Origin of the sequence: Pseudomonas kitaguniensis (assembly GCF_049199985.1) — a bacterium.
GTDB classification, from domain to species: Bacteria; Pseudomonadota; Gammaproteobacteria; order Pseudomonadales; family Pseudomonadaceae; genus Aquipseudomonas; species Aquipseudomonas kitaguniensis.
The window spans coordinates 57116-112447 of record NZ_JBLZPT010000012.1 but is presented as its reverse complement, the minus strand read 5'-3'; the positions used below and the strand labels follow the sequence as shown (position 1 = coordinate 112447).

The 55332-nt window shown below is 60.1% G+C and carries 55 protein-coding genes and 2 pseudogenes (2 of these 57 only partly in view); 27 read left to right on the top strand and 30 right to left on the bottom strand.

The features are described 5' to 3' along the window. From tilS to ispD, 6 genes are all read left to right on the top strand, one after another. A protein-coding gene (gene tilS / locus ACOZK9_RS16500) for a tRNA lysidine(34) synthetase TilS (RefSeq protein ID WP_152749494.1) crosses the window boundary here: on the top strand, positions 1-641 show its final stretch. It extends 670 nt beyond the left edge of the window; the window shows 641 of its 1311 coding nt (coding positions 671-1311); its start codon lies beyond the left edge, outside the window; the stop codon is at positions 639-641. Positions 642-914: 273 nt separating this feature from the next. Further along, on the top strand, positions 915-2546 hold the full coding sequence (locus ACOZK9_RS16495) for a CTP synthase (RefSeq protein WP_058412409.1): 1632 nt from the start codon (positions 915-917) through the stop codon (positions 2544-2546). A gap of 5 nt (positions 2547-2551) precedes the next feature. Continuing rightward, positions 2552-3397: a 3-deoxy-8-phosphooctulonate synthase gene (kdsA, locus tag ACOZK9_RS16490; RefSeq protein ID WP_058412408.1), complete on the top strand. Its 846-nt coding sequence runs from the start codon at positions 2552-2554 to the stop codon at positions 3395-3397. A 157-nt stretch (positions 3398-3554) separates the two neighbouring features. Further along, a complete protein-coding gene (gene eno, locus ACOZK9_RS16485) occupies positions 3555-4844 on the top strand; it encodes a phosphopyruvate hydratase (protein ID WP_058412407.1) in 1290 nt (429 codons plus the stop codon). Positions 4845-5027: 183 nt separating this feature from the next. Then, positions 5028-5306: a cell division protein FtsB gene (gene ftsB / locus ACOZK9_RS16480; RefSeq protein ID WP_058412406.1), complete on the top strand. Its 279-nt coding sequence runs from the start codon at positions 5028-5030 to the stop codon at positions 5304-5306. Beyond that, positions 5303-6010, top strand: coding sequence for a 2-C-methyl-D-erythritol 4-phosphate cytidylyltransferase (gene ispD, locus ACOZK9_RS16475; protein ID WP_152749493.1), 708 nt, complete (start codon positions 5303-5305; stop codon positions 6008-6010). Before ftsB ends, ispD begins: the two co-directional genes overlap by 4 nt. Before the next feature lie 129 nt (positions 6011-6139). Here the strand turns inward: ispD and ACOZK9_RS16470 are convergent, their stop codons facing one another. Next, positions 6140-7036 carry a LysR substrate-binding domain-containing protein gene (locus tag ACOZK9_RS16470; RefSeq protein WP_172979744.1) on the bottom strand — a complete coding sequence of 299 codons (897 nt, stop codon included), beginning with the start codon at positions 7034-7036 and terminating at the stop codon, positions 6140-6142. A 109-nt stretch (positions 7037-7145) separates the two neighbouring features. On the opposite strand from ACOZK9_RS16470, the gene ACOZK9_RS16465 reads away from it, so the two are divergent. The 8 genes from ACOZK9_RS16465 (at position 7146) to rpoS (ending at position 14352) form a co-directional block, all read left to right on the top strand. Then, on the top strand, positions 7146-8258 hold the full coding sequence (locus ACOZK9_RS16465) for an S-(hydroxymethyl)glutathione dehydrogenase/class III alcohol dehydrogenase (RefSeq protein WP_058412403.1): 1113 nt from the start codon (positions 7146-7148) through the stop codon (positions 8256-8258). A gap of 88 nt (positions 8259-8346) precedes the next feature. Next, positions 8347-9192: an S-formylglutathione hydrolase gene (fghA, locus tag ACOZK9_RS16460; RefSeq protein ID WP_058412402.1), complete on the top strand. Its 846-nt coding sequence runs from the start codon at positions 8347-8349 to the stop codon at positions 9190-9192. Between the two features lie 54 nt (positions 9193-9246). After that, complete coding sequence (gene ispF / locus ACOZK9_RS16455) at positions 9247-9720, top strand: 2-C-methyl-D-erythritol 2,4-cyclodiphosphate synthase (protein ID WP_152749492.1); 474 nt, start codon at positions 9247-9249, stop codon at positions 9718-9720. Next, complete coding sequence (truD, locus tag ACOZK9_RS16450; RefSeq protein WP_099238393.1) at positions 9717-10775, top strand: tRNA pseudouridine(13) synthase TruD; 1059 nt, start codon at positions 9717-9719, stop codon at positions 10773-10775. Before ispF ends, truD begins: the two co-directional genes overlap by 4 nt. Continuing rightward, positions 10763-11512: a 5'/3'-nucleotidase SurE gene (gene surE / locus ACOZK9_RS16445; RefSeq protein WP_058412399.1), complete on the top strand. Its 750-nt coding sequence runs from the start codon at positions 10763-10765 to the stop codon at positions 11510-11512. Before truD ends, surE begins: the two co-directional genes overlap by 13 nt. A 41-nt stretch (positions 11513-11553) precedes the next feature. Then, positions 11554-12189 carry a protein-L-isoaspartate(D-aspartate) O-methyltransferase gene (locus ACOZK9_RS16440; RefSeq protein WP_172979446.1) on the top strand — a complete coding sequence of 212 codons (636 nt, stop codon included), beginning with the start codon at positions 11554-11556 and terminating at the stop codon, positions 12187-12189. Positions 12190-12398: 209 nt separating this feature from the next. After that, the gene (locus ACOZK9_RS16435; protein ID WP_058412397.1) at positions 12399-13238 is read left to right on the top strand and encodes a peptidoglycan DD-metalloendopeptidase family protein; all 840 of its coding nucleotides are present in this window, start codon (positions 12399-12401) and stop codon (positions 13236-13238) included. Between the two features lie 106 nt (positions 13239-13344). Beyond that, positions 13345-14352, top strand: a complete 1008-nt coding sequence (rpoS, locus tag ACOZK9_RS16430) for an RNA polymerase sigma factor RpoS (RefSeq protein WP_152749491.1) — start codon at positions 13345-13347, stop codon at positions 14350-14352. 206 nt (positions 14353-14558) lie between these two features. On the opposite strand, the gene ACOZK9_RS16425 is transcribed toward rpoS, so the two are convergent. Further along, a complete protein-coding gene (locus ACOZK9_RS16425) occupies positions 14559-14768 on the bottom strand; it encodes a cold-shock protein (protein WP_002554837.1) in 210 nt (69 codons plus the stop codon). Positions 14769-15157: 389 nt separating this feature from the next. Between ACOZK9_RS16425 and dcd the strand changes: the two genes are divergently transcribed. Next, positions 15158-15724, top strand: a complete 567-nt coding sequence (dcd, locus tag ACOZK9_RS16420) for a dCTP deaminase (protein WP_058412395.1) — start codon at positions 15158-15160, stop codon at positions 15722-15724. Between the two features lie 107 nt (positions 15725-15831). Beyond that, on the top strand, positions 15832-16029 hold the full coding sequence (locus ACOZK9_RS16415) for a hypothetical protein (protein ID WP_058412394.1): 198 nt from the start codon (positions 15832-15834) through the stop codon (positions 16027-16029). Between the two features lie 31 nt (positions 16030-16060). On the opposite strand, the gene pdeM is transcribed toward ACOZK9_RS16415, so the two are convergent. The 15 genes and pseudogenes from pdeM to ACOZK9_RS16340 all read right to left on the bottom strand — a co-directional run bounded on the left by pdeM (position 16061) and on the right by ACOZK9_RS16340 (position 31848). Then, complete coding sequence (gene pdeM / locus ACOZK9_RS16410) at positions 16061-16711, bottom strand: ligase-associated DNA damage response endonuclease PdeM (protein ID WP_152749490.1); 651 nt, start codon at positions 16709-16711, stop codon at positions 16061-16063. After that, positions 16711-19191 carry a ligase-associated DNA damage response DEXH box helicase gene (locus ACOZK9_RS16405; RefSeq protein WP_421556201.1) on the bottom strand — a complete coding sequence of 827 codons (2481 nt, stop codon included), beginning with the start codon at positions 19189-19191 and terminating at the stop codon, positions 16711-16713. Before ACOZK9_RS16405 ends, pdeM begins: the two co-directional genes overlap by 1 nt. Positions 19192-19248: 57 nt before the next feature. Continuing rightward, positions 19249-20013: an ABC transporter ATP-binding protein gene (locus tag ACOZK9_RS16400; RefSeq protein ID WP_058412391.1), complete on the bottom strand. Its 765-nt coding sequence runs from the start codon at positions 20011-20013 to the stop codon at positions 19249-19251. Between the two features lie 13 nt (positions 20014-20026). Continuing rightward, positions 20027-21145 (bottom strand): succinylglutamate desuccinylase/aspartoacylase family protein, encoded by a 1119-nt coding sequence (locus ACOZK9_RS16395; protein WP_152749489.1) that lies wholly within the window; start codon positions 21143-21145, stop codon positions 20027-20029. 9 nt (positions 21146-21154) lie between these two features. Beyond that, positions 21155-21865 carry an ABC transporter permease gene (locus ACOZK9_RS16390; protein ID WP_058412389.1) on the bottom strand — a complete coding sequence of 237 codons (711 nt, stop codon included), beginning with the start codon at positions 21863-21865 and terminating at the stop codon, positions 21155-21157. Next, complete coding sequence (locus ACOZK9_RS16385; RefSeq protein ID WP_421556200.1) at positions 21862-22590, bottom strand: ABC transporter permease; 729 nt, start codon at positions 22588-22590, stop codon at positions 21862-21864. Before ACOZK9_RS16385 ends, ACOZK9_RS16390 begins: the two co-directional genes overlap by 4 nt. A gap of 59 nt (positions 22591-22649) precedes the next feature. Then, positions 22650-23429, bottom strand: coding sequence for a transporter substrate-binding domain-containing protein (locus ACOZK9_RS16380; protein ID WP_058412387.1), 780 nt, complete (start codon positions 23427-23429; stop codon positions 22650-22652). A 317-nt stretch (positions 23430-23746) separates the two neighbouring features. Next, the gene (locus tag ACOZK9_RS16375; RefSeq protein ID WP_152751840.1) at positions 23747-25381 is read right to left on the bottom strand and encodes an ATP-dependent DNA ligase; all 1635 of its coding nucleotides are present in this window, start codon (positions 25379-25381) and stop codon (positions 23747-23749) included. Next, a complete protein-coding gene (locus tag ACOZK9_RS16370) occupies positions 25378-26382 on the bottom strand; it encodes a ligase-associated DNA damage response exonuclease (RefSeq protein WP_421556199.1) in 1005 nt (334 codons plus the stop codon). Before ACOZK9_RS16370 ends, ACOZK9_RS16375 begins: the two co-directional genes overlap by 4 nt. Positions 26383-26733: 351 nt before the next feature. Then, complete coding sequence (locus ACOZK9_RS16365; protein ID WP_421556198.1) at positions 26734-29175, bottom strand: penicillin acylase family protein; 2442 nt, start codon at positions 29173-29175, stop codon at positions 26734-26736. 165 nt (positions 29176-29340) lie between these two features. Continuing rightward, positions 29341-29985 carry a glutathione S-transferase N-terminal domain-containing protein gene (locus ACOZK9_RS16360; protein WP_152750318.1) on the bottom strand — a complete coding sequence of 215 codons (645 nt, stop codon included), beginning with the start codon at positions 29983-29985 and terminating at the stop codon, positions 29341-29343. 181 nt (positions 29986-30166) lie between these two features. Continuing rightward, positions 30167-30376, bottom strand: a complete 210-nt coding sequence (locus ACOZK9_RS16355; RefSeq protein ID WP_065890089.1) for an SEC-C metal-binding domain-containing protein — start codon at positions 30374-30376, stop codon at positions 30167-30169. Then, a complete protein-coding gene (locus ACOZK9_RS16350) occupies positions 30373-30855 on the bottom strand; it encodes an LEA/WHy family protein (protein ID WP_058412382.1) in 483 nt (160 codons plus the stop codon). The genes ACOZK9_RS16355 and ACOZK9_RS16350 overlap by 4 nt, the downstream gene beginning before the upstream one ends. Positions 30856-30876: 21 nt before the next feature. Then, complete coding sequence (locus tag ACOZK9_RS16345) at positions 30877-31347, bottom strand: YchJ family protein (RefSeq protein WP_058412381.1); 471 nt, start codon at positions 31345-31347, stop codon at positions 30877-30879. 4 nt (positions 31348-31351) lie between these two features. Then, a pseudogene (locus ACOZK9_RS16340) lies at positions 31352-31848 on the bottom strand (DUF6231 family protein). Between the two features lie 189 nt (positions 31849-32037). Here ACOZK9_RS16340 and ACOZK9_RS16335 point away from each other — a divergent pair. From ACOZK9_RS16335 to ACOZK9_RS16325, 3 genes are read left to right on the top strand one after another with little or no spacing between them, the layout of a single operon-like run. Then, positions 32038-32190 carry a hypothetical protein gene (locus tag ACOZK9_RS16335; RefSeq protein ID WP_172979841.1) on the top strand — a complete coding sequence of 51 codons (153 nt, stop codon included), beginning with the start codon at positions 32038-32040 and terminating at the stop codon, positions 32188-32190. Positions 32191-32236: 46 nt separating this feature from the next. After that, on the top strand, positions 32237-32530 hold the full coding sequence (locus ACOZK9_RS16330) for a DUF1145 domain-containing protein (RefSeq protein ID WP_058412379.1): 294 nt from the start codon (positions 32237-32239) through the stop codon (positions 32528-32530). Further along, positions 32523-33281 carry a hypothetical protein gene (locus ACOZK9_RS16325; protein ID WP_058412378.1) on the top strand — a complete coding sequence of 253 codons (759 nt, stop codon included), beginning with the start codon at positions 32523-32525 and terminating at the stop codon, positions 33279-33281. The genes ACOZK9_RS16330 and ACOZK9_RS16325 overlap by 8 nt, the downstream gene beginning before the upstream one ends. Positions 33282-33389: 108 nt before the next feature. Here ACOZK9_RS16325 and ACOZK9_RS16320 read toward each other — a convergent pair whose 3' ends face one another. After that, complete coding sequence (locus ACOZK9_RS16320) at positions 33390-33854, bottom strand: CopD family protein (RefSeq protein ID WP_152750322.1); 465 nt, start codon at positions 33852-33854, stop codon at positions 33390-33392. A 99-nt stretch (positions 33855-33953) separates the two neighbouring features. Between ACOZK9_RS16320 and dinG the strand changes: the two genes are divergently transcribed. The 6 genes from dinG (at position 33954) to ACOZK9_RS16290 (ending at position 42445) form a co-directional block, all read left to right on the top strand. Then, on the top strand, positions 33954-36098 hold the full coding sequence (gene dinG / locus ACOZK9_RS16315; RefSeq protein ID WP_058412376.1) for an ATP-dependent DNA helicase DinG: 2145 nt from the start codon (positions 33954-33956) through the stop codon (positions 36096-36098). Between the two features lie 98 nt (positions 36099-36196). Next, positions 36197-38494 carry a beta-galactosidase gene (locus ACOZK9_RS16310; RefSeq protein WP_058412375.1) on the top strand — a complete coding sequence of 766 codons (2298 nt, stop codon included), beginning with the start codon at positions 36197-36199 and terminating at the stop codon, positions 38492-38494. Between the two features lie 83 nt (positions 38495-38577). After that, positions 38578-39723: a serine hydrolase domain-containing protein gene (locus ACOZK9_RS16305; protein ID WP_122250010.1), complete on the top strand. Its 1146-nt coding sequence runs from the start codon at positions 38578-38580 to the stop codon at positions 39721-39723. 144 nt (positions 39724-39867) lie between these two features. After that, positions 39868-41040: an OmpA family protein gene (locus ACOZK9_RS16300; protein WP_122250007.1), complete on the top strand. Its 1173-nt coding sequence runs from the start codon at positions 39868-39870 to the stop codon at positions 41038-41040. Between the two features lie 27 nt (positions 41041-41067). Continuing rightward, positions 41068-41715, top strand: a complete 648-nt coding sequence (gene pdxH, locus ACOZK9_RS16295) for a pyridoxamine 5'-phosphate oxidase (RefSeq protein ID WP_058412373.1) — start codon at positions 41068-41070, stop codon at positions 41713-41715. A gap of 265 nt (positions 41716-41980) precedes the next feature. Further along, positions 41981-42445 (top strand): outer membrane lipoprotein, encoded by a 465-nt coding sequence (locus ACOZK9_RS16290; protein WP_056857494.1) that lies wholly within the window; start codon positions 41981-41983, stop codon positions 42443-42445. 116 nt (positions 42446-42561) lie between these two features. On the opposite strand, the gene ACOZK9_RS16285 is transcribed toward ACOZK9_RS16290, so the two are convergent. The 3 genes and pseudogenes from ACOZK9_RS16285 to nhaA form a co-directional block, all read right to left on the bottom strand. Continuing rightward, positions 42562-43425, bottom strand: a complete 864-nt coding sequence (locus ACOZK9_RS16285) for a methyl-accepting chemotaxis protein (protein ID WP_421556223.1) — start codon at positions 43423-43425, stop codon at positions 42562-42564. Beyond that, a pseudogene (locus ACOZK9_RS16280) lies at positions 43420-44184 on the bottom strand (MCP four helix bundle domain-containing protein); the annotation flags it as partial. The pseudogene ACOZK9_RS16280 and the gene ACOZK9_RS16285, both read right to left, overlap by 6 nt. Before the next feature lie 215 nt (positions 44185-44399). After that, positions 44400-45575 carry a Na+/H+ antiporter NhaA gene (gene nhaA / locus ACOZK9_RS16275; protein ID WP_058412372.1) on the bottom strand — a complete coding sequence of 392 codons (1176 nt, stop codon included), beginning with the start codon at positions 45573-45575 and terminating at the stop codon, positions 44400-44402. Between the two features lie 216 nt (positions 45576-45791). Here nhaA and ACOZK9_RS16270 point away from each other — a divergent pair, with 216 nt between their 5' ends. Next, positions 45792-46886 (top strand): PLP-dependent cysteine synthase family protein, encoded by a 1095-nt coding sequence (locus tag ACOZK9_RS16270; RefSeq protein WP_058412371.1) that lies wholly within the window; start codon positions 45792-45794, stop codon positions 46884-46886. A 127-nt stretch (positions 46887-47013) separates the two neighbouring features. Here ACOZK9_RS16270 and ACOZK9_RS16265 read toward each other — a convergent pair whose 3' ends face one another. From ACOZK9_RS16265 to ACOZK9_RS16255, 3 genes are all read right to left on the bottom strand, one after another. Beyond that, positions 47014-48627, bottom strand: coding sequence for an NAD(P)/FAD-dependent oxidoreductase (locus ACOZK9_RS16265; RefSeq protein ID WP_152750326.1), 1614 nt, complete (start codon positions 48625-48627; stop codon positions 47014-47016). Positions 48628-48733: 106 nt separating this feature from the next. Continuing rightward, complete coding sequence (locus ACOZK9_RS16260) at positions 48734-49405, bottom strand: COG3650 family protein (protein ID WP_058412369.1); 672 nt, start codon at positions 49403-49405, stop codon at positions 48734-48736. Between the two features lie 97 nt (positions 49406-49502). Continuing rightward, positions 49503-50102, bottom strand: coding sequence for a short chain dehydrogenase (locus tag ACOZK9_RS16255; protein WP_152750328.1), 600 nt, complete (start codon positions 50100-50102; stop codon positions 49503-49505). Between the two features lie 105 nt (positions 50103-50207). On the opposite strand from ACOZK9_RS16255, the gene ACOZK9_RS16250 reads away from it, so the two are divergent. After that, complete coding sequence (locus ACOZK9_RS16250; protein WP_152750330.1) at positions 50208-51116, top strand: LysR family transcriptional regulator; 909 nt, start codon at positions 50208-50210, stop codon at positions 51114-51116. Here ACOZK9_RS16250 and ACOZK9_RS16245 read toward each other — a convergent pair. From ACOZK9_RS16245 to livG, 6 genes are all read right to left on the bottom strand, one after another. After that, entirely contained in the window at positions 51113-51598 is a 486-nt protein-coding gene (locus ACOZK9_RS16245; protein ID WP_058412366.1) for a DoxX family protein, read from the bottom strand. The two genes, ACOZK9_RS16250 and ACOZK9_RS16245, sit on opposite strands and share 4 nt — an antisense overlap. Next, on the bottom strand, positions 51595-52371 hold the full coding sequence (locus tag ACOZK9_RS16240; RefSeq protein ID WP_152750334.1) for an HvfC/BufC N-terminal domain-containing protein: 777 nt from the start codon (positions 52369-52371) through the stop codon (positions 51595-51597). The genes ACOZK9_RS16245 and ACOZK9_RS16240 overlap by 4 nt, the downstream gene beginning before the upstream one ends. Next, the gene (gene bufB, locus ACOZK9_RS16235; protein ID WP_058412364.1) at positions 52368-53246 is read right to left on the bottom strand and encodes an MNIO family bufferin maturase; all 879 of its coding nucleotides are present in this window, start codon (positions 53244-53246) and stop codon (positions 52368-52370) included. The genes ACOZK9_RS16240 and bufB overlap by 4 nt, the downstream gene beginning before the upstream one ends. 22 nt (positions 53247-53268) lie before the next feature. Next, positions 53269-53574: a BufA1 family periplasmic bufferin-type metallophore gene (locus tag ACOZK9_RS16230; protein ID WP_058412363.1), complete on the bottom strand. Its 306-nt coding sequence runs from the start codon at positions 53572-53574 to the stop codon at positions 53269-53271. A 315-nt stretch (positions 53575-53889) separates the two neighbouring features. Continuing rightward, entirely contained in the window at positions 53890-54591 is a 702-nt protein-coding gene (locus tag ACOZK9_RS16225; protein ID WP_058413613.1) for an ABC transporter ATP-binding protein, read from the bottom strand. Next, a protein-coding gene (livG, locus tag ACOZK9_RS16220) for a high-affinity branched-chain amino acid ABC transporter ATP-binding protein LivG (RefSeq protein ID WP_058413612.1) crosses the window boundary here: on the bottom strand, positions 54592-55332 show its 3' portion. 27 nt of this gene lie beyond the right edge of the window; the window shows 741 of its 768 coding nt (coding positions 28-768); its start codon lies beyond the right edge, outside the window; the stop codon is at positions 54592-54594.

Sequence of the window (55332 nt, the reverse complement as noted above, 5' to 3'; positions counted from 1 at the left end):
GCCTGCTTGACGAATTGGCGCACATGGACCTGCAAACCGCCGATCACCCTTCGCCGTTTCCCTGGCTGCCCTTGCCATCATTGGCGCTGGCGCCATTGCGCGAGCTTTCCGACGCCCGTCAACGTAACGCCCTGCGACATTGGCTGACGCCGCTGACGCGTTTGCCCGACAGCGACCATTGGGCCGGCTGGTATTCGCTGCGCGATGCCAAGGGCGACGCACAACCGCTGTGGCGCTTGGCCGACGGCCAATTGCACCGTTGCGGCCCACACATCTGGTGGCTGCCTTCAAGCTGGTCGGCGTTTTCCGACGCGTCGGTGAGCTGGCTTGATCCGCACACCCCACTAAAGTTACCCGGCAATGGCCTGCTCAACTGTATCGGCAAGGCCCCCGCAGGCCCATTGACGATCCGTTATCGCCAGGGCGGCGAAGTCGTCGAAGTGCCAGGTCGCGGTCGGCGCGACCTCAAGCGCCTGCTGAATGAATGCGGGCTGCCGGGCGCGGTGCGTGGCAGATTGCCGCTGCTGTATCGGGGCGAGCAATTGCTGGCTGCCCCAAGCCTTGCAGGGCTATGGGCGATGCCGCCGGGCGACTGGCAATTACAGTGGATGCCACAGACCTGCGATCAAGGTTTGAGCTGATAGAGCCTTTCCGGTAGACTACGCTCCCTTCTTGATACAACTTCTGTGGATTCGCCTGAATCGCAGTCGTTGCCGATTACCAAGCAGTCTTTGCTGGGCGATTCCAAAAAATGTGTAGCGATCAACGCACCGGTGTTTCACTGCTGGTCTGTCACCACGCGGCGGTTTTTTTGAAAGGTGCACTGTGATTAATGCAGGTGATCGGGGGCTTCGGCCTTCCTTCGCTTTCCCCGGCGGCTCGGACCGCTTTAACGCAGACTTCTAGGGTTTTTCATGACGCGCTACATATTCGTCACGGGCGGTGTTGTTTCTTCATTGGGGAAAGGCATTGCCTCCGCTTCATTGGCGGCCATCCTGGAGGCGCGGGGACTTAAGGTCACCATGCTCAAGCTGGACCCGTACATCAACGTTGACCCGGGCACCATGAGCCCGTTCCAGCACGGTGAAGTGTTCGTCACACACGACGGCGCCGAGACCGACCTGGACCTGGGCCACTACGAGCGGTTCATCCGCACGACCATGACCCAGAACAACAACTTCACCACAGGCCGTGTTTACGAACACGTGCTGCGCAAAGAGCGCCGTGGTGACTACCTGGGTGCAACCATCCAGGTGATCCCGCACATCACCGACGAAATCAAGCGCCGCATCATCAAGGGTGCAGGCGATGCCGACGTGGCGATGGTCGAGATCGGTGGCACCGTGGGTGACATCGAATCGCAACCGTTCCTCGAAGCCATTCGCCAATTGCGTTTCGAAGTCGGCGCCAAGCGCGCGATGCTGATGCACCTGACGCTGGTGCCGTACATCGCCACCGCCGGCGAAACCAAAACCAAGCCTACCCAGCACTCGGTCAAGGAACTGCGTTCCATCGGCCTGCAGCCGGATGTGCTGGTGTGCCGCTCCGATCACCCGATCGACATTTCTTCGCGTCGCAAGATCGCGCAATTCACCAACGTTGAAGAGCGTGCGGTGATTGCCCTGGAAGACGCCGACACCATCTACAAGATCCCGGGCATCCTGCATTCGCAAGGCCTGGATGATTTTGTGGTCGAGCGTTTTGGCCTGCAATGCAACGGCGCAGATCTTTCCGAGTGGGAAGCGGTGGTCGACGCCAAGCTCAACCCTGAGCACGAAGTCACCATCGCCATGGTCGGCAAGTACATGGAACTGCTCGACGCGTACAAGTCGCTGATCGAAGCGATGAGCCACGCCGGTATCAGCAACCGTACCAAGGTCAACCTGCGCTACATCGATTCCGAAGACATCGAGAACCAGGGCACTGCGCTGCTCGAAGGTGTTGACGCCATTCTGGTGCCAGGCGGTTTCGGCCTGCGTGGCGTGGAAGGCAAGATCACCGCCGTGCAGTACGCCCGTGAGAACAAGGTGCCGTACCTCGGTATCTGCCTGGGTATGCAAGTGGCCGTTATCGAGTTCGCACGTAACGTGCTGGGCTGGAAAGACGCCAACTCCACCGAGTTCGATCACGCCAGCGGCCACCCGGTCGTGGGCCTGATCACCGAGTGGGAAGATGCCACCGGCGCCGTTGAAACGCGTACTGAAACCTCCGACCTCGGCGGCACCATGCGCCTTGGCGCACAAGACTGCCTGCTGGAGCCGGGGTCTTTGGTTCACGATTGCTACGGCAAGGACGTGATCGTCGAGCGTCACCGTCACCGCTACGAAGTGAACAACAACCTGCTGCCGCAGATCAAGGAAGCCGGCCTGAAAGTGTCCGGTCGCTCCGGTGATGGCAAGCTGGTGGAAGTGGTCGAGGCGCCGGATCATCCATGGTTCGTGGCGTGCCAGTTCCACCCGGAGTTCACCTCGACGCCGCGCGACGGTCACCCGTTGTTCACCGGTTTCGTTAAAGCAGCACTGACGCAACATCAGAAGAAGGCGTAAACCTGATGGCCCAGAAGATCATTCGCGTAGGCGACATCGAAATTGCCAACGACAAGCCCATGGTGCTGTTCGGCGGCATGAACGTGCTGGAAAGCCGCGACATGGCGATGCAGGTCTGTGAAGAGTACGTCAAGGTTACCCAGAAACTGGGTATCCCTTACGTGTTCAAGGCCAGCTTCGACAAGGCCAACCGTTCGTCCGTGACCTCCTATCGCGGCCCGGGCCTTGAAGAAGGCATGCGGATCTTCCAGGACATCAAGCAAGCTTTCGGCGTGCCGATCATCACCGACGTCCACGAGCCCGAGCAGGCTGCCGTGGTCGCCGAGGTGTGCGACATCATCCAGTTGCCGGCCTTCCTGTCGCGCCAGACCGATCTGGTGGTTGCGATGGCCAGGACCGGCGCTGTGATCAATATCAAAAAAGCCCAGTTTCTTGCACCACAGGAAATGAAACATATCCTGAGCAAATGCGTGGAAGCGGGTAACGACCAGTTGATCCTCTGCGAGCGTGGTTCGAGCTTCGGCTACAACAACCTCGTGGTCGACATGCTCGGTTTCGGCATCATGAAACAGTTCGAATACCCGGTGTTCTTCGACGTGACCCACGCGCTGCAAATGCCCGGTGGTCGTGCCGATTCCGCCGGTGGGCGGCGCGCCCAGGTATTGGACCTGGCCAAGGCTGGCATCAGCCAGTCGCTGGCCGGGCTGTTCCTGGAAGCCCACCCGGACCCGGACAATGCCAAATGCGACGGCCCGTGCGCCTTGCGCCTGGACAAGCTGGAGCCGTTCTTGGCCCAGCTCAAGCAGTTGGACGAACTGGTCAAGAGTTTTCCGACGGTAGAGACCGCGTAACGGCCGTTTCTCCGGTAGACTTTCCCTCGCTTTACGCTCAGGCCTGCGGGCCTGAGCCTTGTCGCCTGCAAGCCTGCCCCGTTGTTCCACCCTTGCGGTCGGTCAAAAGATTTCCTTCAGCTGCGTCGTTTTCGTCAACTTTGGAGTGTTTACAACAATGGCAAAAATCGTCGACATCAAAGGTCGTGAAGTTCTCGACTCCCGTGGCAACCCCACCGTCGAAGCCGACGTGCTTCTCGATAACGGCATCATCGGCAGCGCCTGCGCGCCGTCCGGTGCGTCTACCGGTTCGCGCGAAGCGCTGGAACTGCGTGATGGCGACAAGAGCCGTTACCTGGGCAAAGGTGTACTCAAGGCCGTCGCCAACATCAACGGCCCGATCCGCGACCTGCTGCTGGGCCAGGACCCTGTTGACCAGAAAGCCCTTGACCACGCGATGATCAAGCTCGACGGCACCGACAACAAAGGTAGCCTGGGCGCCAACGCGATCCTCGCCGTGTCCCTGGCTGCCGCCAAGGCCGCCGCACAGGACCAGGACCTGCCGCTGTACGCGCACATCGCCAACCTGAACGGCACGCCGGGTGTTTACTCGATGCCGGTGCCGATGATGAACATCATCAACGGCGGCGAGCACGCTGATAACAACGTCGACATCCAGGAATTCATGGTGCAGCCGGTGGGTGCCAAGACCTTCTCCGAAGGCCTGCGCATGGGCACCGAGATTTTCCATCACCTCAAAGCAGTGTTGAAGGCGCGTGGCCTGAGCACTGCAGTGGGTGACGAAGGTGGTTTCGCGCCGAACCTGGCGTCCAACGAAGATGCACTCAAAGTGATCTCCGAAGCTGTGGCCAACGCTGGCTACACGCTGGGCACCGACGTGACCCTGGCACTGGACTGCGCCGCCAGCGAATTCTACGAAGACGGCAAGTACAACCTGTCCGGCGAAGGCCACGTGTTCACCTCCGAAGGTTTTGCCGACTACCTGAAAGGCCTGTGCGAGCGTTACCCGATCATCTCGGTTGAAGATGGCCTGGACGAGTCCGACTGGGCCGGCTGGAAAATCCTCACCGACAAAATCGGCGAGAAGATTCAACTGGTGGGCGACGACTTGTTCGTGACCAACACCAAGATCCTGCAAGAAGGCATCGACAAAAAGATCGCCAACTCGATCCTGATCAAGTTCAACCAGATCGGCACCCTGACCGAAACTCTGGAAGCCATCCAGATGGCCAAGGCTGCGGGCTACACCGCCGTGATCTCGCACCGCTCCGGCGAAACCGAAGACTCGACCATTGCCGACCTGGCTGTGGGCACCTCGGCTGGCCAGATCAAAACCGGTTCGCTGTGCCGTTCCGACCGCGTTTCCAAGTACAACCAATTGCTGCGTATCGAAGAGCAATTGGCAGGTAAAGCCAAGTACAACGGTCGCAGCGAGTTCCGCGGCTGATTGTTTCGCGGCGTGTTAAATAGTAAAAAGTTGGCAGGTGGCGTCGGAAAATTCTCGATAGAATAGATTTCGACGCTAATCTGATGGCGATCAAGTACAAGCCTGGTTTTTCCAGGCTTCGTGCTATCAGTTGCTTTAAAAGTTTTACATGGCTGTCTTTTTTTACTGGATACCCGGATTTCGATGCGCAGTCCCAATTGGTTGTTCCTCGTCTTGCTCTTGTTGCTGGCTGGCCTGCAATACCGCCTATGGGTCGGTAATGGCAGCTTTGCGCAAGTGAAAGAGCTGACCCAGCAAATTGCCGACCAGCACGCCGAAAACGAAATCCTGCTGGAGCGTAACCGCGTCCTTGACGCCGAAGTGCTTGAGCTGAAAAAAGGTACCGAGACCGTTGAAGAGCGGGCTCGCCATGAGCTGGGCATGGTCAAGGAGGGCGAAACCCTCTACCAGCTCGCGCAATGACTGACTGTTTACCGGCCTTCTGGGCCGTGATTCCTGCCGCGGGCGTCGGTGCCCGTATGGCTGCGGACCGTCCCAAGCAATATTTGCAACTGGGCGGGCGCACAATTCTCGAACACAGCCTTGGCTGTTTTCTCGACCACCCATCGCTCAAGGGCCTGGTGGTCAGTCTTGCTGTTGATGATCCTTATTGGCCCAACCTGGCGTGTGCCACAGACCCGCGCATTCAGCGCGCGGACGGTGGTTCGGAACGCTCAGGCTCGGTACTCAATGCGTTGCTGCAACTGAATGCCCTGGGCGCCAGCGATGACGATTGGGTGTTGGTGCACGACGCGGCGCGGCCTAACTTGAGTCGCGATGACCTCGACACACTGTTGGCTGAGCTGGCGCATGACCCGGTCGGCGGTTTGCTGGCCGTACCGGCGCGCGACACCCTCAAGCGCGCTGACAAACACGGTCGTGTGGTCGAAACCGTGGATCGCAGCCTGGTCTGGCAAGCCTACACGCCGCAAATGTTTCGCCTGGGTGCCTTGCACCGGGCGTTGGCGGACAGCCTGGTGGCTGATGCGGTGATCACCGACGAAGCCTCAGCCATGGAATGGTCCGGTCAGGCGCCGCGCCTGGTTGAAGGGCGTGCGGACAATATCAAGGTGACTCGGCCGGAAGATCTGGAGTGGCTGCGGCTGCGGTGGGCGAATCGGCGGTAGTTGGTGGCACCGAGTCGACGCCATCGCGAGCAAGCCCGCTCCCACAGTTGACCGGGTTCCTACAGGTCAACCCTGTTCAACTGTGGGAGCGGGCTTGCTCGCGATGAGGCCAAACCAGCCACCTCTTCATCAAAGGCTGTACTCCGGCCGCTCGGCCAACCCCACCTTCAAATAATCCACCAGCTTGCGTACCTTCGGCGACAAGTGCCTTTGCTGCGGGTACAACGCCCACACTGCCGTGTTCGGCGGCTGATGCGCTTCCAGCAACGGCACCAACGTGCCACTGTGCAAATGCTCCAGCACGTAATAGTCCGGCAACTGGCACAACCCGACGCCTTGCAAGGCTGCATCCAGCACGGCTTGCCCACTGTTGCAGCGCCAGTTTCCCTGCACCCGTTGTGAAAATTCGCGACCGTCCTGGGCCAGTTGCCAAATATCCGAACTGCCTATCAGGCAGTTATGCCGACTTAATTCCGACACGCTGTGCGGCCGACCATAGCGTTCCAGGTAGGACGGCGACGCGCACAGGTACATGCGCCGAGGGGCGAGGCGACTGGCGACCATGCGCGAGTCTTGCAGGCGCCCGAGACGGATCGCCAAATCGAGGCCTTCGTGCACCAGGTCCAACTGACGATTGCTCAGTTCAATATCCACTCGCAGCTGTGGGTATAGCCCCATGAACCGCGTGACCAACGGCACGATAAAACGCTCGCCGTAGGCCACGGCGCAGGTCATGCGCAACATGCCCTTGGGTTCGCTGGCCAGGTCGCCCACGGCGCGCAAGGCCTCTTCGCGACCGTCCTGCAAGCGCTGGCAGTGTTGCAGAAAGGTCTGGCCGGCCTCGGTAAGGGTTACCTTGCGCGTACTGCGGTACAACAGCCGCGTTTGCAAACGTTCTTCAAGGCGCGCCACCTGTCGGCTGATGTGCGACGACGACACCCCAAGCCGTTCGGCCGCCGCCGTGAATTGGCTGTGCTCAGCCACGGCGACGAACTCGTCAATGCCTTCCCAGCGATTTTCCAACACGGCGATTATCCCTGTATGGCAATAATGTTTTGCTTTTGCCTGGATTATTAATCAAGAAGCCATGTTTTACACTCACTGTCTTAGTTTTTAACTCCCTGGAGAAACCCGGATGATCAAGTCCCGCGCCGCCGTAGCCTTCGAAGCCAATAAGCCCCTTGAGATCGTTGAAGTGGATGTCGCCATGCCCAAGGCTGGCGAGGTGCTGTTGCGCGTGGTCGCATCCGGCGTGTGCCACACCGACGCCTACACTTTGTCGGGCGCAGACCCGGAAGGCATCTTCCCGTCGATCCTCGGCCATGAAGGCGGTGCGGTGGTTGAAGCGATCGGCGAGGGCGTAACCTCGGTGGCCGTCGGCGACCATGTGATCCCGCTGTACACACCGGAATGCGGCCAGTGCAAATTCTGCCGATCGGGCAAGACCAACCTCTGCCAGGCCATTCGTTCTACGCAAGGCAAAGGCCTGATGCCCGACGGCACCACGCGCTTTTCCTACAAAGGCCAGCCGATTTTCCACTACATGGGTACGTCGACGTTCTCCGAGTACACCGTGCTGCCGGAAATTTCCGTCGCGAAGATTCCTAAAGAAGCCCCGCTGGAAAAAGTCTGCCTGCTGGGTTGCGGTGTGACCACCGGCATCGGTGCGGTGCTCAATACGGCCAAGGTCAAGCCGGGCGACACCGTGGCCATCTTTGGCTTGGGCGGTATTGGCTTGTCGGCCGTGATTGGCGCCGTCAAGGCCAAGGCTGGGCGCATCATCGCCGTCGACATCAACCCGGCCAAGTTTGAAATCGCCAAGCAATTGGGCGCCACCGACTGCATCAATCCGAAAGATTACGACCGCCCGATTCAAGACGTGATCGTCGACTTGACCGATGGCGGCGTGGACTTTTCCTTTGAGTGCATCGGCAACGTGCAACTGATGCGCGCAGCCCTCGAGTGCTGCCATAAAGGCTGGGGCGAGTCGGTCATCATCGGGGTTGCCGGTGCCGGCCAGGAAATTTCCACGCGTCCATTCCAACTGGTGACCGGTCGCGTCTGGCGCGGTTCGGCGTTCGGTGGCGTGCGTGGCCGTACCGAGTTGCCAAGCTACGTAGACATGGCCCAGACCGGCGAAATCCCGCTGGACACCTTCATTACCCACACCATGGGCCTGGAAGACATCAACAAAGCGTTTGACCTGATGCATGAAGGCAAAAGCATTCGTACCGTCATCCACTTTTGAGCAGCTTCAAGCTACGAGCTATAAGCGCCAAGCGGGTGTACGCCTGCTTGGCGCTTTAAGCCTGCAGCTTGCAGTTGGGAGCATTCCCATGACGCTGGAAAATATTTCCTGCCAGAAGAGCTTCGGCGGCTGGCACAAACGCTACAAACATCATTCCCAGGTGCTGGGTTGCGACATGACCTTCGCCGTCTACTTGCCGCCACAGGCGGAGCAGGGCGGCAAGTTGCCGGTGTTGTACTGGCTGTCGGGCCTGACCTGCACCGATGAAAACTTCATGCAGAAGGCCGGTGCCCAGCGCATGGCTGCCGAACTGGGGTTGATTATCGTCGCACCCGACACCAGCCCGCGTGGGCCAGGTGTGCCGGACGACCCAGACAACGCGTGGGATTTTGGCCTCGGCGCAGGCTTTTATCTGAATGCCACGCAGGAGCCTTGGGCCAAGCACTACCGGATGCATGACTACGTTGTGCAGGAATTGCCCGCATTGGTTGAAGCGCATTTCCCGGCGTCGGATAAGCGCGGCATCAGCGGCCACTCAATGGGCGGCCATGGCGCACTGGTCTGTGCGCTGCGCAACCCGGGGCGTTACCTGTCGGTGTCGGCATTTTCGCCGATCAACAACCCGATGGATTGTCCGTGGGGGCAAAAAGCCTTTTCGCGTTACTTGGGCGAAGAACGCTCGAAGTGGCGGGAATGGGATGCCTGCGTGCTGATCAGTGAGGCCACGCAAAAGCTGCCATTGCTGGTGGATCAGGGGGATCGCGACGACTTCCTCACCGTGCAACTCAAGCCTGAGGCGTTGCAGCAAGCGGCCAAGGCGGCTAATCACCCGCTTCAATTGCGTTTGCAGCCTGGCTACGATCACAGCTACTTCTTTATCGCCAGCTTCATCGAAGATCATTTGCGACACCATGGTCGTGCTTTGCTCGGTTAATGTGAGGCAAAAGTAGGTAGAATCACGCCCTGAATTAAATCGGGGCGTTTTTTTATGCGTATTGGCCACGGCTACGATGTGCACCGTTTCGCTGAAGGCGATTTCATCACCTTGGGCGGCGTGCGCATTGCACACCACCATGGGTTGCTCGCTCATTCCGACGGCGACGTTGTGTTGCATGCCTTGAGCGATGCCTTGCTCGGCGCGGCGGCGTTGGGCGATATCGGCAAGCACTTCCCGGACACTGACCCCACCTTCAAGGGCGCGGACAGCCGCGTGCTGTTGCGCCACGTGGTCAGCCTGATCCACGCCAAAGGCTGGAAAGTCGCTAACGTCGACAACACCATCGTGGCCCAAGCGCCAAAAATGGCCCCGCATATTGAATCGATGCGTGCACTGATTGCCGCAGACCTGCAAATTGAATTGGATCAAGTCAACGTGAAAGCCACCACCACCGAAAAGCTCGGGTTTACCGGTCGGGAAGAGGGCATCGCGGTGCACTCCGTCGCCTTGTTGCTGCGCGCATGAATGACCTGCAACTGCTGGGCCCGCGGGCTTACGGCGAGGCCTTGGGCAGCGCGGTCTTGAAGGCCACGGCTGAAGATTTCCAGGTAGACGAAGTGCTCGATATTCCGCTGACCGGCGATGGCGAGCACCTGTGGCTGTGGGTAGAGAAGCGTGGGCTCAACACCGAAGAGGCCGCGCGGCGCATCGCCAAGGCCGCCGGCGTGCCGTTGCGCACCGTCAGCTATGCCGGGCTCAAGGACCGCCAAGCGTTGACCCGCCAGTGGTTCAGTGTGCAACTGCCGGGCAAGGCCGACCCGGACATGAGCGGTGCAGAAAACGACAGCCTCAAGATCCTTAAAACTGCGCGCCACAAGCGCAAGCTGCAGCGCGGCGCACATTCGGCCAACGGCTTCACCCTGCGCCTGACCCAATTGGCGGGCGATACCGCCGCCATCGACGCGCGTTTGCAGCTGATCGCCGAGCACGGTATTCCCAACTATTTCGGCGCCCAGCGCTTTGGTCACAACGGTGGCAACGTGGTGGACGCGCGTGAGTGGGCGGCGCGCAAGGCCTTGCCGGAGCAGCGCAATGTGCGTTCGCGGTTGCTGTCCACCGCGCGCAGTTTTTTGTTCAACAAAGTTTTGGCGGCACGTGTCGCTGACGGTTCCTGGCAGCGCGCCCAGGTCGGCGACCTGCTGGCGTTTACCGACAGCCGTAGTTTTTTCCCGGCGGGCGAGGCTGAATGCAGCGACCCGCGCCTGGCAATTCTGGACCTGCACCCTACCGGGCCGCAGTGGGGCGAAGGCGATTCGCCAGCGGCCGGTGCTACGCATGCGCTGGAACAAGCGATTGCCGCCAGCGAGCCAGAGCTGCGCGATTGGCTGGTGAATGCCGGCATGAGCCAGGAACGTCGCATTCTGCGACTGCCCATTGGCGGGTTGACGTGGCATTATCCTTCGCTGGACATTCTGCAATTGGAATTCGTCCTGCCGGCCGGATGCTTCGCCACTGTCTTGGTGCGCGAGATTGTTGATCTGGTGCCGGTGGGGCAGACGGACAACCCATGCGTATTCTGATATCAAACGATGACGGTGCCACCGCACCCGGCCTTGCCGCGCTCTATGCTGCGCTGCAAGATTACGCCGAGTGCGTGGTGGTGGCCCCTGACCAGGACAAGAGTGGCGCCAGCAGTTCGCTGACGCTCGACCGTCCTTTGCACCCGCAGGTTCTGGCCAACGGCTTTATCAGCGTGAACGGTACCCCCACTGACTGCGTGCACCTGGCGATCAATAGCTTGTTGAGTCAGGAGCCGGATTTGGTGGTGTCGGGCATCAATCTCGGCGCCAACCTGGGCGATGACGTGCTGTATTCCGGTACCGTGGCGGCTGCCCTTGAAGGGCGTTTTCTGGGCCGTACTTCATTCGCCTTCTCTTTTGCCTCGCGGCAACTGGACAACCTCGCGAGCGCAGCGTATTTCGCCCGCAAGCTGGTGGAGGCTCATGGTTCACTCGACCTGCCGCCGCGCACGGTGCTCAACGTAAATATTCCCAACTTGCCGCTCGACCATATTCGCGGCATTCAACTGACGCGCCTGGGCCATCGTTCGCGTGCGGCGGCGCCACTGAAAGTGGTCGATCCGCGTGGCAAGGAAGGTTATTGGATCGCGGCTGCGGGCGATGCCGAGGACGGCGGCCCAGGCACGGACTTTCATGCGGTGATGCAAGGTTATGTTTCGATTACCCCGTTGCAGCTTGATCGCACCTTCAGTGATGCCTTCAGTAGTCTCGATGGCTGGCTCGAGGGGCTGCGTTGATGGCGCGTGAACAAGACGACCTGCTGCGCCGTGGCATCGGGATGACCTCCCAACGTACCCGCGAGCGTTTGATCCAGCGTCTGTACGAAGAAGGGCTGTCAAACGCCCAAGTGCTGGAAGTTATCCGGCGCACGCCGCGACACTTGTTTGTCGACGAGGCCCTGGCGCACCGCGCCTATGAAGACACCGCGTTGCCGATCGGCCACAACCAGACCATCTCGCAGCCCTATATGGTTGCGCGCATGAGCGAATTGCTGCTGGCGGCGGGGCCGTTGGACAAGGTGTTGGAGATCGGCACCGGTTCGGGTTACCAGACCGCCGTGCTGTCGCAACTGGTAGAGCGGGTGTTCTCGGTGGAGCGCATCAAGGTGCTGCAAGACCGCGCCAAGGAGCGCTTGGTCGAACTCAACCTGCGCAACGTGGTGTTCCGCTGGGGTGATGGCTGGGAAGGCTGGCCGGCGCTGGCGCCGTATAACGGCATTATCGTCACCGCCGTGGCCACCGATGTGCCGCAGGCGTTGCTCGATCAACTGGCGCCTGGCGGGCGTCTGGTTATCCCGGTGGGCGCCGGTGAAGTGCAACAATTAATGCTCATTGTGCGTGAAGACGAAGGCTTTTCCCGGCATGTGCTGGGCGCCGTGCGCTTTGTACCGTTGCTCAACGGGCCGCTGGCCTGATCATTTATTCGCACACAGTGAATTCTGTGGGTGAGCATGTGTCTTACAGCCGGGCTTGTTGAGTCAGCGTGATTGGACGCCGGGATTAAACATGACGAATTTTTCGTATGAGTCCTGTGCCGGTAAAAATCCAATGCCCAGTTATACTTGCGTCATATTTCAAGCCTGATACAGGCATTCATGTTCAGCCACCATAAAGGGAGCGGCGGGTGAGTCTCACAGGTCTTGCGCAGCGTATGAGTAAAACGAGCTTTCAGCGACTGGTGCTTGGCCTTGTCTTGAGTTCCTTGTTATTGGCGGGTTGTTCCAGTTCGCCCTCCAAAGGTGCGCGGGTTGTCGACCGAAATAACGCCGTGCCGCAAAAGCCGACAGTGACCACCGGGCAATACGTCGTGCGCAAAGGCGACACCATGTTCTCGATCGCCTTCCGCTACGGCTGGGATTACAAGGCGCTCGCAGCTCGCAACAATATTCCTGTGCCGTATACGATACATCCGGGCCAAACAATTCGTTTCGATGGCCGTACCGGTTCAACGCCTACGACAGTTGTGACAAATTCCGGATCTTCGCCGTCGTCCTCGAGCAAAACCACGATCATCACTCGGCCTGCAGGCACTGCCGCGTCTACGCCTGCGAGTAGGCCGGCAGCCGCGCCGTTGCCGCCTGCAGGGCCTGCGCCGACCGGTTGGGGCTGGCCTTCAAACGGGGTGCTGATTGGGAAGTTCTCTTCAAACGGTAGTTTGAATAAAGGCATTGATATCGCCGGGGATTTGGGACAGCCTGTTTTAGCTGCGTCTGATGGGACAGTTGTGTACGCCGGGAGTGGTTTGCGGGGCTACGGCGAGCTGGTGATCATCAAACACAGCGACACCTACGTCAGTGCCTATGGTCATAACCGCAGGCTGTTGGTTCGGGAGGGGCAGCAGGTCAAAGTCGGACAGACAATTGCCGAAATGGGGTCAACGGGTACAGACCGGGTGAAACTGCACTTTGAGATTCGCCGCCAAGGGAAGCCTGTAGATCCGCTGCAATTCCTACCCCGTCGTTGATAGGTTGCACAGCCTGTTCCGTCACGTATAAGGAACAGGCTCCAGCGTTGCCAAGGATAAAGGCGCCGCTTGAGCTTGAGGTCGAACTCACCAAAGGACTATAACAATGGCTCTCAGTAAAGAAGCGCCGGAGTTTGACATCGACGATGAGGTTCTCCTTAGGGATGAATCCATCGATATGGAATCGATGTCGAATAATGAGGGAGCTGGATCACCCTCAGTTCGTACCAAATCCAAAAACTCCGCCGCGTTAAAGCAGCATAAATACATTGATTACACGCGTGCGCTCGACGCTACGCAGCTGTACCTCAATGAAATCGGTTTTTCCCCGCTGCTGACCCCCGAAGAAGAAGTCCATTTTGCGCGCTTGTCGCAAAAGGGTGATCCGGCTGGGCGCAAACGCATGATTGAAAGCAACCTGCGCCTGGTGGTGAAAATCGCCCGACGCTATGTCAATCGCGGCCTGTCCCTGTTGGACCTGATTGAAGAGGGTAACCTTGGCCTGATCAGGGCGGTTGAGAAGTTCGACCCTGAGCGCGGCTTTCGCTTTTCGACCTACGCCACGTGGTGGATTCGTCAAACCATCGAACGGGCGATCATGAATCAGACCCGCACGATCCGGTTGCCGATTCATGTGGTCAAGGAGCTTAACGTCTACCTGCGGGCGGCGCGTGAGCTCACACAAAAACTCGATCATGAACCCTCGCCTGAAGAAATCGCCAACCTGTTGGAAAAACCGGTAGGCGAGGTCAAGCGCATGCTCGGCTTGAACGAGCGCGTGTCTTCGGTCGATGTTTCGTTGGGGCCGGATTCGGATAAAACCCTCCTGGACACGCTGACGGATGATCGTCCAACGGACCCTTGCGAGCTGCTGCAGGACGATGATCTTTCGCAAAGCATTGACCAGTGGCTTTCTGAGCTTACGGACAAGCAGCGTGAAGTGGTGATTCGCCGCTTTGGCCTGCGTGGCCACGAGAGCAGCACCCTTGAGGATGTGGGCCTGGAGATCGGCTTGACGCGTGAGCGAGTGCGGCAGATCCAGGTGGAAGGTCTCAAGCGCTTGCGTGAGATCCTCGAGAAGAATGGCCTGTCGAGCGAGTCGTTGTTCCAATAAGCTGCGCAGGGCGAAATGTGGGAGCGGGCTTGCTCGCGAAAACGGTAAATCAGTCGCCAGATGTGCTAACTGAAACACCGTATTCGCGAGCAAGCCCGCTCCCACATTTTTTTGTGCCTGGCGTTAAGTACGGGTAAAGTCCCAAAATCCAGGCAAAAAAAAACCCCGCTTTTAAGGGCGGGGTTTTTCGACTAAGTCAGTACAAGTTAGATAACTTGAACTTCTTCAGCTTGCATGCCTTTCTGACCGCGGGTAGCGATGAAAGAAACCTGTTGGCCTTCTTTCAGGCTTTTGAAGCCGTCGGATTGGATAGCTTTGAAGTGAACGAACAGGTCGTCACCGGATTGTGGAGTGATGAAGCCGAAGCCTTTTTCATCGTTGAACCACTTAACGGTACCAGTTTGGCGATTAGACATGGTGTAACTCCTTGAACAAAGTTAACTGCGACTCAGGAAAAGCCCTGGCCGAGACTGAGTGCAAAGAGCAGGAAAAATTCTTGGAGATGGTTGGATCGAAATTCAACATATCGTGTAGAGATTCTCAGTGACACAAGCAACACAGTGACGTCACCTTAACCGTTTTTACCGAACGTGCCAATGGTATTTCCGAAGGTTTCTCTATTTTCGTGCTCGGCGGTGGTATTTACAGTCACCGCAAGCTGCAATACGAGCCCCGGCCCCGTTGGGTTCGGCCTATAGCTAAGGGTGCATTCGGCAAGAAAAGCCCCTCGCCCTTTGAACCCCGGAGCTGGCCCCGGTAAGATGCCCAACAGAATTTTTCCACCTCGCTATTCAGGACACCCGCCATGAGCATCAAATCGGACAAGTGGATTCGCCGCATGGCGCAAGAGCACGGCATGATCGAACCTTTCGTAGAGCGCCAGATTCGTGGTGAAGGCGCTGATCGGGTGATCTCCTACGGTGTGTCCAGCTATGGCTACGATGTGCGTTGCGCCGATGAATTCAAGGTGTTCACCAACATCAATTCGGCAACCGTCGATCCGAAAAACTTCGACGAAAAAAGCTTCGTCGACGTCAAGAGCGACGTGTGCATCATCCCGCCCAACTCCTTCGCCCTGGCGCGCACCGTGGAGTTCTTCCGTATTCCGCGCGACGTGCTGACCATCTGCCTGGGTAAAAGCACTTACGCGCGCTGCGGCATCATCGTCAACGTGACACCGCTCGAGCCTGAGTGGGAAGGGCACGTCACCCTGGAGTTCTCCAACACCACCACGCTGCCGGCCAAGATCTATGCGAATGAGGGCGTGGCGCAGATGCTGTTCCTGCAATCCGACGAGGCCTGTGAAGTGTCCTATAAGGACCGCGGCGGCAAGTATCAGGGCCAGCGCGGCGTCACTCTCCCACGCGCTTGATAGAAAGGTCTTACACGCTAAGGGAATTAGTCTGCGGGAATCGACTCTATTGGGTGTACTGCCTCGGCGCGTGTGAAGCGCGCCGAGCCACGCTTGAGGAGTACTCTATGAAGATCAACCCGCGAATCAGCGCCGAACTTGCCCGGCTTGAACCTAACCAAATTGGTGTTCTGGCCTGGTCCCTGATGGCCGACCCCGCCTATGCGGGCGGTATTCCTGGCCAACCTGACGAAGATTACCCGCAGCCCTCCGAGCCCGGAGTGCCCACGCTTCCCGATGAGCCGCCACCCGCACCTGTTGCTTGATGGCTGCGCGCAAGGGCGTAGGGTCAGGCCATTAGCGGACTGGCCATACGTGCTGATCGCCGATCACAAAAATCTGCTGATCGTGGCTCTGCTCGACTGAATAGCCACCCGTAAACGCGCCATACGCCGGCAGCAGGCTGACGCGCGTGCCGATTTGAAAGCACGGCAGGCGCAGGCTTTGCCGGCCCTTGCCACGCAAGCGGTACACCGGGTGCACATGCCCCGCCAGCACGTGGTGGCTGGCATGTGCGTGCGGTTCGTGTTGCAGGGCAAATGGGCCTATCAGCAGCGGCTCCGGCACCACTTCAATCCTCAAGTCCGCCGGTGGGTCACCCGCGCGTTTATCGTGATTGCCGCGAATCAAGGTCATCGGCAGGTCGGGGTTGCGCTCGCGCCACGCCCTCAAGGCGCTCAGCGTGCCGCTGGCGTGGGAGCCCGGGCCGTGCAGGAAATCACCGAGAAAAATCACCTGCGCGCACGCTAAGGCCGACAACAGCCGGTCCAATCGCTGCAGGTTGTCGGTCGTGGTGCCTTGTGGCACCGGTTGCCCCAGGCTGCGATACGCCGACGCCTTGCCAAAATGCGCGTCGGCGATCAACAGGCACTGGCGCGCGGGCCAGTACACCGCCTTATCTGCGAGTAACCAGAGTTCTTCACCTTCAAGCGCCAATGAGCAATGCATCAGCGCTTCCCGTTATCCGCGACTTTTTCCAGGTCCTTGACCATCCGCGCAATGCGCTCCGACAATTTTTCCGAACTCATGCTCTCACGCATCCGCTCAACCAACAGCGGGAAGGCCAGCGGCGTGGGCCGTTCGATCACGTGCAGGTGGAGTTTCAGCGTCGATAAATGACGCAGAGTGTCTTCCAGTCGATGAATGTCCAACTCGTCACGCAGGACTTCTTCCCCGGCCTGTGTGAGTAACAGGTTCTGCGGGTCATATTGCTTGAACACTTCAAAAAACAAACCGCTGGAAGCTTGCACCTGGCGCGTACTTTTGGGCGCGCCGGGGTAACCTGCAAACACCAACCCGGCGATGCGTGCGATTTCGCGAAAACGGCGCAGGGCCAGTTCACCGGCGTTCAGGCTGGCGGCAACGTCCAACAACAAGTTCGCTGGGCTCAGCAGAGCCTCGTTCAACACCACAGGCCAATCCACCGGCGTGGCACTCAACAGTTCCAGCCCGTAATCATTTACCGCAATCGAAAAGGTCACCGGCTGTTGTTGGCTGACCCGCCATGCCAGCAGGCTGGCCAAGCCCAAATGCACTTGGCGCCCCGCGAAGGGGTACAGAAACAGGTGCCAGCCTTCGCGTGATTTGAGCGCCTCGGCCAGCAAATGCTCGCGCGTCGGCAGGCCGGACCAACGCATTTGGGTCTGCAGCAAAGGTTGCACCGCCTGCATCTCGGGGCCTTCAAAGCGACCGTGCGCCGCTGCGTCAAGGCGTTCAACCACGGCTTGCGCCAGCTCGTTGGAGAGCGGCATGCGCCCGCCATTCCAGCGCGGCACGGCGGCTTTTTTTGCAGTGCTGCGGCGCACGTAGGCGGTCATGTTCTCGACCCGCACCAACTCCAGCAAACGCCCGGCAAACAGAAACCCGTCGCCCGGCTTGAGCCGCGCGATAAAACCTTCCTCGACGCTGCCCAAGTTCTTGCCGCCGCCGCCCTTGCTCCAATATTTCAGATTAATACTGGCGTCGCTGACGATGGTGCCCACGCTCATGCGGTGGCGACGTGCCAAGCGGGCGTCCGGCACGCGCCAGACGCCATGCTCGTCCGGCTCCACGCGGCGGTAATCCGGGTAAGCCGTCAGCGACAGCCCGCCATGGCGCACAAACCCCAATGCCCACGCCCAATCCGCTTCAGTGAGGTCGCGATAAGCCCAGGCACCGCGCACCTCGGCCAACAGCGCATCGGGCGTAAAACCACCGCCCAAGGCCATGCTCACCACGTGTTGTACGAGTACATCCAAGGGCTTGTGCGGCGATTCGCGGGCTTCGATGCGCCGCTGGGCGATGGCATCCTGCGCGGCAGCGGCTTCCACCAGTTCCAGGCTGTGAGTCGGCACCAACGTCACCCGTGATGGCCGCCCCGGTGCATGCCCGGAACGCCCGGCGCGTTGCATCAGTCGCGCCACGCCCTTGGCCGAGCCGATCTGCAACACCCGCTCGACCGGCAAAAAGTCCACCCCAAGGTCCAGGCTCGAGGTACACACCACCGCTTTGAGCTGGCCGTCTTTCAGCGCGCGCTCCACCCAGTCGCGGGTCTCGCGCGACAGCGAGCCGTGGTGCAAGGCAATTAACCCGGCCCAATCTGGCCGCGCCTCGAGCAACGCCTGGTACCAGATTTCCGACTGAGCCCGGGTATTGGTAAACACCAGGCAACTGCTGCTGGAGTCCACTTCGGCCAGCACTTGCGGCAACATTTTCAAGCCAATATGCCCCGCCCAGGGAAAACGCTCGGTGGTGGGCGGCAGCAAGGTGTCGACTTGCAACAGTTTGGCCGTTTGCCCCTGCACATTGATCCCGTCACCTTGTGGGATTAAAACTTCAAGCGCGTGGGCCTGATTACCCAGCGTCGCCGAAATCCCCCACACCATCAGTTCCGGGTGCCAGCGCCGCAAGCGCGCCAGTGCGAGTTGCAACTGCACGCCGCGTTTATTGCCGATCAGTTCGTGCCATTCATCCACCACCACCATGCGCAGGTGCCCAAGGCTTGCCTCACTGTCGGCGCGCGCCAGCATCAACGTCAGGCTTTCGGGGGTAGTGACCAGCGCGGTCGGCTGGCGACGGGTTTGCCGGGCGCGCTCGCTGCTGCTGGTATCGCCCGTGCGCAGGCCCACGCTCCAGGGAATCTGCAGCGCGTGCAGCGGCGCTTCAAGGGCGCGCGCGGTATCAGCGGCAAGCGCGCGCATCGGCGTGATCCATAACACCGTCAGCGGCTCGGCAGGCGGTTTACGCTTGCCGACGGCGGGCGGCCGAGTGATGGCGAACCGGTTGAGCGCGGCAAACCATAACGCGTAGGTTTTGCCCGCGCCGGTGCTGGCATGCAGCAACCCGGACTGGCCCTGCTTAACCGCCGCCCACACGTCTTTTTGAAAGGCGAACGGCTTCCAGCCTTTGTCGGCAAACCAGGTTTTTGCAAAATCGAGGGGTTTTGCCATGCGGCAGCGGACGCTCTGGAGGCTCTTAGTCAAAGACCCTCCAGGCGAGGTAAAGGTTTACTTCAAATTGCCGCTCAGGAACTGTTGCAGGCGTTCGCTCTTCGGATTGCCCAGCACATCCTCGGGCGTGCCTTGCTCTTCCACCAGGCCCTGGTGCAGAAACAACACCTGGTTGGAGACCTTGCGTGCAAAGCTCATTTCGTGGGTGACCATGATCATCGTGCGGCCTTCCTCGGCCAGCCCCTGAATTACTTTCAACACTTCACCGACCAACTCCGGGTCGAGCGCCGAGGTCGGTTCGTCGAACAGCATCACCTCAGGTTCCATCGCCAAGGCGCGGGCGATGGCCACCCGTTGCTGCTGGCCACCGGAGAGGAACGCCGGGTATTGATCGGCCACGCGCGCCGGCAAGCCCACCTTGTCGAGGTAGCGCCGCGCGCGGTCCTCGGCGTCCTTCTTGCTACAGCCCAGCACCCGGCGCGGGGCCATGGTGATGTTTTCGAGCACGCTCATGTGGCTCCACAAGTTGAAATGCTGGAACACCATCGCCAGCCGCGTGCGCAGGCGTTGCAGCTCGGCGTCATCGGCCACGCGCATGCCCTCGCGGTCGCTGACCATGCGGATCTGTTGGCCGTCGAGGGTCATCGCGCCGTCGTTGGGGGTTTCCAAAAAGTTGATGCAGCGTAAAAAGGTGCTCTTGCCCGAGCCGCTGGCGCCGATCAGGCTGATCACGTCACCGGTCTTGGCCTTGAGCGAAACACCTTTAAGCACTGGGTTGTCGCCATAGCTTTTATGCAGGCCTTCAACGGTCAATTTGTACATGGGGCGTGCATCCTCAAGGCGAAAGTAGGTAGCCGCTGCGGTAGGCCTCTGAGCCTGCGACATGGCTGATGACCATCCCGGCTGTGGCCATGCGCCGTAGCGAGCGGGCGTAAAGCAGGCCGGCGTTTTTACACAGCACAGGCGTTACGCGGTCAGTAATAGGGTCGATGACTTCGGCAATCAGTTGCCCGGCTTCCAGGTATTCACCCGGCAGCGCGCTGAACACCAGCAAACCGCCAACCGGCGTGGTCACAGGCTCCACACCCGCCAGCGGCGTGGCCGGGTAGGGCAGGTCGGGCAGTGGCGCCACGTCGCCTTCAATTGCGCCGAAGTGGGTCAAATAGTCGATGATCGCCTGGCAGTCGAGGCTGGCCAAACCGTGGTTGACGTCACCTTGGCCACGCAGTTCGAGCGTCACCGAAAAGCTGCCCATCGGAATCGGGAAGTGCTCGCCGAAGCGTTTTTGCAACTGCCACCAGACCAAGGTGAAACATTCATCGAAGGATTGCCCGCCGGAATCGGTCGCCAGCAAGTTCGCTTCCGAGCCGATATACCGCGCCAGCGGTTCCACCTGCGGCCAGGCCTCGGGCGTGGTGTACAGGTGCGCCACGGCTTCGAAGTCGCAATGCAGGTCGAGCACCATGTCGGCATCGCAGGCCAGGCGTTGCAGCACCAGCCGTTGCGACTGCAATTGGGTCTCGGCGGTTTGCTCGGCCAGCGCGCAGAACAGTGCGGCGCGAATCATCTGCGCGTTGTATTGCGCATCATCCCCCAGCAGGTCTTCGACGCGGTTGCCGACGTCTTCACTGAGGTCGACAAACAGCCGATTGAAGTTCTGCCCGCTTTCCAGCTCGTAGCGGCCCAGGGGTATGTCCATCAACACCTGTTCCAGGCCGACCGGATTGGCGACCGGCACCAGCACGATTTCGCTGCGCAAACGCCCGGCTGCGGCCAGTTGCGCCAGGCGCGCCTTGAGGTGCCAGGCCACCAGCATGCCCGGCAGTTCGTCGGCATGCAGTGAGGCCTGGATGTAGACCTTGCCGTCGCTGTGTTCCGGGCCGAAGTGAAAACTGTGAATTTGCCGCGCCGTGCCTGGCACCGGCGCGATCAGTGGGTGAACCTGATGACGCATAGGTGCTCCTTAATGGTTCGGCCCGAGAAACGCCAGCCAACGGCGTTCCGCCAGGCGAAACAAGCCAACCAGCGCAAACGTCACGGTCAGGTAGATCAGCGCAGCGATACCGAACGATTGAAAGGTCATGTAGGTGGCCGAGTTGGCGTCCCGGGCCACTTTGAGAATGTCGGGCACCGTCGCGGTAAACGCCACCGTGGTCGAGTGCAGCATCAGGATCACTTCATTGCTGTAATACGGCAACGAACGGCGCAGCGCCGACGGCATGATCACGTAGGCATAGAGCTTCCAGCCGCTTAAGCCGTAGGCCTTGGCGGCTTCGACTTCGCCATGCGCCATGCTGCGGATCGCCCCGGCGAAAATTTCGGTGGTGTAGGCGCAGGTGTTCAGCGCAAACGCGAGGATGGTGCAGTTCATCGCATCGCGAAAAAACGCATCCAGCAACGGCTGCGCGCGCACCGCCGCAATGCTGTAAATGCCGGTGTAGCAGATCAGCAATTGGATATACAACGGCGTGCCGCGAAACAGGTAGGTGTAGAACTGTACCGGCCAGCGCACGTAGCGTTTGCGCGACACGCGCGCGATGGACAGCGGGATCGACACCAAAAAACCGATGACGAGCGAGGCGCTGAGCAGCCACATGGTCATAGCCAGCCCGGTAATGTGTTGGCCGTCGCTATAAAGGAAGGGCCGCCAGTATTGCTGCAGAAGTTCGATCATCGCACGGCCTCCCTGGACCCGGCGGAGTAGCGCCGTTCAAGCCGGCGCAGCACGAAGTTCGAGGCGCTGGTGATCAGCAGGTAGATAAACGCCGCGATCACCAAAAAATAGAACAGTTGATAGGTGCTCTTGCCGGCGTCCTGCGCCGCCTTGACCAAGTCGGCCAGGCCGATGATCGACACCAGCGCCGTGGCCTTGAGCATCACCATCCAGTTGTTGCCGATGCCTGGCAAGGCAAAGCGCATCATCTGCGGGAAGGTCACGTAGCGAAACCGCTGCCCGCGCTTGAGGCCATAGGCGGTTGCCGCTTCCAGTTGGCCACGCGGCACGGCGAGAATCGCGCCGCGAAAAGTCTCGGTGAAGTAAGCACCGTAGATAAAGCCCAGGGTGATGACGCCTGCGCTGAATGGGTCGATCTCGATGTAGTCCCATTCCATAAAGTCGGTAAAACCAGTCAGCCAGATTTGCAGGCTGTAAAAAATCAGCAGCATCAGCACCAGGTCGGGCACGCCGCGAATCAAGGTGGTGTAGAGCTGGGCGGGGATGCGGATCAGGCTTACGCGGGACAATTTGGCGCTGGCGCCAAGCAGGCCCAGCAACACACTGACGGCCAGCGAGGCGACCGACAATTTGATGGTCATCCACGTACCTTGCAGCAACAGTGGGCCGAACCCCTTCAAACTGAAGGCACTCAGCCCCAGGGTTTGCAAAAGATTTTCAAACATGAATTCAGGACCTATGGCGACAAAAAAGCGCCCACCTGAAAAAGATGGGCGCCAGGGTGTTATTTACCGCTGTACAGGTTCAGATCGCCGAAGTGTTTCTTCTGGATGGTGGCGTAGGTGCCATCATCGTGTAACGCTTTGATACCTTTATCCAGCAAGGCCTTGAGGTCTTTGTTACCTTTTTTGATACCGACCGCAGTTTTCGACGGCAGCAATGGGTCATCAATTGCCGCACTGACTTCGTAGCCAGCGCCTGCCGGGGACTTCAAGAAGCCCAGTTCAGCTTGCAGCATGTCCTGCACCGAAGCGTCCAAACGGCCGGAAGTCAGGTCGGCGTAAACCTGGTCCTGGTTGGCGTAGGCCTTGGTGGTCACGCCGGCTTTGTCGAGCACGGCCTTGGCGTAGGCTTCTTGAATAGTGCCTTGCTCGTAGCCGACCGATTTGCCTTTGAGGGACTCAGGCGTTGAATAACCAGCGCCTTTTTTGAACACCAGGGAAGTCGGGCCGGAGAACAGCTCGTTGGAGAAGTCGATCGCCTTTTCACGGGCTGCGGTCACGGTCATTGAGGAAATCACGCCATCAAACTTGTTGGCATTGAGGCCTGGAATCATGCCGTCGAAGTCACTTTCGACCCATTTGCACTTGACCTTCAGCTCGGCGCAGATCGCATTGCCCAAGTCGATATCGAAGCCCACCAGGCTGCCGTCAGCCGCCTTGGATTCGAACGGCGCGTAGGAAGGGTCGACACCAAAACGCAATTCCTTGTATTCCTTGGCTGTGGCAACACCAGCAGCCATGCACAGAGCCAGTGCAGAAAGGGTCAGCAATGCTTTTTTCATTATGTAATCCCTGGAAACCAAGATAAGCGCTTGTGGCGCGTTTAGGACTGTTACTGAACGCTGTCAGACGGATCACAAGTAGCAATTTCTGCACCATAGTTCCGAATGTCGCTGCGAATTAGCGTTTTAAAAGGTGGGATAAGGCCGTTATGAGTGTAGGAGATGCCCGAAAATGGGCGTCGAAAATTGAGCGCACTGTTTTGGATCATGCGCAGATCGGATTGTGGGAGCGGGCTTGCTCGCGAATGTGTCGGGTCAGTCAACTCATCTGTAACTGAACAATCGCATTCGCGAGCAAGCCCGCTTGGAGATTTATCTCAGCTCAATAAGTCCTGCAGCGTGACCAGCGTGTCGGCTTCTTCCACGCGCTTATCCTGCCGCCAGCGCAACATCCTCGGAAACCGCACCGCAATGCCGCTCTTGTGGCGCTTGGACAAGGCGATGCCCTCGAAGCCCAACTCAAACACCATGCTTGGGGTCACACTGCTGACCGGGCCAAACTTTTCCAACGTGGTTTTGCGCACAATCGCATCAACCTTGCGCATTTCTTCGTCAGTCAAGCCTGAATAGGCTTTGGCAAATGGCACCAGCGTGCGTTCACTGCCGGGCGCGCCGTCCCACACCGCAAACGTGTAGTCGCTGTAAAGGCTGGCCCGTCGGCCGTGCCCGCGCTGCGCGTAAATCAACACCGCGTCAACGCTGAACGGGTCGACCTTCCATTTCCACCACACGCCCATGTCTTTGGTGCGGCCCACGCCGTACAGGCCGTCGCGCGCCTTGAGCATCATGCCTTCCACGCCGAGGCGGCGCGAGTCTTCACGCTGTTCGGCCAGCGCCTGCCACGTCGTGCCCGTCAGTAGCGGCGAGGCTTGCAGCACCGGTTGATTGCAGGCCGCGATGACTTTTTCAAGCTGGGCGCGGCGCTCACCTTGCGTATGGTTGCGCCAGTCGTCGCCCTGATGCTCAAGCAGGTCGTAGGCCAGCACCGCGACCGGTGCATCCTCTAGGACTTTTTTGCTCAGGGTCTTGCGGCCGATGCGCTGTTGCAGCAGCGCGAACGGTTGTACCGAGTCCTTCCACACCACGATTTCACCGTCGATCACCGTGCCATCCGGCAGGCCGCTGACCAGGCTGTGCAGCTCAGGGAAACGCTCGGTGACCAACTCTTCGCCGCGCGACCAGATCCACAGCCGGCCCTCACGTTTGACCAACTGCGCGCGAATGCCATCCCACTTCCATTCCACCTGCCAATCGGTCGGCGAACCGAGCAAGGCGTCGAACTGCTCCACCGGTTGCGCCAGCCCATGTGCCAGAAAAAACGGATAAGGCTGACCGCCGCGTTGCGCATGTTCGTCGGATGATTCGGCGGCGATCAGCTTGAGGTAACCCTGTGCTGTCGGACGGTTCGACAGGTCGGTGTAGCCCACCAACCGTTGGGCCACGCGTTTGCTGTCCAAATCCGCCATGGCGGCGAGCGCGCGGGTGACGAGTAATTTGGACACGCCGACGCGAAAACTGCCGGTGATCAACTTGATGCAGACCATCAAACTCGGTTGATCCAGTTGTGCCCATAACGCGGGCAAGCGTTCGGCCAGTTCCAGCGGTGGCAAGCCACGCAGGGGCAGCAGCTTTTCTTCCAGCCACACGGCCAGCCCGTCTTGCGAGGTGTAAGCCGATTCGGGTAACAGCAGCGAAATGGTTTCGGCCAAGTCGCCCACCGACTGGTAGCTCTCTTCAAACAGCCACGCTTCGATGCCCGACGCTTCGGTGGCCATATCGCGCAGCAGGCGCGTGGGCACCAATTGACGCGGCCGCCCGCCGGACAAGAAATACACTGCCCACGCCGCGTCTTCTGGCGCAGCCTGCAAAAAGTAAGCTTGCAACGCGGCCAGTTTGGCATTGCTGGAGGTAGTGGCGTCGAGGTTGGCGTACAACTCGGCGAAGGCCTTCATGCGGTGGCCTCTTCTTCGTCATCGCCGTACTCGGTGGTGAAGCCTTGGGCGTCCAGGCCTTTCTCGCGCAGGTGGCGCACCAAAACGCCGACGGAGCCGTGGGTGACCATCACCCGTTCGGCGCCGGTTTGTTCGATGGCCCACAACAGTCCCGGCCAATCGGCATGGTCCGAGAGCACAAAACCCCGGTCCACACCGCGCCGCCGCCGCGTGCCGCGCAGGCGCATCCAGCCGCTGGCGAAAGCGTCGCTGTAGTCGCCGAAGCGCTTTATCCAACTGCTGCCGCCGGCGGACGGCGGGGCGATGATCAAGGCTTGGCGCAGCAGTGGGTCGGCCTTGTTGAACTCACCGGCGTAGAGCGTTTCGGGAATGTAGATACCGGCCTCGCGGTACACACGGTTCAGCGGCTCCACGGCACCGTGGCTGAGGATCGGGCCGATGCTGGCGTCGATGCCATGCAGGATGCGTTGGGCTTTGCCGAAGGAATAACAGAACAACACGCTGGCTTTGCCGGCAGCGATGTTGGCCTGCCACCAGTCGTTGATCCCGGCAAAGATTTGCGCTTGCGGTTGCCAGCGGTAGATCGGCAGGCCGAAGGTCGATTCGGTGATAAACGTATGGCATCGCACCGGCTCGAAAGGCGCGCAGGTGCCGTCGGGTTCAACTTTGTAATCGCCGGAAGCCACCCATACTTCGCCTTGGTACTCCAGGCGCACTTGGGCTGAGCCGAGTACATGCCCGGCCGGGTGAAAACTTAAGGTGACGCCGTGGTGTACGAGCTCTTCGCCGTAAGCCAGGGTTTGCAGGTTGATGTCCTGGCCCAGGCGCGAGCGCAAAATGCCTTCGCCGGGCGCGGCGGCGAGGTAATGCTGGTTGCCGGTGCGGGCGTGGTCGCCGTGGGCGTGGGTGATAACTGAGCGTTCAACCGGGCGCCAGGGATCGATATAAAAATCACCAGCGGGGCAGTAGAGGCCTTCGGGCCGGGCGATGACGAGATCCATGGGCGTGCCGTGGGTGTGGGCTTATCAGGTATGAGGCGGGTGTGGGGCTAGAAGTTCTATCAGATTGAAGGTGGGCGCTGCGCTACAGCTGTAGCGGCCTGAGTGGTTGAAGCAGATCAACGGCGGCTTTTGCAGGCACAGCAGAGCTGCTTTTGCTTTTTGTGGGAGCGGGCTTGCTCGCGATGCAGGCGCCTCGGTAAATCAGGCGTACCGGGGTTGATGCCATCGCGAGCAAGCCCGCTCCCACACAAGCCCGCTCCCACACAAGCACACCGTTGACCGGGTTCGGCTTGTGACTTTGATCTGAGAAGCGCCCCGTTTCCCCACTAACGGATAGGCGCAAATGCCCGTCTATTTGCCGGGCGTCAGCGTCAAGCGCGTCTTGCCATACGCCTTGTCAAAGTTTTGCGGCTGCATCGGGAAGCTCAGGTATTGCGCCTTGAGCGACGGGTCGATGCCGTCGGCGTAGTTCGCACTGGCCGGGTTGCCGGACTGGCCGGTGCCACCTTGGCCCATCATCGGTTCGGCTTGGCCGAAGTCGACGATCATGCGCAGCGCCGGCACTTGGGTGGTGTCGAAACTTTGCCCCCAGCTATACGGTGCCGGGTTCAGTGTGTTGTGGTCGCCGCCACTGGCGAATGGGCCTCGGATGACCTGGCCGTTGATGTTCTTCCACGTGGTGCTGTGCAGTTTGCCCCACTGCCAGGCCTTGTGATCGCCGCCCAGTTGGCTGTCGCCGGCGCTGATCGCGGCGGCGAGGCTGCGCGCGAGGATCGCGGGTTTGTCTTCCTTTTGTGCGGTGCGCACGTCGTCCCAGAACGGGCTGTCTTCACGGCCCAGCAAGTGGTCGGCGTTCGCCGAGTACGACAGGTTGGCGTTGCTGACAAAGGCTTTCCAACTGGCGCTGTTTTCCGGGCCGAGCTCGTCGAGGAAGATCTGCCGGGTGCTTTCCTGCAGGAACAGTTCATAGATTGCCGCGTCGGCGGAGGTGGCTACGAGGCGACCGTCGAAAGCCATCAGGCGGCTCAGTGCTTCGCGTGCCTTGGCTTGGTCGGCCGCCGGCAATGCGTCAATCGCCTGTTTCAGCGGCTGGGCCATGCCTGGCGCCTGGAACATGCTTTTGAGCTTGGCGGCAAACGTGGTGGTCTGGTCGTACTGCATGGCGATCATGCTGCGCGTGTCATGCTTGCCGGCGTTGGCCAGTTGCGCCAGGCGTTCGCTGCGCTCCGGGGCATCCCAAGAGTTCGACAATTGCATGCCATAGCCGCGCGGCGCGGTGCGCTGGTTGGCGGTGCCGATCCAGCCTTGGGCCGGGTCCTGATCATACGGGTGCAGCATCGCGTCGGCGTAACCGTCCCAGTCAAAGCGCGCGTCCCAGCCCGGCGAGGGCAGCAAACCTTCGCCTTCGCGGCGGTTGGGGAAACGGCCGGTGACTTGCCAGCCGATGTTGCTGGCGTCGGCGAAGATCATGTTCAACGCGATGGCGCGGATTTCACGCGTTGCGTCCGAGGCCTTGGCGGTAGTTTGCGCGCGCGACAGGTCAAAAAACGCGTCCAGGCTCTTGTCGTCTTTGAAGTCGGCGGTTTGCAGGGCCAGGCCCAAACCTGTGGTCAACGCCTGGCTGCTGTTGAGCAAGGCGCCGTGGCGCGTTTCGTAGACCACTTCGCGCAGTGGCCGCTGGCCTTTGACCAGGTAGGTTTCGTTACGCACGAGCGCCGGTAGCCACTTGCCGTTGTTCTCGTAATACAGCGCGCTGCCTTGGCGTTTGACCTTCTCCAGGAACAGGTCCTGAGTGTCGCCCTTGACCGAACTCATGCTCCACGCGACTTTGCCGTTGAAACCCGACAACAGCGTCGGCAGACCGGCAATCGAGGCGCCAACTGCCTGGTATTTGGGGGCGCGAATCTGCACGTAGCTCCACGGCGACGGCGCTTGCGGCTGGGCCGCGAGGTCGCTGGCCAGCAGGCTTTTACCGCTGCGGCTGCGTTGCGGGCCGATGGCCCAGTTGCTGGAAGTGGTCACCGCCAACGCGTTGAGGCTGGTTAATTGCTGGCTGACCGTGTCCAGCCCGGCCAGGCCGGTGATCTGGCTGAGGTTGACGCCTTTGAGCTTGTCGGTTTCGGCCACCGGCACCGCTTCATCCGGTGCGCTTGGGGTGAGCCAGGCGAGCTTGTCGATGCCGACTTTTTGCGCCAGCACCAGCGACGACAGTTCTTCCTGCAGGTTGCTCGATTCGCTGAAATTCAGCAGGCAGAACAACAACGCCGAATCTTCCGGCTTCCAGTATTCGGGCTTGTAGCCGCTTTGGGCGAGGTCCGCCGGCAGCTTGTCGCGGTAGCGGAACAGGTAGGCGTTGACGCCACGCGCATACACTTCGAAGAAGCGCTTGAGGCGCGGCGACGAGGCGTTATACAGCTCGCCGGCGCTTTTTTTCAGGTTGACCGCGCGCATGAACCGGTCGACATCCAGCACTTGGGGGCCAGACATTTCCGCCAGACGGCCCTGGGCCAGCAGGCGCAAGGTGACCATCTGGGTGATGCGGTCGCTGGCGTGCACATAGCCGAGGCTGAACAGCGCGTCATGGAAGGTGTTGCTTTCGATCAGCGGCATGCCTTGGGCATTGCGGCGCACCGAAACATTCTGCGCCAAGCCTTTGATCGGCTGCACGCCGGCAACCGGCGGCAGGGTGTCCTGGGTGCTCTGGAGCTGACAACCGGCCAGGCTTAATGCACTGGCCACTGCCGCGGCAACGCCGAATCGGGGAAGAAAATGTGAGAGGGCTGGCGAGGCCATGGCAAAGCTCCTGCGGGGGGTAGCGTCATTAAAGGCGCTACGTTAGTGAGCGCGGCGAAGCGACGCAAGCAGGAGTTTAGGTTAAGCGTGAGATCTTGAGTCTTGGGCCGCGCAATGCGGGAGTCAGCATGCACGCTCCCACATTGCATCGAGTGAATGTTGCGCTCAGGCCTTGGGCGGGTTGACCTTCTGCACCAGTTCATACGCGCGAACAGTCGCTGGCCGTTGCTGAATACTGTTGAACCAACGGTGCACGTGCGGGAAGTCCTCAAGGCGCTGGCCCTGCCATTTGTGCGACACAATCCATGGGTAGATGGCCATGTCGGCAATGCTGTAGTCCTCACCGGCCACGAACGCTCGATCCGCCAGGCGTCGGTCCAATACGCCGTAAAGACGCGCAGTTTCTTCGACATAGCGCTTGATCGCGTAGGGGATTTTTTCCGGGGCGAACTGGCTGAAGTGGTGGTTTTGCCCGGCCATTGGCCCCAGCCCGCCCATTTGCCAGAACAGCCATTGCAGGGCTTCCTGGCGACCGCGCAGGTCTTTTGGAATGAATTGGCCGGTTTTTTCCGCGAGGTACAACAGGATGGCGCCGGACTCGAACAGCGAAATCGGCGCGCCGCCGTCGCTCGGTTGCTGATCGACGATGGCCGGGATGCGGTTATTCGGAGCTATCTTCAAAAAGTCCGGTCTGAACTGGTCGCCCTGGCCGATGTTGACGGGGTGCACCGTGTAGGGCAGACCGGCTTCTTCCAGGAACAGCGATACTTTGTGCCCGTTGGGCGTTGTCCAGTAGTACAGGTCAATCATGCCGCTCTCCAAATAAGCCAATGCCTATAGGATTAGGTGATGCTGGCGGCACGAAAATTCAATCAAATATTTGCGTCTAACCTTAGACGCCTTTCACCGGCGATTAAATGTGGAAGGGAGCCAGTTGAACCGCCCCTCCCACCATTAGATCTTCAGCGTGACGGCCGCATCGGGGAGTAATTTACGCCCCGTGGCACTTCTTGAATTTTTTCTCGCTGCCGCAGGGGCAAGGATCGTTGCGGCCAACATCCTTCAACGCGTTGCGCACCGGCTCCTGGTGAGCGTGGCCGCAGTTCGGACCGTGGACATGGCCGTGGTCGTGATCATGGTGATCATGGTGATCATGATCGTGATTGCAGTCAGGGCCATGCACGTGGGGTTGCTGAGTCATCGATGTCGCTCCGGAATAAAATCGCCGGGGATTATCTCGCCATTGTGAGCCACCTGCACGTCATAACCGATGAATAATCCGGTTTTCAACTCGCCCTCCAGGCGATAGGGCACCGGCTTGCTCGGGTTTTTCAGCATCTGCACCACGTCACGTATCTGCGGCCAGAGGTTGGTGCGCACCGACACCCTGAAAAAAGCGTGACCGCGCGGCGGAACGGTCAACCATTCGTTGGACTCGCCCTCGGTCAGCACAAAGTCGCCCAGGCTGACTTTGTAGATCAGGCCGCGCACCGTGAGGTCTTCGTCGTTGCGGTTGTCCACGCGAAAGTACAGCTTGAACTTCTGTTCGAGCAATTTGGCGCGCACCACTTCGACTTTCACCAACGCGACGTGAGGCGGCGGCGAATCGTCTTCAAACCACGAGGCGCAGCCGGTCAAGCTCAGGGCCAACGCCAGCATCAAGCTGTAAATCCGGAGCATGGCGTTATCCCTGTGAGGTCATTAGAGGTAGGCGGAACAGCACTTCTTGAATTTCTGCTGGCTGCCACACAAACATACATCATTGCGCCCGACCTTCACCTCCACCGTTGGGTCGATGAAGTACCAGCGCCCGTCATGCTGTACGAAAGACGACTGTTCACGGTGGCTGTGTTCACCGGTGCTGTCATGCCAGCGCACGGTAAAGGTCACAAAGGCATGCTCCGGTTGGCCGCCAAACACTTCGGAGCTTTCCACCTCAAGCCCGAGCCAGGTGCTTTGCGCGCTCCAGGCGCTGATGGCGTTACGGTCCAGGCCGGCCTGTTGTGCAGGCAGCGTGGTCGCTACCAGGTAATCCACCTGGCCCAGTACATAGGCGCTGTAGCGCGAGCGCATCAGCGCCGTGGCGCAGGGCGCCGGGTGGCCGGCGTGATAATGGCCGCAGCAGGCATCCAGCAGGTTGCCACTGCCGCAGGGGCAAATGGATGTACTCATCGGGTTACCACCAATACTTTCCGAAGTTTTCCGGGTTGGCCCAGAAGCGCGCATTGAGCCAATCGGGCACCTGTTTATAGTCAAGCAGATCATAGGTAAACAGCGTCAGAACCTGATCATCGCGCTGGAAACGCTCGCCGGCTTGCAGGGCCAGGGAGAAAAAGTCGGTTTCCTGCCAGCCACACGCGCTCAGGTCCACCAGCACGGCAATGCGGCTGGCATTCAGGTTGCGAATGCCGCCGAGCAAGGTCAGGCCCTGTGGTTTTGACAGGTGTTCCAGGCAGTCGACCACCAGCGCCAAGTCAAAACGCTGCGCCGCCAATGGCGCAGGCAACGGCCCGGGCGGGGCGATGGACACTTGGGTGTCCGGGTGCTTGGCCTGGAATGCCTCAAGCGCCGGAAACTGGCTGGCACCCAATAACAACAGACGTTTGGGCCGGTGCAAAGCCAGCAACGCGGCCAACGCTGCTGTGGCGTACGGGAAGAAATACCAGCGGTCATCAGAGATCCTCACATCATGACCCTAGAGACTAGCGCGGCTGAGCGTGCGGGCCTAGAGCGCGCGACGCTGAAAAAACCTGCGAAGGCGAAAATCGTCAATAAAACCGGGGGGCGGCTGACTGGCACGGATGAAAAGAGCCGTGTTTAATCCACCCGTCGGCCCCCGCCGATCCTCCCAAGAGAAATCAGATGAGCATCATGCGTACAGCGCTACCCTTGACGGTATTTGCCCCTGGGGTTGCCACAGGGGTATTGCTGGCGAGCCGCGCCAACTGTCCCTTCATCCCCTTCATCAAGCCCTTCACCAAATTTTTTCAAGCTTCACTGGCAAATGGCCTGTAGAAGTCGGTACTGTGCGCCCAAAGAATAATGGGCGGGGGCATGCACGATGAAGGTGTTTTGGGGGCTGGGAAAATTTCTCACGTTGCTGTTTTGGGTCGTGGTGGTCGTCAATCTGTTCCGGCCACTGGCCAATCCGTTTCACCTGTTGGTCAACCTGGCCGGCAGTCTGTTGCTCCTTACCCACTTATTAGAGTTATTGTTGTTCAACAGTAGCTTGAAACACCGTGCACACCCTTGGCGTGACCGCTTGCAGATTCTGCTGGTGGGGATGTTCCATGTGCGCAGCCTGTCGATGTCTGTAGCGGTTAATCAAATGAACAAGGACGCCAATCATGCGTAAGGTTTTTCTGTTGGCCCTGTTGGTCAGCCCCATTGCCCTGGCTCAGAGCGTCAGTGTTGAAACCAATTCGTTGATGCGTCTGCCCAGCAGCACCAGTGTGTTGCAACTGGAACGCCTGGATGTGGCCGATTACGGCACGTTGTTGGTGCCGGCAACGATCAGCCAGGTCAGCATCGACGAGCTGCACTTGGGGCGTGAAGCGCGTATCGCCATCGCCCCCGGCAATACCGGGCTGCAACTGCAGGTGCGCAACGCGCAGTTGGACCATGGCAGCCAGATTACCTCGCGCGGGGCGCCCGGCACGCATGAAAAACCCGCCAGGGCGGGGCGTGATTTGACGTTGCGGATTAATGCGCTGACCGCCGAAGAGTTGTCGGTGGATGCGCGCGGCGGTGCGGGTGCGCAAGGTTATGCCGGGCTGGATGGCGCGAATGGTGAGGACCCGGGGTGTACGTGGGGTTCGGCTGGGCGCGGGGCCAATGGCGATAACGGCGGCGACGGGCTGCCGGGCGCGGCCGGTGCGCAGGTGCGGGTTGAGCTGCCGCAGAGTTTCCCGGCTGAGAACATCAAGGTTTGGGTTGACGGTGGCGCGGGTGGTTTGGCGGGTACGGCTGGCAAGCCGGGTAGAGGCGGGCAGTCCAAGGGTTGCCTGGTTTACCGGGCTGATGGCGGTGATAAGGGCCGGCCAGGTTTGGAAGGCCAGCCAGGCGTAGCGGGGCCAGCTGGGTCTGTGACTGTGCAGAGGCTTTAAGCGCATCTGTGGCAGCAGGCTTGCTCGCGATGCAGGCACCTCGGACCATCAGGCATACCGAGTTGATGCCATCGCGAGCAAGCCCGCCGCCACACAAAAAGCGCGCCCTCAGAACATCGGGCGAGCCGAAGCGATCGCCACCACCACCAAGCCGATAATCAGATTAATCCCCACCAGCTTGCGAATCTCCCCCAGCGCAGCCGCGCCCGCCGGCCAGTCTTCGGCCGCCACCGCTGCGCGCAACTGCGGGAACTTCAACGCTTGAATGCGGATAAACAGCGCCGTCATCACCACGTACAAGCCCATCATCACTTGCACATAACGCGGCGCGGTTTCAAACCCGCTGAAACGCAGTTGCAGCAAGCCCACACCGCTGATCGGCAAAACCACAACGGCCACCCACACCCACACAAAAAAACGTTGAAATACATTTACCCACAACTTTAGCCGGGCAGGGCCCTCAAGTGCCGTCATTGCGGCGGGTCGCAGGATCATCCAGGCGAAAAACATACCGCCCACCCAGATCAGGGCGGCCAATACATGCAGGGTGTAAGCGAGGCTAAACGCGATCATTGTAGTACTCCGTTCTGCGCGGGATTAATTAGCGGGGTATGATAGCGGCCGATCCGAACCACTGAAAATTTATCCAGCGTTTTTTGCGCCCGACTATCCATGATCAGCACTGAACTCAAAACCACGATCCAGGGCGCTTATTCGCGTTTTCTCGAAGCCAAAAGCTTGAAACCGCGCTACGGCCAACGCCTGATGATCGCCGAAGTGGCCAAGGTACTCGGCGATATCGACACCGACGACGAAGGTCGGCGCAGTGGTGACCCCGCGATTGTGGCCGTTGAAGCCGGTACCGGTACCGGTAAAACCGTGGCCTACAGCATCGCCGCGATTCCCACCGCCAAGGCCGCCGGCAAGCGCCTGGTGATCGCCACCGCGACCGTCGCCCTGCAAGAACAGATCGTTTACAAAGACCTGCCCGACCTGATGCGCAACAGCGGCCTTAACTTCACCTTCGCCTTGGCCAAGGGCCGTGGCCGCTACATGTGTTTGTCCAAGCTCGACGTATTGCTGCAGGAAGGTCACGCGCAAACCGCCACGGCGTCGCTGTTTGAAGAAGAAGGCTTCAAGATTGAGGTTGATGAAGTCAGCCAGAAGCTCTTCACCAGCATGATCGAGAAACTCGCCGGCAACAAATGGGACGGCGACCGTGACAGTTGGCCCACCGCGCTGGAAGATGCCGACTGGGCGCGCCTGACCACCGATCACAGCCAGTGCACCAACCGGCATTGCCCGAACTTCGGCCAGTGCGCCTTCTACAAGGCCCGCGAAGGCATGGGCAAGGTCGACGTGATCGTCACCAACCACGACATGGTCCTGGCCGACCTGGCGTTGGGCGGCGGCGCCGTGCTGCCGGACCCGCGCGACACCCTTTACGTGTTCGACGAAGGGCACCACCTGCCCGACAAGGCCATCGGCCACTTCGCGCATTACACGCGCCTGCGCTCGACCGCCGACTGGCTCGAAACCACCGCCAAGAACCTCACCAAGTTGCTTGCCCAGCATCCGCTGCCTGGCGACCTGGGCAAGCTGATCGAGCAAGTGCCGGAGCTGGCGCGCGAGATCAAGACCCAACAGCAATTCATGTTCAGCGCCTGCGAGCAGGTTGCCGACTTCAGGCCCGGTGAAGACGTTGAAGGCCGTGAGCGGCCACGTCACCGCTTTGTCGGCGGGTTGATCCCCGAGCACATGCGCGAAATGGGCATTGAGCTGAAAAAGGGTTTTTCGCGGTTGACCGACGTGTTCACCCGCCTGACTGACTTGCTCAAGGAAGGCATGGATGGCGAAGTCAATATCGGCATCGCCAGCAACCAGGCCGAAGAATGGTACCCGCTGTTCGGTAGCCTGTTGTCGCGCTCCCAGGGCAACTGGGAGCTATGGACCGCATTTACCGTCGAAGACCCGGAAGACAATCCGCCCATGGCGCGCTGGTTGACCCTGTCGGAAAGTGGCGCGCTGTTCGATATCGAGGTCAACGCCAGCCCGATTCTTGCGGCGGAAATGCTCCGTCGTAACCTCTGGAACGTCGCCTACGGCTGCCTGGTTACCTCGGCCACGCTGACTGCGCTGGGCACCTTTGATCGCTTTCGCATGCGTGCCGGCCTGCCGAAAAAAGCCGTCACGGCGGTGGTGCCGAGCCCGTTTCACCACGCCGACGCTGGTGTGCTGCGGGTGCCGGACCTCAAGGCCGACCCAAGGGATGCACCGGCGCATACGGCCGCGATCATTCGCGACTTGCCTGCCCTGGTCGAAGGTTCACGCGGCACGCTGGTGCTGTTCTCTTCGCGTAAACAGATGCAGGACGTGTTTGACGGGCTTGACCGCGACTGGCGCAAGCAGGTGTTTATCCAGGGCAACCTGTCCAAGCAGGAAACCCTGAACAAGCATAAGGCGCGGGTTGATGGTGGCGATTCCAGCGTGCTGTTCGGGCTGGCCAGCTTCGCCGAAGGCGTGGACTTGCCCGGTGCTTACTGCGAACACGTGGTGATCGCCAAAATCCCGTTCTCGGTGCCGGATGATCCGGTCGAGGCCGCGCTGGCCGAATGGATCGAAGCGCGTGGTGGCAACCCGTTCATGGAAATCTCGGTGCCGGATGCCTCGTTGAAGCTGGTCCAGGCCTGCGGCCGCTTGCTGCGCACCGAAGAAGACCGCGGCACCATCACCTTGCTCGACCGTCGTTTGGTCACGCAGCGCTATGGCAAAGCTATCCTTAATGCTTTGCCGCCGTTCAGGCGCGAAATATCTTGAGCCAGCGTGGGCGAATTCGCCCACTGCGTGGTCTATCTCACCGCCAACATTTTGTGTCATCAGGCCAGTCATCGGCCGTCAGGGAGAACCTTGTTCGTATGATTCGCACGCTGCCCGCTCTTTTTGCTCTGCTGTTCGCCGCGCCTTTGATGGCCGCGCCCGCCGGGCAACAAACGCTGTTCAACTTCGTCCGGCCGGCTGATGTGGTCAAGGTGGCGACCCAGGACGCCAGCCTGCCGCAATACAATGCCGAACAAACGCCCGAAGGCGAGGTGTTGCGCCGCATCACGTTTAACCCGGCAGCCGAACCGAGCCTGGTGCTCAGCCCGCAGACCGGCGTGTGGGACTGGTCGCAGTCCGGCGCCATGAGCCTGCGTATCCAGAGCGCGATGGACTGGGCGCTGACCCTGTACGTCAAAGTGCAGAGCACGGACGGCAAGACCCTGGTCAGCCGTGTCGACCTGCCGGCAGGCCCGGCGCAGACCCTGCTGATACCGCTGCAAGCCAACTCGCCACTGAGCCAAGGCATGAAGGCCGGCCCGCCGATGCCGATCACGGTGGATGGCCAGCGTGTATTGCTGGCCAGCAGCGACGGGGCAATCGACCGCAGCCAAGTCGCGTCGGTCAGCCTGTCGATGATCAAGCCCAACGCCGCACAAAGCATCCTGCTGGAACGCTTTGGTGTGCAGGACAGCGAGCCGGTGCTGAAGGCGGCCTATAGCGAACTGGTCGATGCGTATGGCCAATCCACCCGCGCACGCTGGCCGGAAAAAGTCAGCAACGACGAGCAACTCAAGGCCGCAGCGACCAAGGAACAACAACAGCTCAAGGGCTGGCTGGCTGAGCGCAACAAAGCCTCCCTGGACCAATACGGCGGTTGGAACAAAGGCCCGGCGTTCGACGCCAGCGGGTTTTTCCGCACCGAAAAGCGTGACGGTCGCTGGTACCTGGTAACGCCCGAAGGTCATCCGTTCTATTCCTTGGGCGTCAACACCGTGGCCCCGGACAATAACCAGACCTACGTGGCTGGCCGCGAGTGGATGTTCGGCGCGCTGCCGAAGGCGGGCGAGCCGTTCGACAAGTACTACGGCCGTGGAGATAACCGTGGCGGCAACGGCGCCGATCAAGGCCGGGGCTTTAATGTGGGCCGTTGGTACGATTTTTACGGCGCCAACCTGCAGCGTACGTACGGCACCGAAGGCTTCGACCAAAAGCGCTGGATCACGCACACCCTCGACCGCTTGCAAGCCTGGGGTTTTAATACCGTGGGCAACTGGAGCGACGAAGCGCTGGCCAGTGCCGACCGTGTGCCCTACACCTTGCCGCTGTCGATTGTCGGTGACTACGCCAGCATCAGCACCGGCACCGATTGGTGGGGCGGCATGCCCGACCCGTTCGACCCGCGCTTTGCCATGGCCACCGAACGCGCCGTGGCCATTGCTGCCCGCGATCACCGTGATGACCCGTGGCTGATCGGCTTTTTCGCCGACAACGAGCTGGCGTGGGCTGGCCCCGGCGATGCTGCGAAATCCCGTTATGCGCTGGCCTACGGCACCCTGCGCATGACCACCGACGTACCGGCCAAACGCGCGTTCCTCAAGCAACTTCGCGACAAGTACCGTAACGAAGAAGGCCTGTCAAAAGCCTGGGGCATCCATTTGTCCGGCTGGGAATTGATGGAAGACCCAGGGTTCGAGCCGCCGATGCCAAGCCCTGAACACCCGGAAATCGAAGCTGACTTCAAATACTTCCAGAAGACCTTCGCCGATGCCTATTTCAAAACCATCTCCGATTCGCTGAAATGGCACGCGCCCAATCAGTTGCTGCTGGGCGGTCGTTACGCCGTCAGCACCCCGGAAGCGGTGGCGTCCTGCGCGCAGTATTGCGATGTGCTGAGCTTCAACATGTACACCCTCAAGCCCCAGGACGGTTATGACTTTGCTGCCTTGCACGCATTGGACAAACCGGTACTGATCACCGAATTCAACTTCGGCTCGGCGGACCGTGGCCCGTTCTGGGGCGGCGTGACCCAGTTGGCCAAGGAAGAAGACCGGGGCGCGGCGTACAGCAACTTCCTCAAGCAGGCCATGGCCGAGCCATCGATTGTCGGCGTGCACTGGTTCCAGTACCTGGACCAGCCGGTAACCGGTCGTCTGCTCGACGGCGAAAACGGTCACTTCGGCCTCGTCGGCATCACCGACCTGCCGTTTCAGGGCTTCGTCGACAGCGTGCGTAAAAGCAACCTGGCAGCGGTCGACCAATTGGGCAAAGCGGCGCAAAAAGCCAAGGCTGCCGGCGCTGCGCGTGACAGTGAAGGCAGTAAGGCGGGGCAACAAAGCCAAGGCGCGGGGCCGGGTGCCGGGCATGCCGGCGGGCACTCTGGAAACGGCCATTGATTGATCGTTGACGGGTTCACAAAACCGACAATGACTGGAACAATGTCGGCCACTTTAATAGCGTGTTTTCCAAGGCGGGTCAGGTGCAGATTCAGGGTCATTACGAACTCCAGTTCGAAGCGGTGCGGGAAGCATTCGCCGCCTTGTTCGACGACCCGCAGGAGCGTGGTGCCGGGCTGTGTATCCAGGTCGGCGGGCAAACCGTGGTGGACCTGTGGGCCGGCACCGCCGACAAGGACGGTGCCGAGGCCTGGCACAGCGACACAATCGTCAACCTGTTCTCCTGCACCAAGACCTTTACCGCCGTCACCGCCCTGCAATTGGTGGCCGAGGGCAAGTTGCAACTCGACGCCCCGGTCGCCAACTACTGGCCCGAGTTCGCCGCGGCCGGTAAAGAAGCCATCACCCTTCGGCAGTTGCTCTGCCACCAGGCGGGCTTGCCGGCGATCCGCGAGTTGCTGCCGGTTGAAGCCCTGTACGACTGGCAATTGATGGTCGACACCCTGGCGGCCGAAGCCCCGTGGTGGACGCCGGGCCAGGGCCATGGCTACGAGGCCATCACCTACGGCTGGCTGGTTGGCGAGCTACTGCGCCGCGCCGACGGGCGGGGGCCGGGTGAGTCGATCGTGGCGCGGGTTGCGCGCCCGTTGGGGCTGGACTTCCATGTAGGCCTGGCGGATGCAGAGTTTTACCGTGTTGCGCATATAGCGCGCAGCAAAGGCAATAAAGGCGATGAAGCCGCTCAACGCTTGTTGCAAGTTATGATGCGTGAACCGGCGGCCATGACCACGCGTGCATTTGCCAACCCTCCGTCAATTCTGACCAGCACTAATAAGCCCGAATGGCGGCGCATGCAGCAGCCAGCGGCAAATGGTCACGGTAATGCGCGCAGCCTGGCGGGTTTTTATAGCGGGTTGTTGGACGGTAGTTTGCTGGAAAGCGACATGCTCGAACAATTGACACGCGAACACAGTATCGGCCCGGATAAAACCTTATTGACCCAAACCCGTTTTGGCTTGGGCTGCATGTTGGATCAGGCGCAACTGCCGAATGCTACTTTCGGCCTTGGCCCGCGTGCGTTTGGGCATCCTGGTGCGGGCGGTTCGGTGGGGTTTGCCGACCCGGAACATGATGTAGCGTTCGGTTTCGTGACTAATACACTCGGGCCTTACGTACTTATGGACCCGCGTGCACAGAAGTTGGTCAGAATATTGGCCGGTTGTCTGTAAAGAGCTTGCTGTTTCACGTTTTTTTGTTACAAAGGCAAGTATAAGAAAGGCGCTGAACGAAATGTGGTTACTTTAATGTTCTGTAAGCGTCTGTTTAACGGGTCATCGAGACCCCCTGGTTTTTTCTCATTGTGTGGATACCTCATGTTATCGAACAAGTCCTTGGCACTGGCGCTGTGCCTAACGATTACTGGCTGCGCACAAACACCACAAAATGATGCCGAAGGAGGGCATTGGTGGTCATTTGGATCTGACAAGGCCGCTACCAAGGACGCAGTGACCCAAACCGACGTTAAGCCGGATGCCAAACCAGCCGCTGGCGCCAAGCCTGCCGCGCCAGTTGCCGCCGCTGCTCCAGCGCCTGCCGCTGCCGCCGCGCCTGCTCCGGTCGCCAAGGCTGACACCGGCTTCAACTGGTGGCCTTTCTCCACCAAGACTGCCGATGAAAAAGCCGCTGACGCCAAGGCCGACCTGAAAGCCGACCTCAAGGCCGCCACCCCGGCGTCCTCTGCAGACGCTGCCCCGGCTGTTGCCAAGACCGACACCGAGGCCAAATGGTGGTGGCCGTTCGAAAGCAAGCCCAAGCCATTGGCCAAGGTCGACGTGACCAACGTGCAGATGCCTGACCCGAAAATCACTCAGGCCTGGCTGGACGACTACGAGCCGCGCCTGCGTGACGCCATCAAGGACAGCAACCTGCAATTGGAGCGTCGCGAAAACGTACTGGTCGTGATCGCTCCGGTTGACGGCTCGTACAACCCGAAACGCCCGGCGATGCTGTTGCCAGTGACCCTCGGCCCGTTCACCCGTGTTGCCAAAGCGGTTGAAGGTGACCCTAAGACCGCCGTGCTGGTACTCGGCCACGTCGACACCAACGGTGCCGAGCCTGTTAGCCAGGCGCTGACCCGCGAGCGTGCGCAGTCCATCGCTTCGATTTTCAGCCTCAGCGGCTTGAAGCAGGATCGCCTGATGATGCGCGGCATGGGTGACCTGATGCCACGGGCTGCCAACGACAGCACCCAAGGCCGTGCGCTGAACCGTCGCATGGAAATCATGTTCACTCAGCGCACCACCATGCTGGCGTTGCTGAGCAAGTACAACTCGGGCAAACCACCGGTTGCCGACATGGTCGCTGTGCAAGCTGCACCAGCACCGGTAGCAGCGCCTGCGGCGAAAAAAGCGGTGCCGGCTAAAAAGGCCCCGGCCAAGAAAGTCGCCGCCAAGCCAGTCGCCAAAAAAGCCGCTGCCAAGCCTGCGGCGAAGAAACCTGCGCCGAAGGCCGATGCGCCAGCCTCCAACGACCAGGCGAAAAACTGATCCGTTGAAACACAAGGATAAAGCCGCATGACCCAGGCACTGGCCGATATGCGCCGTGACTACACACGGGACGGTTTGAGCGAGGCCCAGGCCCCGAGCGAGCCGTTTGCGTTGTTCCACCAATGGTTCGGCGATGCGGTGAAAACCGAGCAGCCACCGGTGGAGGCCAATGCCATGACCCTGGCCACGGTCGACCAGGACGGTCGCCCGCACTGCCGCATCTTGCTGCTTAAAGGCCTGGATGCGCAGGGCTTTACCTTCTTCACCAACTATCAGAGCGCCAAGGGCGAACAGCTCGCGGCGCAGCCTTACGCGGCCATGACCTTCTTCTGGCCAACCTTGGAGCGCCAGGTGCGCATCGAAGGGCGGGTGGTCAAGGTCACACCGCAAGAGTCGGATGCTTATTATCAGGTTCGACCTTTGGGCAGCCGTCTGGGGGCCTGGGCATCACCGCAGAGCCAGGTCATTCGTGACCGCGAAGAACTGCAGGACTTGCTCAAGGCCACCGAGCAGCGTTTCAGCGATACCCAGCCCGATTGCCCGGAGCATTGGGGTGGCTATCGCCTGTTGCCCGAGCGCATCGAGTTTTGGCAAGGCCGCGCCAGCCGCCTGCATGACCGCCTGAATTACCGTCTGCAAGCGCACGAATGGATTCGCGAGCGCCTGGCGCCCTGAGCGCGACCTTTCATCACCCCGCCTGAATGTTGCCCGCCACACCGAAGTCTCTGTGCAAGAGGCTTTGGGCGTGTGCGGCTGCGCGACTACAATAGCCAACAGACCCGTGACATTCATTGAAACAAGGTGAATGTCACCGTTTGTCGATTTTTCTGGTGCTGACAGTCTGTACTAAGGCTGAATGAAAGCAATTTTTTGACGTGCTTGCCGTGACAGGCGCCAAGCTGCGGCGTCTAATGAATACCTGTCCTTTGGAGTTGATGCTATGCGTAAGTCCGTTTTACTAGTTGCCTGCTTTACCACCCTGTCGTTGCTGCTGGGTGGCTGCGCCTCGAGTCTGACCGGCGACTCGTACTCCCGAGACGAGGCGCGTCGTGTACAGACTGTTCGCATGGGGACCATTGAGTCCTTGCGCCCGGTGAAAATCGAAGGCACCAAGACCCCAATCGGCGGCGCCGCAGGTGCAGTCATTGGCGGCGTTGGCGGCAGTGCCATCGGCGGCGGTCGTGGCAGTATTGTGACCGCAGTGATCGGCGCAGTAGCCGGTGGCTTGCTGGGTTCGGCGACCGAAGAAGGCCTGACCCGTACCCAAGGCGTGGAAATTACCGTTCGCGAAGACGACGGCAGCATGCGCGCTTACGTTCAGGCGGTTGAAGAGAACGAAATCTTCCGCATCGGCGACCGTGTCCGCATCATGACCGTCAACGGTACCAGCCGCGTTACGCGCTAAGCGTCAGGTGTAGAAGCACAAAACCCCAACCGGGTGACCGGTTGGGGTTTTTTGGTTTCAGGCGCCGGGGCTACTCATCCCAACGTGAGCAAGCCCCCTCGCCACAGGTGGGTGGCTCAAATCTGAAAGTGTTTGACCATCGTATTCAGTTCATGGGCCAGGCTGGCCAGTGATTGCGAGGCGGCAGTGGTTTGAGTCGAGCCTTCGGCAGACTGAATCGACAACTGCTGAATATTCAGCAAATTGCGATCGACCGCCCGAGCTACGTCGGCCTGCTCGGCCGCCGCAGTGGTAATCATCAGGTTGCGCTCGTTGATCTCATTGTTGGCCGCCAGAATATCCGCCAGTGCCTGCTGTGCCAGCTCGGCCAGCGCCAGGGTTTGCTGGGTCATGGCGGTGCTGTCGAGCATGGTATGCACGGTGCTGGCAGTATTGGTCTGAATGCTGCCGATCATGTGTTCGATTTCCTGGGTGGATTGCGCAGTACGGTGGGCCAGCGCGCGAACTTCATCGGCAACCACCGCAAAACCACGGCCAGCTTCACCGGCGCGGGCGGCTTCGATGGCCGCGTTCAGCGCGAGCAGGTTGGTTTGCTCGGCAATGGTGCGGATCACATCAAGCACTTTGCCGATGCCCTTGGCCTGTTCGGCGAGGCCGCCCACTTGCCCAGAGCTGACTTCAACGCCACGGGTCAACGCCTGGATGGCGTTCAGCGCCTCGACCATGCGTTGCTGGCCCTTCAAGGCGATGCTTCGCGACTCTTGGGAGAGGTCGGAGGTAGACGCCGCATTCCTTGCGACTTCTTCAATCGCGGTGGTCATCTCGGTGACGGCTGTGGCCGCCTGCTCGATTTCCCCATGTTGCTGTTGCAGGTCGCGGCTGCCTTCGGCCGTCACGGCATTCAGTTCTTCAGCCGCCGCTGCCAGTTGGCTGGATGAGCCGGTTATTTGCCGCAGGGTCTGTACCAGGTTGTCACGCATGATCTCCTGGGCTTTGAGCAGGCGCGTGGCCTCGTCGTTGCCGTTTGGATTGATCGGCTGGGTCAGATCGCCCTTGGCGATGGTTTCGGCAACATGTACTGCTTCAATGATCGGGCCGGTAATGCTGCGGGTCAGCAGCCAGGCAACCAGAATTGTGCCGCCACTCACCAACAGGATGACGATGCTAATGCCGGTTACCGCATGTTGATAAGCGCTTACGGAGGTCTGGCCGGCCTGTTCAGCACCTTTGTTGGCGAGGTCTATCAGTTGATCGAAGTTCTTGGTCATCTGCTCATAACTTTCTCGAATGCTGTTGAGAAAGTCGCGAGCGCTGGCCTTATCGCCCGAGCGCGAGCGTTTGAGCATCTCGGTATGGTTCTTCGCGTACGCATCCAGGCTCTGATTGAAAACATCCAGCTTGGCTTTTTCATCCGCGTTGCGCAGCAGAGCTGCGTACTGCGTGAGCTGCTCCTTGACGCTTTTCAGGCGGCCTGCGGATTTGTCTTCGTAGGTTTGCATGTCGGCGTCGCTTGACGACAGGATGTGCGCCATTTCGCCCAAGCGAAAACGGTCAAGCGACGCATTCGCCAAGGCCAGGATCCTGACGCGCTGCATCCAGTTGTTTTGAATGTCGGCTGCCTGCGACTGGACTTCGCCAATCTGCTTGAGCGCAAACAGGCCGAGAAACACACTCAGTGACGCAATGGCGGCGAAGGCGATGAAGGCTCTGGCAGCGATTCTTATATTTCTCAGGAACATGGGGTTGTCGCTCGGGCTGGGTACGCGTTGATGAGCCGTGTCGGCGGGTGTTTCAGGCGGCATTCACGTCGCCACATCACCCGCCACACCAGCTAGTCGGCGGCAAGCTGAAAGTCTTTAGGCACGCGCGGGCGGAATGTCGACTTAATCTCGGTGGCGCAAAAGAAAAACCCCAGACGGGTGACCGGCTGGGGTTTTTTGGGTGTTTCAGAGGGCTAGGCTTTTTTGCGACTCGCCATCGCGGTCACCGCGTAGCCGATACAAGCGGCCAGGATCGACCCGGTCAAAATCCCCATTCGGTCTTCGCCTGCGAATTCACTGGCACCCGGCACAAACGCCAGCGAGCCGACGAACAAGCTCATGGTGAAGCCGATACCGCACAGGATAGCCACACCGAACACCTGGCCCCAGTTGGCGCCGCTGGGCAGCGCGGAGAGGCCGGTTTTCACGGCAAGCCAGGTGAGGCCGAACACGCCGATGGTTTTGCCGATCAGCAACCCGGCGGCGATACCCATCGGCACATGGTGAGTGAAGCTCTCCAGGCTCACGCCCGTGAGCGACACGCCGGCGTTGGCAAAGGCGAACAGCGGCAGAATGGCGTACGCCACCCACGGGTGCAGCGCGTGTTCCAGCGTGAGCAGCGGCGAAGGCTCGGCGTTTTTAGTGCGCATCGGGATGCAAAACGCCAGGGTCACGCCGGCCAGCGTCGCGTGTACACCACTTTTGAGCACGCACACCCACAGGATCAGGCCGATGATCAGGTACGGCCCCAGTTTGATCACGCCCAGGCGGTTCATCGCGATCAAGGCAATCAAGCAAGCGCCGGCGCCTGCCAGCGCGGCACCGGAGAGGTCGGCGGAATAGAACACGGCGATGACGATGATCGCGCCCAAGTCATCAATAATCGCCAGGGTCATCAGGAACAGTTTCAGCGACACCGGCACGCGCTTGCCCAGCAAGGCCAAGACGCCCAGCGCAAAGGCAATGTCGGTGGCCATTGGAATTGCCCAGCCTGCGAGCGCGGCGGGGTAATCCTTGTTGATTGCCCAGTAAATCAGTGCAGGCACGACCATGCCGCCAATCGCCGCGGCACCGGGTAACACCACTTGTGACGGCTTGGACAGGTGGCCGTCAAGCAGCTCGCGCTTGACCTCAAGACCTATCAGCAGGAAAAACAGGGCCATCAGGCCGTCGTTGATCCACAGCAGTGCAGGCTTGGCGATTTGCAGCGCGCCCACTTGCGCGACCACGGGCACCTCAAGAAAGGCGTTATAGAGGTGCGACAGCGGTGAGTTGTTGATGATCAGCGCCAACGCGGCAGCGGCAATCAACAGCAGACCACTGGCGGCCTCCAGCTGGAAGAAACGGGTGAAAGTGCTACGCAGAGGCAAGGGATGCTCTCCAATCCGAGTTCAATAGGGGCGTACCCTAACCCGTACGGTTAGTTGTTAAAACAAAAGTTATATTCTTATTTGTTATAAGCGCAGGGCAGGCGCTGTGTTGCGTTAACGCCCGGCAATTGTGTGTCCAATTGAGTGGTTACTGTATCTGTGTGCAGTGTAGGAAACGCCCTAAAATTGGGGCTGAAATCTTCAGAGACGCACCGTATGAACGACCACCGTACCTGGGCCCGCGAAGCCATTCGCATTATCGAAGCGGATTTTCAGCGCAGCGCCGACACGCACCTGATCCCTTTGCCATTGCCGGGGTTGCCGGGTATCGAGTTGTACTTCAAGGACGAGTCCAGCCACCCCACCGGCAGCCTGAAACATCGGCTGGCGCGTTCGCTGTTCTTGTACGCGCTGTGCAATGGTTGGCTCAAGCCAGGTGCCCCGGTGATAGAGGCGTCCAGCGGTTCGACGGCGATTTCCGAAGCGTATTTTGCGCGCTTGCTCGGCCTGCCGTTTATCGCGGTAATGCCCGCCAGCACTTCCCAGGCAAAGATCGCGCAGATCGCCTTTTATGGTGGCAAAAGCCATCTGGTGAAAGATCCGACGCAGATTTACGCCGAGTCCGAACGGTTGGCGCAGGAAAGTGGCGGGCATTTCATGGACCAATTTACCTACGCCGAGCGGGCGACAGATTGGCGGGCGAACAACAATATCGCCGAGTCGATCTTCCAGCAGATGCGCTTTGAACATTACCCGGAGCCGAGCTGGTTGATTTCCAGCCCCGGCACCGGCGGCACCACCGCGACACTCGGGCGTTACGTGCGTTATCGCCAACATTGCACCCGCGTGCTGTGTGCCGATGCCGAGCGCTCGGTGTTCTTCGACTTTTACCAGAGTGGTGACGCCAGCCTGCGTCTGGATTGCGGCTCGCGTATCGAAGGTATCGGTCGGCCACGGGTTGAGGCGTCGTTTTTGCCCAAGGTGATAGATGCGATGGTCAAGGTGCCGGATGCACTGTCGTTAGCGGCGATGCACTATTTGGCTGAGCGTCTGGGGCGGCGGGTTGGCGGGTCCAGTGGGACGAACTTGATTGGCGCGCTGGTGGCGGCGCAGCAGATGAAAGCGGCGGGTGAGTCGGGTTCGATCGTGGCGATTTTGTGTGACGGTGGGGAGCGGTATGCCACTACCTATTATGATCAGGCCTGGTTGCTGGGGCAGGGGTATGAGCTGGGCGGGTTGATTGCGGCTGTCGCTGCGAGTGTGGAGCGCGGCGAGCCGCTGCCGGAGACGGTGCAGCGGGCGAATATCTAACAGCTCCCACACCTGCCAACGCTGTGGGAGGGGGCTTGCTCGCGATTACGGTGTGTCAGATAAATATTTTTCAACTGACACACCGCAATCGGGAGCAAGCCCCCTCCCACAGTGAGCAAGGTGGCGATTAAGCCTCAATACCCAACATGCTGCGCACCAACGCTTCCGCAATCCGAATCCCGTCAACCCCCGCCGACAGAATCCCACCGGCATAACCTGCGCCTTCACCGGCCGGGAACAGGCCTTTGACGTTCAAGCTCTGCATCGACTGGTCACGGGTAATGCGCAAGGGCGAAGAGGTGCGGGTTTCGATACCCGTGAGCACCGCATCGTACAGCGAGTAGCCTTTGATCTGCTTCTCGAACGCCGGCAGCGCTTCACGAATCGCTTCAATGGCAAAGTCCGGCAACGCCAGCGCCAAGTCGCCTAACGCCACACCGGGCTTATAGGACGGCTGCACACTGCCAATCGCGGTGGACGGCTTGCCCGCGATGAAATCACCCACCAGTTGCGCCGGTGCCTCGTAGTTGCTGCCGCCGAGGATGTAAGCGTGGGACTCCAGGCGTTCCTGCAACTCGATACCCGCCAACGGGCCGCCGGGGTAATCGACCTCGGGTGTGATGCCGACCACGATGCCGGAGTTGGCATTGCGCTCGTTACGCGAGTACTGGCTCATGCCGTTGGTGACGACGCGGTTCGGCTCCGACGTCGCGGCCACCACCGTGCCGCCTGGGCACATGCAGAAGCTGTAGACCGACCGGCCGTTCTTCGCGTGGTGCACCAGTTTGTAGTCGGCAGCCCCGAGTTTCGGGTGCCCGGCGTATTTGCCCAGGCGCGCGGCGTCGATCAGCGACTGTGGGTGTTCAATGCGGAAACCCACCGAGAACGGCTTGGCCTCCATGTACACGCCACGGCCGTGCAACATGCGGAACGTGTCGCGGGCGCTGTGGCCCAGCGCGAGGATCACGTGCCGGGACAGAATCTGTTCGCCGCCATCCACCACCACGCCGTTCAGCTGACCGTCTTCGATCAGCACGTCGGTGACGCGCTGTTCAAAACGCACTTCACCGCCGAGGGCGATGATTTGCTGGCGCATGTTTTCGACCACGCCGGTCAGGCGGAACGTTCCGATGTGCGGCTTGCTGACGTAAAGAATTTCTTCCGGAGCGCCGGCCTTGACGAATTCGTGCAGCACTTTGCGACCGTGGAATTTCGAGTCCTTGATCTGGCTGTAAAGCTTGCCGTCGGAGAACGTTCCGGCGCCGCCTTCACCGAACTGTACGTTGGACTCGGGGTTGAGCACATTTTTGCGCCACAGGCCCCACGTGTCCTTGGTGCGCTGGCGCACTTCGCGACCACGCTCCAGGATGATCGGCTTGAAACCCATCTGCGCAAGCAACAGGCCGGCGAAAATGCCGCACGGCCCAAAACCGACCACAACAGGGCGCTCGGTCAGGCCTTCGGGCGCATGGCCGACTACTTTGTAGCTGACATCCGGTGACGGGTTGATGTTGCGGTCATCGGCGAACTTGCGCAGCAGGTCAGCTTCGCCCTTTACGTTCAGGTCGACGGTGTAGATGAAGCACAGCTCCGACGATTTTTTGCGGGCGTCGTAGCTGCGTTTGAACAGGGTGAAATCGAGCAGGTCATCACTGGCGACGCCCAGGCGCTGCACGATGGCAGGCCGCAGGTCTTCTTCGGGATGGTCGATGGGCAGCTTGAGTTCGGTGATTCGTAACATGACGGGATCCGGTAGGCGGCGGACAAAGAGGCCGGCTGTTTTGCAAACCGGCGATTATAAGCCCCAATCGCCGGTTTTCGTCATGTTAAAACAGCGCAGGGCTGAATCAGTCGTCGCGCGAACCACCAAACGCCGCACAACCGCGTTGTACCTCGCCGTTAACGCGCAACTCGGCGGTCATGTGTTGCAAGCTGCCGCTGACGCTATCAATGCAGCGCTGCGGGGCTACCCACAATTCGATGTGCTGGTTGTTGGCTTCGGTCATCAGGTTGAACCGGCCGTCACCCAATTGTTCTTCGACAAAAGGCACTGCCAGCGGCGGCTGGCCTTCGCGCTCCAACACCATGCCTTTGGCGGTGACGTTCATCGCCCACGCCGGCTTATGGCCGTTGGCCCGCAGGACCATGCGCTTGAAGTCCGGGTCGTTGCAGGCTGAAGTCGAGCGTTGCATGCGATACACCTGTTGCAGGTCAAGCGAACCCTGAGTGCCGCTGGCGACCCCGGAGAACTTGCCGCGCACGTCGGCAAACAGCGCGCCTTGCTGGCCGGCCAGCGAAGCGGCTTCCTGCAGGATGCTGGTGCCGCCGCTGTCGTTGACCACGTAGTTGCGTGTGTCGTTACACGGCTGGAACAACAGTTGGCCGCCCACCGTGGTCAGTTCACCCTGCATACGGGTCATGCCGACGGTCGACGGCTTGGCCGGCTCGCTCTCGAACAGTTGGCAAGCGGCGAACAGGGGGAGCAGGGCAAACAGAGCGAGGGTACGGGCGGCACGCATTTATCGGGTCTCCAAACAAGTGCCGCCACGTTACGCAGGCTGACGCTGCATCACAAGCCCGGTGCCTGGGTTCAGGCAATTCTTACAGACGCTATAGTCAACCTACGATAAAGGTTTGGCCGCTCTGTAAGCCCTCTACACTTTTCGCGTAGGCCAGTGCCACGTCGGCACCCGTCGCCGGTTTGAAGCCGCGAAAATACGGCGCGTAGCTGCCCATGGCTTCCATCAGCACGGTCGGGCTTACAGCGTTGATGCGCAAACCGCGTGGCAATTCGATTGCCGCCGCCTTGACGAATGCGTCAATCGCGCCATTCACCAGCGCCGCCGAGGCGCCTGTACGAATCGGGTCGCGGTTGAGAATGCCGCTGGTGAAGGTGAAAGAGGCGCCGTCGTTGGCGTATTCACGGCCGATCAGCAGCAGGTTGACCTGGCCCATCAGCTTGTCACGCAGGCCCAGTTCAAAATCGCTTTCGCTCATGTCACCCAGCGCTACAAAATTCACACTGCCTGCCGCGCAGACCAGGGCATCGAATTTGCCGGTCTGCTCGAACAGTGTGCGGATCGAGGCACTGTCACTGATATTTACCCGGAAGTCGCCGCTGTTGCGACCGACGCTGATCACCTCGTGACGCTGCGCCAGTTCGGCCTTGACCGCCGAGCCCACCGTGCCGCTGGCACCAATCAATAGAATTTTCATCGCGCTGTTCCTTCGGGGGAATAAGTGAAGGTTCAGTGTAGGTTGGCTTTTTAGAGCGATAAACGTGCTAATAGGCAACCTTTGGTTTTCAAATGGAAACAATCCATGAGCGAGATGGATGATTTTGCGGCCTTTGCCGTATTGGTCGAAGCCGGCAGTTTTACCCTGGCCGCCGAGCAACTGGGGTGCAGCAAGGGCCAGTTGTCCAAGCGCACCAGCCAGTTGGAAGCGCAGTTTGGCGTGGTGTTGCTGCACCGCACCACGCGCAAACTCAGCCTCACCGCCGCCGGTACGGCGTTGTTGCCCCAGGCTCAGGCGCTGGTAGTAGACGTGGAACGTGCCCGTCAGGCATTGGCGCGGCTCAAGGACGACTTGACCGGGCCGGTGCGTATGACCGTTCCGGTGTCACTGGGCGAAACCTTCTTCGATGGCTTGCTGATGGAGTTTTCCAAGCAGTACCCGCAGGTACAGATTGAGTTGGAATTGAACAACAACTACCGCGATCTGGCGCGCGATGGTTTTGATTTGGGCGTGCGCATGGGGGCTCTCGACACTCAGCGCCTGGTGGCCAAGCCATTGCTGGCCTGGCACGAGATGACCTGCGCAACCCCGGCCTACCTTGAGCAACATGGCCAGCCGCTGACGCCGGCGGATCTGGCGAAGCATACCTGCCTGCTCAACAGCCACTACAGCGGGCGCGAAGAATGGCTGTATCACCAGCAACATGAGCTGCTGCGCGTGCGGGTCAGCGGCACGTTCGCCTCCAACCACTACAGTCTGTTGAAAAAGGCCGCGCTGTCAGGGGCTGGTATCGCTCGTCTGCCGTCCTACCTGTTACACGCAGAACTGGCTGACGGCCGATTGCGTTGGCTCCTGCGCGATTACCAGACCAGAAGTATGCCGATGTACCTGGTTCACCCGTACCAAGGGGGCTTGCCGCGCCGTACACAGGTGCTTGCTGATTACCTGGTGGGCTGGTTCAAGCGCAGCGGCGAAACCCTGGACCGTCTTTAACCGTGGCGACGCGCAATCAGGTGGTCGATGGACAGGCGGCCGGGGCCTTTGGCGACCAACAGCAGCAGCAAGGCGACCCAGGTGACGTGGGTCGGGTAAGCGTCCGGGTAAACGAACAACTGAATGACCAGGGTCATGCCGATCAGGGCCAGTGCCGAGAAGCGTGCGGCAAAGCCCACCAGGATCAGCACCGGGAAAAAATGTTCGGCGAACGTTGCTAGATGTGCGGCCACTTCGGGTGACAGCAACGGCACCTGATATTCACTGCGAAACAGCGGCAGCGTCGAGGCGGCAAGGCGCGGCTCGCCCCATTGGAACGTGCCGCTGATCACGTCTATGGCAAAGCCTTCGACCTTGGTCTGCCCTGATTTCCAGAACACCGCGGCTATCGAGAAACGTGCGAGAAAGGCGATCAGGCTGTAGGGGATGTTCTCAAACAGTGCGATGGCCTGTTTTACCAGGCATGAAGGGGAGGCGTTCATGGCGATTCCTTTTGTTCTAAGTGCATATGGGTGATGGCGTCGTGGCTTATCAGCAGTGTCAGGCATTGATGCAGGTCGAATTCGGCCGAGGCTTCAAGGGCATGCGCCAGGGCCGTCGTCAGTGGTGTGCCGTGGTTCAGGCTGTCGATAAACGCGCCTGAGCCGCTGTCGATGGAAAACACCTTGACCGCCAGGCCTTGGCGCAGCACCAGCGCACTTTGTGCGTGCCACGGGTTCAAGCTGGCCATAGCGCCCGCGCCCTGGTGCGCAGCCCAAACAGCCACCACCGCAAACGCGGAATCCAAGGTGGCAAGGGAGGGGTGCAGTTGCAGGCGTAATTGCCCTATGTCCGTTTGACCCTGCAGTGCCAATAGCACGGCCTGCTGGTCCAGCGGCTGGGTGTCTGCTGCGTGATAGGCGCGCACTCGCAGGCGCTCAAGCCGCGCGACATCGGCCAGGTAAGGTACGCTGGCAGCCGGTTCGAAGCCCTGGATGAAGTTGGCAAAGGTGCCGGCGTACTCACTCATCAGCGGGCTGGTGGGCGGGTTTGTCTGCACGTAGACGCCAGCCATGGCGCGAAAAAACGCGTCGCCGACTAATTGCAACGTCACCGGGAACGCTGCCACCAGCGCATTGATCAACGCGCTGTGCACATTGTTGCGGTACACCGCAAAACGGCTGGCCGGGTCAGCCCCGTTTTGGCTGAACAGGCCATCGGGGCACGCTTGGTCAGGTGCGAGCAAGGCAGTGGCAAACGCAGCGTGATGGCTCATGAGTTGACCTGCGACAGATACCGATCGGCCTGTTCGGCTTCGGCTTGCAGCACCTTGAACGCAGGCACGTGGTTATCCCGTTCGATCAGGGTTGCCAACGGGCCGGTGCGCGCCAAAACCGCTTGGTACAACTGCCACACGGCCTTATCGATGGGCGCGCCGTGGTCATCAATCAGCAGGCGATCGCCCAGGCTGTCGGTGTCTTCGGCAAAACCTGCCAGGTGAATCTCACCCACGGCATGCAACGGCAGCGCATCGATGTAGGCCAGTGGCTCGCGCTGGTGGTTGATGCACGACACGTAGACATTGTTGACGTCCAACAGCAGGCCGCAGCCGGTGCGGCGAATGATCTCGCTGATAAAATCCGCCTCGTCCAGCGTGGAGCGGTGGAACTGCAAGTAGGTCGAGGGGTTTTCAAGCAGCATTGGCCGCTTGAGGGTGCTTTGTACGTGGTCAATGTGTTCGCACACCCGGTTCAGGGTGGCGGCATCGTAGGCCACAGGCAGTAAGTCATTGAGAAACACCGGGCCATGGCTGGACCAGGCCAGGTGTTCGGAAAAGGACTGGGGTTGATAGCGTTCGATCAGCCTGGCCAACCGTGCCAGGTGCTCACGGCTCAGCGGGCCTTCGCCGCCGATGGACAGGCCCACGCCGTGCAGCGATAGCGGGTACTGCTCGCGAATCAAACCCAGGTAGTGATGAAAAGGGCCGCCGGCGACCATGTAGTTTTCGGCGTGCACTTCAAAAAAACCAATGTTGGGCGAGGCATCGAGCACTTCAACAAAGTGCTCGTTTTTGAGCCCCAACCCGGCTCTGTGGGGGAGGCAGGGCACCTGAGCCCGTGAGACCGTAGGTGAGCGTGATAGCGTCATCATCGTTACTCAGGCGAAGGCGGTATCAGGACTTGGCGCTGAAGGCCGCTTCTTGGCCGAAACCAGTCGGCGAGGTGGTGCTTGGGGTTTGCAGGCAAGTACCGGCCGGAACCAGCTTCCAGGCGTTGGCTTGATCTTTGGTTTTCGAGCTGCCGGCGCAGGAAGTACCGGCACCTGCGGCGCAATCGTTTTTGCCGGCTTCAGCGATACCGAAGCATTTTTGCATGTCGTCGGCCGCGTGAGCCGTGGTGGTCAGGGCAGACAGGCTCAAGGCGGTGCCCAGGGCCAGAACGAGGGTAGCGGCGGACAGCGAACGGGTTTTAGTGGTCATGATGTAGCTCCTGCAGTGGTTTGGGTAGCGGGCTTGAGTGCCCGCTTACACCACTAGAGGCAGCAGCGAGATTTTCGTTACAAGGGCGGTCGAAAAAACTTTAAACACCATCAAATTTTTTTGCTTTCTGTGGGAGCGGGCTTGCTCGCGATAGCGGTGTGTCAGTTAAAAAATACTTATCTGACACACTGCAATCGCGAGCAAGCCCGCTCCCACAATTGACCGAATTTGGCTTGAGGGATGGGTCGGCTTTCGGGCGGATATGCTCCCGAAACCCCAGCCATACCCCTAAAGCCCGCAGCCCGGAACTGATGTTTAACCGCCCAAGTACGCCTCACGCACTTTGGGGTCGGTCAACAACTGCTCGCCAGTGCCTTGCATCACCACCCGGCCGTTTTCCAGCACGTAGGCGCGGTCGGCGATTTTCAGCGCCTGGTTGGCGTTTTGCTCCACCAGGAACACCGTTACACCGTCCTTGCGCAGTTGTTCGATGATGTCGAATATCTGCTGGATGATGATCGGTGCCAGGCCCAGTGACGGTTCGTCCAGCAACAGCAACTTGGGTTTGCTCATCAGCGCCCGGCCGATGGCGAGCATTTGCTGCTCGCCGCCGGACATGGTGCCGCCGCGCTGGCTGAAGCGTTCCTTGAGCCGTGGAAACAGGTGCAGCACCTTGTCCATCTGCTCTTGGTAGTCGCCCTTGTCGGTGAAGAACCCGCCCATCGCGAGGTTCTCTTCCACGGTCAGGCGCGCAAACACCCGACGACCTTCCGGCACCACGGCGATGCTCTTGCGCATGATCTCGGAAGACTGCTGGCCCACCAGTTCTTCACCCATGTAGCGGATGCTGCCGGTGTGCGCCTGCGGCGAACCGCACAGGGTCATCAGCAAGGTCGACTTGCCCGCGCCATTGGCGCCGATCAGCGTGACGATTTCACCTTGGCGCACTTCCACGTTGACGCTGTGCAGCGCCTGGATCTTGCCGTAGAAAGTGGAAACGTTTTCGAATTGCAGCATTTACGCTTCCCCCAAATAGGCTTTGATCACTTCTGGATTGTCGCGGATCTGCTCCGGCGTTCCGTTCGCCAGCGGCGTGCCCTGATTGATCACCACGATGTGGTCGGAAATGCTCATGACCAGTTTCATGTCGTGTTCGATCAACAGCACCGTGGCGTTGTTTTCTTCACGCAACACGCTGATCAGCGCCTTGAGGTCTTCAGTTTCCCTGGGGTTCAAACCGGCAGCCGGTTCGTCGAGCATCAGAATCCGCGGGCGGGTCATCATGCAGCGGGCGATTTCCAGGCGGCGTTGCTGACCATAGGCCAGGGTGCCGGCGGGGCGGTTGGCGAACTCGGTCAGGTTGACCTTGTCCAGCCAGTACTCCGCATATTCCATGGCTTCGCGCTCGCTTTTGCGAAACGCCGGGGTCTTGAACAGACCTGCAAAGAAGTTGGTGTTGAGGTGACGGTGCTGCGCGATCAGCAGGTTCTCGACCGCCGTCATGTCCTTGAACAAGCGCACGTTCTGGAAGGTGCGCACCACGCCCTTGCGGGCGATCTCATGGCCGGCCAGGCCCTGAATTGGCTGGCCATCCAGCAGGATGCTGCCGCCGCTCGGCTTGTAGAAACCGGTGAGGCAGTTGAACACCGTGGTCTTGCCGGCGCCGTTAGGGCCGATCAATGCCACAACCTGTTTCTCTTTGACGGTCAGGGCCACGCCGTTGACCGCGAGCAAGCCACCGAAGCGCATGCTCAAATT

What these genes read in the sequence shown, in the direction of transcription:
- ACOZK9_RS16495 (WP_058412409.1), top strand. Translation starts at nt 915, where the DNA reads ATGACGCGCTACATATTCGTCACGGGCGGTGTTGTTTCTTCATTGGGG.
- kdsA (WP_058412408.1), top strand. Translation starts at nt 2,552, where the DNA reads ATGGCCCAGAAGATCATTCGCGTAGGCGACATCGAAATTGCCAACGAC.
- eno (WP_058412407.1), top strand. Translation starts at nt 3,555, where the DNA reads ATGGCAAAAATCGTCGACATCAAAGGTCGTGAAGTTCTCGACTCCCGT.
- ftsB (WP_058412406.1), top strand. Translation starts at nt 5,028, where the DNA reads ATGCGCAGTCCCAATTGGTTGTTCCTCGTCTTGCTCTTGTTGCTGGCT.
- ispD (WP_152749493.1), top strand. Translation starts at nt 5,303, where the DNA reads ATGACTGACTGTTTACCGGCCTTCTGGGCCGTGATTCCTGCCGCGGGC.
- ACOZK9_RS16465 (WP_058412403.1), top strand. Translation starts at nt 7,146, where the DNA reads ATGATCAAGTCCCGCGCCGCCGTAGCCTTCGAAGCCAATAAGCCCCTT.
- fghA (WP_058412402.1), top strand. Translation starts at nt 8,347, where the DNA reads ATGACGCTGGAAAATATTTCCTGCCAGAAGAGCTTCGGCGGCTGGCAC.
- ispF (WP_152749492.1), top strand. Translation starts at nt 9,247, where the DNA reads ATGCGTATTGGCCACGGCTACGATGTGCACCGTTTCGCTGAAGGCGAT.
- truD (WP_099238393.1), top strand. Translation starts at nt 9,717, where the DNA reads ATGAATGACCTGCAACTGCTGGGCCCGCGGGCTTACGGCGAGGCCTTG.
- surE (WP_058412399.1), top strand. Translation starts at nt 10,763, where the DNA reads ATGCGTATTCTGATATCAAACGATGACGGTGCCACCGCACCCGGCCTT.
- ACOZK9_RS16440 (WP_172979446.1), top strand. Translation starts at nt 11,554, where the DNA reads ATGACCTCCCAACGTACCCGCGAGCGTTTGATCCAGCGTCTGTACGAA.
- rpoS (WP_152749491.1), top strand. Translation starts at nt 13,345, where the DNA reads ATGGCTCTCAGTAAAGAAGCGCCGGAGTTTGACATCGACGATGAGGTT.
- ACOZK9_RS16425 (WP_002554837.1), bottom strand. Translation starts at nt 14,768, where the DNA reads ATGTCTAATCGCCAAACTGGTACCGTTAAGTGGTTCAACGATGAAAAA.
- dcd (WP_058412395.1), top strand. Translation starts at nt 15,158, where the DNA reads ATGAGCATCAAATCGGACAAGTGGATTCGCCGCATGGCGCAAGAGCAC.
- ACOZK9_RS16415 (WP_058412394.1), top strand. Translation starts at nt 15,832, where the DNA reads ATGAAGATCAACCCGCGAATCAGCGCCGAACTTGCCCGGCTTGAACCT.
- pdeM (WP_152749490.1), bottom strand. Translation starts at nt 16,711, where the DNA reads ATGCATTGCTCATTGGCGCTTGAAGGTGAAGAACTCTGGTTACTCGCA.
- ACOZK9_RS16405 (WP_421556201.1), bottom strand. Translation starts at nt 19,191, where the DNA reads ATGGCAAAACCCCTCGATTTTGCAAAAACCTGGTTTGCCGACAAAGGC.
- ACOZK9_RS16400 (WP_058412391.1), bottom strand. Translation starts at nt 20,013, where the DNA reads ATGTACAAATTGACCGTTGAAGGCCTGCATAAAAGCTATGGCGACAAC.
- ACOZK9_RS16395 (WP_152749489.1), bottom strand. Translation starts at nt 21,145, where the DNA reads ATGCGTCATCAGGTTCACCCACTGATCGCGCCGGTGCCAGGCACGGCG.
- ACOZK9_RS16390 (WP_058412389.1), bottom strand. Translation starts at nt 21,865, where the DNA reads ATGATCGAACTTCTGCAGCAATACTGGCGGCCCTTCCTTTATAGCGAC.
- ACOZK9_RS16385 (WP_421556200.1), bottom strand. Translation starts at nt 22,590, where the DNA reads ATGTTTGAAAATCTTTTGCAAACCCTGGGGCTGAGTGCCTTCAGTTTG.
- ACOZK9_RS16380 (WP_058412387.1), bottom strand. Translation starts at nt 23,429, where the DNA reads ATGAAAAAAGCATTGCTGACCCTTTCTGCACTGGCTCTGTGCATGGCT.
- ACOZK9_RS16375 (WP_152751840.1), bottom strand. Translation starts at nt 25,381, where the DNA reads ATGAAGGCCTTCGCCGAGTTGTACGCCAACCTCGACGCCACTACCTCC.
- ACOZK9_RS16370 (WP_421556199.1), bottom strand. Translation starts at nt 26,382, where the DNA reads ATGGATCTCGTCATCGCCCGGCCCGAAGGCCTCTACTGCCCCGCTGGT.
- ACOZK9_RS16365 (WP_421556198.1), bottom strand. Translation starts at nt 29,175, where the DNA reads ATGGCCTCGCCAGCCCTCTCACATTTTCTTCCCCGATTCGGCGTTGCC.
- ACOZK9_RS16360 (WP_152750318.1), bottom strand. Translation starts at nt 29,985, where the DNA reads ATGATTGACCTGTACTACTGGACAACGCCCAACGGGCACAAAGTATCG.
- ACOZK9_RS16355 (WP_065890089.1), bottom strand. Translation starts at nt 30,376, where the DNA reads ATGACTCAGCAACCCCACGTGCATGGCCCTGACTGCAATCACGATCAT.
- ACOZK9_RS16350 (WP_058412382.1), bottom strand. Translation starts at nt 30,855, where the DNA reads ATGCTCCGGATTTACAGCTTGATGCTGGCGTTGGCCCTGAGCTTGACC.
- ACOZK9_RS16345 (WP_058412381.1), bottom strand. Translation starts at nt 31,347, where the DNA reads ATGAGTACATCCATTTGCCCCTGCGGCAGTGGCAACCTGCTGGATGCC.
- ACOZK9_RS16335 (WP_172979841.1), top strand. Translation starts at nt 32,038, where the DNA reads ATGAGCATCATGCGTACAGCGCTACCCTTGACGGTATTTGCCCCTGGG.
- ACOZK9_RS16330 (WP_058412379.1), top strand. Translation starts at nt 32,237, where the DNA reads ATGAAGGTGTTTTGGGGGCTGGGAAAATTTCTCACGTTGCTGTTTTGG.
- ACOZK9_RS16325 (WP_058412378.1), top strand. Translation starts at nt 32,523, where the DNA reads ATGCGTAAGGTTTTTCTGTTGGCCCTGTTGGTCAGCCCCATTGCCCTG.
- ACOZK9_RS16320 (WP_152750322.1), bottom strand. Translation starts at nt 33,854, where the DNA reads ATGATCGCGTTTAGCCTCGCTTACACCCTGCATGTATTGGCCGCCCTG.
- dinG (WP_058412376.1), top strand. Translation starts at nt 33,954, where the DNA reads ATGATCAGCACTGAACTCAAAACCACGATCCAGGGCGCTTATTCGCGT.
- ACOZK9_RS16310 (WP_058412375.1), top strand. Translation starts at nt 36,197, where the DNA reads ATGATTCGCACGCTGCCCGCTCTTTTTGCTCTGCTGTTCGCCGCGCCT.
- ACOZK9_RS16300 (WP_122250007.1), top strand. Translation starts at nt 39,868, where the DNA reads ATGTTATCGAACAAGTCCTTGGCACTGGCGCTGTGCCTAACGATTACT.
- pdxH (WP_058412373.1), top strand. Translation starts at nt 41,068, where the DNA reads ATGACCCAGGCACTGGCCGATATGCGCCGTGACTACACACGGGACGGT.
- ACOZK9_RS16290 (WP_056857494.1), top strand. Translation starts at nt 41,981, where the DNA reads ATGCGTAAGTCCGTTTTACTAGTTGCCTGCTTTACCACCCTGTCGTTG.
- ACOZK9_RS16285 (WP_421556223.1), bottom strand. Translation starts at nt 43,425, where the DNA reads ATGCGTGACAACCTGGTACAGACCCTGCGGCAAATAACCGGCTCATCC.
- ACOZK9_RS16270 (WP_058412371.1), top strand. Translation starts at nt 45,792, where the DNA reads ATGAACGACCACCGTACCTGGGCCCGCGAAGCCATTCGCATTATCGAA.
- ACOZK9_RS16265 (WP_152750326.1), bottom strand. Translation starts at nt 48,627, where the DNA reads ATGTTACGAATCACCGAACTCAAGCTGCCCATCGACCATCCCGAAGAA.
- ACOZK9_RS16260 (WP_058412369.1), bottom strand. Translation starts at nt 49,405, where the DNA reads ATGCGTGCCGCCCGTACCCTCGCTCTGTTTGCCCTGCTCCCCCTGTTC.
- ACOZK9_RS16255 (WP_152750328.1), bottom strand. Translation starts at nt 50,102, where the DNA reads ATGAAAATTCTATTGATTGGTGCCAGCGGCACGGTGGGCTCGGCGGTC.
- ACOZK9_RS16250 (WP_152750330.1), top strand. Translation starts at nt 50,208, where the DNA reads ATGAGCGAGATGGATGATTTTGCGGCCTTTGCCGTATTGGTCGAAGCC.
- ACOZK9_RS16245 (WP_058412366.1), bottom strand. Translation starts at nt 51,598, where the DNA reads ATGAACGCCTCCCCTTCATGCCTGGTAAAACAGGCCATCGCACTGTTT.
- ACOZK9_RS16240 (WP_152750334.1), bottom strand. Translation starts at nt 52,371, where the DNA reads ATGAGCCATCACGCTGCGTTTGCCACTGCCTTGCTCGCACCTGACCAA.
- bufB (WP_058412364.1), bottom strand. Translation starts at nt 53,246, where the DNA reads ATGATGACGCTATCACGCTCACCTACGGTCTCACGGGCTCAGGTGCCC.
- ACOZK9_RS16230 (WP_058412363.1), bottom strand. Translation starts at nt 53,574, where the DNA reads ATGACCACTAAAACCCGTTCGCTGTCCGCCGCTACCCTCGTTCTGGCC.
- ACOZK9_RS16225 (WP_058413613.1), bottom strand. Translation starts at nt 54,591, where the DNA reads ATGCTGCAATTCGAAAACGTTTCCACTTTCTACGGCAAGATCCAGGCG.